The 54644-nt window shown below is 68.8% G+C and carries 57 protein-coding genes, 1 tRNA gene and 1 pseudogene (1 of these 59 running past the window's edge); 27 read left to right on the forward strand and 32 right to left on the reverse strand.

The annotated features are described in order from the left end of the window. The 3 genes and pseudogenes from TSO5_RS33315 to TSO5_RS13175 all read left to right on the forward strand — a co-directional run. A pseudogene (locus TSO5_RS33315) lies at positions 1-119 on the forward strand (flagellar motor switch protein FliG); the annotation flags it as partial. A 13-nt stretch (positions 120-132) separates the two neighbouring features. Then, the gene (locus TSO5_RS13170; RefSeq protein ID WP_109152032.1) at positions 133-978 is read left to right on the forward strand and encodes an AraC family transcriptional regulator; all 846 of its coding nucleotides are present in this window, start codon (positions 133-135) and stop codon (positions 976-978) included. A 44-nt stretch (positions 979-1022) separates the two neighbouring features. Next, complete coding sequence (locus TSO5_RS13175; protein WP_247870743.1) at positions 1023-1493, forward strand: DUF2000 domain-containing protein; 471 nt, start codon at positions 1023-1025, stop codon at positions 1491-1493. A 20-nt stretch (positions 1494-1513) separates the two neighbouring features. Here TSO5_RS13175 and TSO5_RS13180 read toward each other — a convergent pair whose 3' ends face one another. Both TSO5_RS13180 and TSO5_RS13185 read right to left on the reverse strand, forming a co-directional pair. Next, the gene (locus TSO5_RS13180; protein WP_109152033.1) at positions 1514-2710 is read right to left on the reverse strand and encodes a cyclic nucleotide-binding domain-containing protein; all 1197 of its coding nucleotides are present in this window, start codon (positions 2708-2710) and stop codon (positions 1514-1516) included. Positions 2711-2779: 69 nt separating this feature from the next. After that, positions 2780-3277, reverse strand: a complete 498-nt coding sequence (locus tag TSO5_RS13185; RefSeq protein ID WP_109152034.1) for a low molecular weight protein-tyrosine-phosphatase — start codon at positions 3275-3277, stop codon at positions 2780-2782. 166 nt (positions 3278-3443) lie between these two features. Here TSO5_RS13185 and TSO5_RS13190 point away from each other — a divergent pair, with 166 nt between their 5' ends. Further along, on the forward strand, positions 3444-4184 hold the full coding sequence (locus TSO5_RS13190) for an NAD-dependent deacylase (RefSeq protein WP_109152035.1): 741 nt from the start codon (positions 3444-3446) through the stop codon (positions 4182-4184). After that, positions 4177-4788 (forward strand): uracil-DNA glycosylase family protein, encoded by a 612-nt coding sequence (locus TSO5_RS13195; RefSeq protein ID WP_109152036.1) that lies wholly within the window; start codon positions 4177-4179, stop codon positions 4786-4788. The genes TSO5_RS13190 and TSO5_RS13195 overlap by 8 nt, the downstream gene beginning before the upstream one ends. Before the next feature lie 25 nt (positions 4789-4813). Here TSO5_RS13195 and TSO5_RS13200 read toward each other — a convergent pair whose 3' ends face one another. Beyond that, positions 4814-5164, reverse strand: coding sequence for a metallopeptidase family protein (locus tag TSO5_RS13200; protein WP_083896940.1), 351 nt, complete (start codon positions 5162-5164; stop codon positions 4814-4816). Between the two features lie 141 nt (positions 5165-5305). On the opposite strand from TSO5_RS13200, the gene TSO5_RS13205 reads away from it, so the two are divergent. After that, positions 5306-5608, forward strand: coding sequence for a 4a-hydroxytetrahydrobiopterin dehydratase (locus tag TSO5_RS13205; RefSeq protein WP_109074376.1), 303 nt, complete (start codon positions 5306-5308; stop codon positions 5606-5608). 113 nt (positions 5609-5721) lie between these two features. Continuing rightward, positions 5722-6033, forward strand: a complete 312-nt coding sequence (locus TSO5_RS13210) for a polyhydroxyalkanoic acid system family protein (protein WP_109152037.1) — start codon at positions 5722-5724, stop codon at positions 6031-6033. Between the two features lie 169 nt (positions 6034-6202). Here the strand turns inward: TSO5_RS13210 and TSO5_RS13215 are convergent, their stop codons facing one another. Genes TSO5_RS13215 through TSO5_RS32930 form a run of 3 tightly spaced genes read right to left on the reverse strand, consistent with a single transcriptional unit; the run spans position 6203 to position 9266 of the window. Beyond that, positions 6203-7228 carry a site-specific tyrosine recombinase XerD gene (locus TSO5_RS13215; protein WP_109152038.1) on the reverse strand — a complete coding sequence of 342 codons (1026 nt, stop codon included), beginning with the start codon at positions 7226-7228 and terminating at the stop codon, positions 6203-6205. 42 nt (positions 7229-7270) lie between these two features. After that, positions 7271-9145 carry a hypothetical protein gene (locus TSO5_RS13220; RefSeq protein WP_109152039.1) on the reverse strand — a complete coding sequence of 625 codons (1875 nt, stop codon included), beginning with the start codon at positions 9143-9145 and terminating at the stop codon, positions 7271-7273. Continuing rightward, the gene (locus TSO5_RS32930; protein ID WP_199230887.1) at positions 9126-9266 is read right to left on the reverse strand and encodes a hypothetical protein; all 141 of its coding nucleotides are present in this window, start codon (positions 9264-9266) and stop codon (positions 9126-9128) included. Before TSO5_RS32930 ends, TSO5_RS13220 begins: the two co-directional genes overlap by 20 nt. Before the next feature lie 341 nt (positions 9267-9607). Here TSO5_RS32930 and TSO5_RS13230 point away from each other — a divergent pair, with 341 nt between their 5' ends. The 5 genes from TSO5_RS13230 (at position 9608) to TSO5_RS13250 (ending at position 13471) form a co-directional block, all read left to right on the forward strand. Next, on the forward strand, positions 9608-10303 hold the full coding sequence (locus TSO5_RS13230) for a shikimate kinase (RefSeq protein WP_247870744.1): 696 nt from the start codon (positions 9608-9610) through the stop codon (positions 10301-10303). A gap of 49 nt (positions 10304-10352) precedes the next feature. Continuing rightward, positions 10353-11498 (forward strand): 3-dehydroquinate synthase, encoded by a 1146-nt coding sequence (gene aroB / locus TSO5_RS13235; RefSeq protein ID WP_109152040.1) that lies wholly within the window; start codon positions 10353-10355, stop codon positions 11496-11498. Positions 11499-11616: 118 nt separating this feature from the next. Then, positions 11617-12105 (forward strand): SRPBCC family protein, encoded by a 489-nt coding sequence (locus TSO5_RS13240; RefSeq protein ID WP_109152041.1) that lies wholly within the window; start codon positions 11617-11619, stop codon positions 12103-12105. A 166-nt stretch (positions 12106-12271) separates the two neighbouring features. Further along, complete coding sequence (locus TSO5_RS13245; protein WP_109152042.1) at positions 12272-12733, forward strand: CBS domain-containing protein; 462 nt, start codon at positions 12272-12274, stop codon at positions 12731-12733. Positions 12734-12853: 120 nt separating this feature from the next. Further along, positions 12854-13471, forward strand: a complete 618-nt coding sequence (locus TSO5_RS13250) for a DUF2889 domain-containing protein (RefSeq protein ID WP_109152043.1) — start codon at positions 12854-12856, stop codon at positions 13469-13471. An 87-nt stretch (positions 13472-13558) separates the two neighbouring features. Here the strand turns inward: TSO5_RS13250 and TSO5_RS13255 are convergent, their stop codons facing one another. Together TSO5_RS13255 and TSO5_RS13260 are read right to left on the reverse strand one after the other, a co-directional pair. Continuing rightward, entirely contained in the window at positions 13559-14041 is a 483-nt protein-coding gene (locus TSO5_RS13255; protein ID WP_109074991.1) for a ribbon-helix-helix domain-containing protein, read from the reverse strand. A gap of 255 nt (positions 14042-14296) precedes the next feature. Next, positions 14297-14572: a BolA family protein gene (locus TSO5_RS13260; RefSeq protein ID WP_109074990.1), complete on the reverse strand. Its 276-nt coding sequence runs from the start codon at positions 14570-14572 to the stop codon at positions 14297-14299. Positions 14573-14723: 151 nt separating this feature from the next. Here TSO5_RS13260 and TSO5_RS13265 point away from each other — a divergent pair, with 151 nt between their 5' ends. From TSO5_RS13265 to cobT, 3 genes are all read left to right on the forward strand, one after another. Continuing rightward, positions 14724-15368, forward strand: coding sequence for a DnaJ domain-containing protein (locus tag TSO5_RS13265; RefSeq protein ID WP_247870745.1), 645 nt, complete (start codon positions 14724-14726; stop codon positions 15366-15368). Positions 15369-15442: 74 nt separating this feature from the next. Beyond that, positions 15443-16447, forward strand: coding sequence for a cobaltochelatase subunit CobS (gene cobS / locus TSO5_RS13270; RefSeq protein WP_109074988.1), 1005 nt, complete (start codon positions 15443-15445; stop codon positions 16445-16447). Positions 16448-16646: 199 nt separating this feature from the next. Continuing rightward, the gene (gene cobT / locus TSO5_RS13275; RefSeq protein WP_109152044.1) at positions 16647-18518 is read left to right on the forward strand and encodes a cobaltochelatase subunit CobT; all 1872 of its coding nucleotides are present in this window, start codon (positions 16647-16649) and stop codon (positions 18516-18518) included. A gap of 65 nt (positions 18519-18583) precedes the next feature. Here the strand turns inward: cobT and TSO5_RS13280 are convergent, their stop codons facing one another. Both TSO5_RS13280 and TSO5_RS13285 read right to left on the reverse strand, forming a co-directional pair. Next, positions 18584-20599 carry an adenylate/guanylate cyclase domain-containing protein gene (locus TSO5_RS13280; RefSeq protein WP_109152045.1) on the reverse strand — a complete coding sequence of 672 codons (2016 nt, stop codon included), beginning with the start codon at positions 20597-20599 and terminating at the stop codon, positions 18584-18586. A 106-nt stretch (positions 20600-20705) separates the two neighbouring features. Beyond that, positions 20706-22181, reverse strand: coding sequence for a M48 family metalloprotease (locus tag TSO5_RS13285; RefSeq protein ID WP_247870746.1), 1476 nt, complete (start codon positions 22179-22181; stop codon positions 20706-20708). A 52-nt stretch (positions 22182-22233) separates the two neighbouring features. On the opposite strand from TSO5_RS13285, the gene TSO5_RS13290 reads away from it, so the two are divergent. Beyond that, the gene (locus tag TSO5_RS13290) at positions 22234-23118 is read left to right on the forward strand and encodes a thermonuclease family protein (RefSeq protein WP_247870747.1); all 885 of its coding nucleotides are present in this window, start codon (positions 22234-22236) and stop codon (positions 23116-23118) included. Next, complete coding sequence (locus TSO5_RS13295) at positions 23115-23975, forward strand: cytochrome c (protein ID WP_247870748.1); 861 nt, start codon at positions 23115-23117, stop codon at positions 23973-23975. Before TSO5_RS13290 ends, TSO5_RS13295 begins: the two co-directional genes overlap by 4 nt. A 9-nt stretch (positions 23976-23984) precedes the next feature. Here the strand turns inward: TSO5_RS13295 and ptsP are convergent, their stop codons facing one another. The 8 genes from ptsP to TSO5_RS13335 form a co-directional block, all read right to left on the reverse strand. Continuing rightward, complete coding sequence (gene ptsP / locus TSO5_RS13300) at positions 23985-25856, reverse strand: phosphoenolpyruvate--protein phosphotransferase (RefSeq protein ID WP_109152047.1); 1872 nt, start codon at positions 25854-25856, stop codon at positions 23985-23987. Further along, the gene (locus TSO5_RS13305; RefSeq protein WP_109074983.1) at positions 25846-26148 is read right to left on the reverse strand and encodes an HPr family phosphocarrier protein; all 303 of its coding nucleotides are present in this window, start codon (positions 26146-26148) and stop codon (positions 25846-25848) included. The genes ptsP and TSO5_RS13305 overlap by 11 nt, the downstream gene beginning before the upstream one ends. Positions 26149-26158: 10 nt before the next feature. After that, entirely contained in the window at positions 26159-26557 is a 399-nt protein-coding gene (locus tag TSO5_RS13310) for a PTS sugar transporter subunit IIA (RefSeq protein WP_042690507.1), read from the reverse strand. A 122-nt stretch (positions 26558-26679) separates the two neighbouring features. Continuing rightward, positions 26680-27675, reverse strand: coding sequence for an RNase adapter RapZ (gene rapZ / locus TSO5_RS13315; protein ID WP_247870749.1), 996 nt, complete (start codon positions 27673-27675; stop codon positions 26680-26682). Then, the gene (locus TSO5_RS13320) at positions 27672-28205 is read right to left on the reverse strand and encodes an HPr kinase/phosphatase C-terminal domain-containing protein (RefSeq protein WP_348981059.1); all 534 of its coding nucleotides are present in this window, start codon (positions 28203-28205) and stop codon (positions 27672-27674) included. Before TSO5_RS13320 ends, rapZ begins: the two co-directional genes overlap by 4 nt. Positions 28206-28306: 101 nt before the next feature. After that, entirely contained in the window at positions 28307-28723 is a 417-nt protein-coding gene (locus TSO5_RS13325; RefSeq protein WP_109152049.1) for a hypothetical protein, read from the reverse strand. Positions 28724-28916: 193 nt separating this feature from the next. Then, on the reverse strand, positions 28917-30650 hold the full coding sequence (locus TSO5_RS13330; protein ID WP_109152050.1) for a stimulus-sensing domain-containing protein: 1734 nt from the start codon (positions 30648-30650) through the stop codon (positions 28917-28919). Further along, the gene (locus tag TSO5_RS13335) at positions 30622-31317 is read right to left on the reverse strand and encodes a response regulator transcription factor (RefSeq protein ID WP_109152051.1); all 696 of its coding nucleotides are present in this window, start codon (positions 31315-31317) and stop codon (positions 30622-30624) included. Before TSO5_RS13335 ends, TSO5_RS13330 begins: the two co-directional genes overlap by 29 nt. Before the next feature lie 237 nt (positions 31318-31554). On the opposite strand from TSO5_RS13335, the gene TSO5_RS13340 reads away from it, so the two are divergent. The 3 genes from TSO5_RS13340 (at position 31555) to TSO5_RS13350 (ending at position 35891) form a co-directional block, all read left to right on the forward strand. Next, entirely contained in the window at positions 31555-32499 is a 945-nt protein-coding gene (locus TSO5_RS13340) for a pyridoxamine 5'-phosphate oxidase family protein (protein WP_109152052.1), read from the forward strand. 486 nt (positions 32500-32985) lie between these two features. Further along, positions 32986-34809, forward strand: a complete 1824-nt coding sequence (locus TSO5_RS13345; RefSeq protein WP_109152053.1) for a phosphoenolpyruvate carboxykinase (GTP) — start codon at positions 32986-32988, stop codon at positions 34807-34809. Positions 34810-35090: 281 nt separating this feature from the next. Then, positions 35091-35891 carry a DUF1003 domain-containing protein gene (locus TSO5_RS13350; protein WP_109152054.1) on the forward strand — a complete coding sequence of 267 codons (801 nt, stop codon included), beginning with the start codon at positions 35091-35093 and terminating at the stop codon, positions 35889-35891. Between the two features lie 39 nt (positions 35892-35930). On the opposite strand, the gene TSO5_RS13355 is transcribed toward TSO5_RS13350, so the two are convergent. The 9 genes from TSO5_RS13355 to TSO5_RS13395 all read right to left on the reverse strand — a co-directional run bounded on the left by TSO5_RS13355 (position 35931) and on the right by TSO5_RS13395 (position 43159). Further along, positions 35931-37718, reverse strand: coding sequence for a hypothetical protein (locus tag TSO5_RS13355; RefSeq protein ID WP_146203732.1), 1788 nt, complete (start codon positions 37716-37718; stop codon positions 35931-35933). 95 nt (positions 37719-37813) lie between these two features. Continuing rightward, positions 37814-38053, reverse strand: coding sequence for a hypothetical protein (locus TSO5_RS13360; protein WP_109152056.1), 240 nt, complete (start codon positions 38051-38053; stop codon positions 37814-37816). A gap of 178 nt (positions 38054-38231) precedes the next feature. Continuing rightward, positions 38232-38675, reverse strand: a complete 444-nt coding sequence (locus TSO5_RS13365) for a PA2169 family four-helix-bundle protein (RefSeq protein WP_109074973.1) — start codon at positions 38673-38675, stop codon at positions 38232-38234. Positions 38676-38794: 119 nt separating this feature from the next. Then, positions 38795-39328: a YgjV family protein gene (locus tag TSO5_RS13370; protein ID WP_158282413.1), complete on the reverse strand. Its 534-nt coding sequence runs from the start codon at positions 39326-39328 to the stop codon at positions 38795-38797. Positions 39329-40033: 705 nt separating this feature from the next. After that, the gene (locus TSO5_RS13375) at positions 40034-40282 is read right to left on the reverse strand and encodes a hypothetical protein (protein WP_109152058.1); all 249 of its coding nucleotides are present in this window, start codon (positions 40280-40282) and stop codon (positions 40034-40036) included. Positions 40283-40481: 199 nt separating this feature from the next. After that, positions 40482-40555, reverse strand: a tRNA-Gly gene (locus TSO5_RS13380). Between the two features lie 47 nt (positions 40556-40602). Next, entirely contained in the window at positions 40603-41514 is a 912-nt protein-coding gene (locus TSO5_RS13385) for a lysophospholipid acyltransferase family protein (RefSeq protein WP_109152059.1), read from the reverse strand. Positions 41515-41521: 7 nt separating this feature from the next. Further along, complete coding sequence (locus TSO5_RS13390; RefSeq protein ID WP_109152060.1) at positions 41522-42427, reverse strand: GNAT family N-acyltransferase; 906 nt, start codon at positions 42425-42427, stop codon at positions 41522-41524. A 318-nt stretch (positions 42428-42745) separates the two neighbouring features. After that, positions 42746-43159 carry a MucR family transcriptional regulator gene (locus tag TSO5_RS13395; RefSeq protein WP_085087004.1) on the reverse strand — a complete coding sequence of 138 codons (414 nt, stop codon included), beginning with the start codon at positions 43157-43159 and terminating at the stop codon, positions 42746-42748. A gap of 89 nt (positions 43160-43248) precedes the next feature. Between TSO5_RS13395 and TSO5_RS13400 the strand changes: the two genes are divergently transcribed. Continuing rightward, positions 43249-43503: a sulfurtransferase TusA family protein gene (locus TSO5_RS13400; RefSeq protein ID WP_085087002.1), complete on the forward strand. Its 255-nt coding sequence runs from the start codon at positions 43249-43251 to the stop codon at positions 43501-43503. A gap of 3 nt (positions 43504-43506) precedes the next feature. Here TSO5_RS13400 and TSO5_RS13405 read toward each other — a convergent pair whose 3' ends face one another. Both TSO5_RS13405 and tsaB read right to left on the reverse strand, forming a co-directional pair. Further along, positions 43507-43977: a GNAT family N-acetyltransferase gene (locus TSO5_RS13405; protein WP_109152061.1), complete on the reverse strand. Its 471-nt coding sequence runs from the start codon at positions 43975-43977 to the stop codon at positions 43507-43509. Continuing rightward, a complete protein-coding gene (gene tsaB / locus TSO5_RS13410) occupies positions 43974-44720 on the reverse strand; it encodes a tRNA (adenosine(37)-N6)-threonylcarbamoyltransferase complex dimerization subunit type 1 TsaB (protein ID WP_109152062.1) in 747 nt (248 codons plus the stop codon). The genes TSO5_RS13405 and tsaB overlap by 4 nt, the downstream gene beginning before the upstream one ends. A 199-nt stretch (positions 44721-44919) precedes the next feature. Here tsaB and ddpX point away from each other — a divergent pair, with 199 nt between their 5' ends. The 3 genes from ddpX to TSO5_RS13425 all read left to right on the forward strand — a co-directional run bounded on the left by ddpX (position 44920) and on the right by TSO5_RS13425 (position 47432). Then, a complete protein-coding gene (gene ddpX / locus TSO5_RS13415) occupies positions 44920-45468 on the forward strand; it encodes a D-alanyl-D-alanine dipeptidase (RefSeq protein ID WP_109152063.1) in 549 nt (182 codons plus the stop codon). A gap of 163 nt (positions 45469-45631) precedes the next feature. Further along, a complete protein-coding gene (locus TSO5_RS13420; protein ID WP_247870750.1) occupies positions 45632-46756 on the forward strand; it encodes a polysaccharide deacetylase family protein in 1125 nt (374 codons plus the stop codon). Positions 46757-46901: 145 nt separating this feature from the next. Next, the gene (locus tag TSO5_RS13425) at positions 46902-47432 is read left to right on the forward strand and encodes a hypothetical protein (RefSeq protein ID WP_109152064.1); all 531 of its coding nucleotides are present in this window, start codon (positions 46902-46904) and stop codon (positions 47430-47432) included. A 49-nt stretch (positions 47433-47481) separates the two neighbouring features. Here the strand turns inward: TSO5_RS13425 and TSO5_RS13430 are convergent, their stop codons facing one another. Further along, positions 47482-47685, reverse strand: coding sequence for a hypothetical protein (locus TSO5_RS13430; protein WP_109074963.1), 204 nt, complete (start codon positions 47683-47685; stop codon positions 47482-47484). A 636-nt stretch (positions 47686-48321) separates the two neighbouring features. On the opposite strand from TSO5_RS13430, the gene dnaK reads away from it, so the two are divergent. The 3 genes from dnaK (at position 48322) to TSO5_RS13445 (ending at position 52946) form a co-directional block, all read left to right on the forward strand. After that, positions 48322-50238 carry a molecular chaperone DnaK gene (gene dnaK, locus TSO5_RS13435; RefSeq protein WP_109152065.1) on the forward strand — a complete coding sequence of 639 codons (1917 nt, stop codon included), beginning with the start codon at positions 48322-48324 and terminating at the stop codon, positions 50236-50238. A 150-nt stretch (positions 50239-50388) separates the two neighbouring features. Further along, entirely contained in the window at positions 50389-51540 is a 1152-nt protein-coding gene (dnaJ, locus tag TSO5_RS13440) for a molecular chaperone DnaJ (RefSeq protein ID WP_109074961.1), read from the forward strand. Positions 51541-51755: 215 nt separating this feature from the next. Beyond that, positions 51756-52946 (forward strand): GGDEF domain-containing protein, encoded by a 1191-nt coding sequence (locus TSO5_RS13445; protein WP_109152066.1) that lies wholly within the window; start codon positions 51756-51758, stop codon positions 52944-52946. Here the strand turns inward: TSO5_RS13445 and thpR are convergent. Together thpR and TSO5_RS13455 are read right to left on the reverse strand one after the other, a co-directional pair. Further along, complete coding sequence (gene thpR / locus TSO5_RS13450; RefSeq protein WP_109152067.1) at positions 52943-53488, reverse strand: RNA 2',3'-cyclic phosphodiesterase; 546 nt, start codon at positions 53486-53488, stop codon at positions 52943-52945. The two genes, TSO5_RS13445 and thpR, sit on opposite strands and share 4 nt — an antisense overlap. Before the next feature lie 158 nt (positions 53489-53646). Continuing rightward, on the reverse strand, positions 53647-54644 hold the 3' portion of the coding sequence (locus tag TSO5_RS13455; protein WP_109152068.1) for an NADP(H)-dependent aldo-keto reductase. It continues 58 nt past the right edge of the window; 998 of the gene's 1056 nt are visible here — the last part of the coding sequence; the start codon falls outside the window, past its right edge; it ends in the stop codon at positions 53647-53649.

Here is a 54644-nt window from a genome sequence, read left to right on the forward strand (position 1 = left end):
TGCGCGTCCGCGACGTGGACGAGGCGCAGATGTACATGGTCCAGTTGGCGAAGGACCTTGCCGCCCGCGGCGAACTGGTCATCTCCGAGGGCGGCGGCGAGAACGAACTAATCTACTGATCGGGAGGACGGAGTGCCCGGCGGAAAGGACGACTGGGTGGCGGTGCGCCGCGATGCGGAGACCGGCATCGAAACCATCCGCGCCCATTTCCGCGGCCATGCCTATGACCTGCACGACCATGACGAACTGCTGGTCGGCGTCACCGAGCAGGGGGTGCAGGCCTTCCGCTGCCGGCGGCGGCTGCACACCAGCGTCCCCGGCCGCGTCATCCTGATCGAACCCGGCGAAGCCCATGACGGCCACAGTCCGGGGGAAGAGGGCTTCACCTATGCCATGCTCTATCTGCCGGTGCCGCTGCTGTCCGCCCGCAGCGAGGCGCTGCGCAGCCTGATGCCGCGGGGTGGCGGCATGCCGCTGGGCTTCCGCGACACGCTGGCCGACGATCCCGGCCTTGCGGCGACGATCCGCTCCGCCTTCCTGGCCCTGCACCAGCGCGAGGGGCGGCTGGCCCGCGACCTGTCGGTGGACCGGCTGGCGGCGAGGCTGGCCGGCCATCTGGAACTGCCGGAGGAGCGCCGGCCGCTGCGTCCCGATCGCGCCGCAGCCCTGGTGCGCGACCTGCTCCATGCGCGGATGGCCGAGGATGTCGGGCTGGACGAGCTGGCGGCGGCCGCCGGCGTCGACCGTTTCCGGCTGAACCGCGCCTTCCGCGCCGCCTTCGGCCTGTCGCCGCACGCCTATCTGGTCCGGCTGCGCCTGCGCGCCGCCCGGCGCCGGCTGGCGGACGGCGAAGCGCCGGCCCTGGTCGCTGCGGAGGTGGGGTTCGCCGACCAGAGCCATCTCGGCCGCTGGTTCCGCCGCGCCTATGGCCTGACGCCGGCCGCCTATCGCGATCTGTGCACGAACGTTCCAGACTGAGGCGCGATCATCCGGCATCTGGTTGGGCAAAGGAGACAACCACCATGCCCGATAGTCTGATGCCCAACAGCCCGACGAACGAAACCATGTCCGCCGATGCACCCGTCCGCTTCGACACCAAGGTCGCGCTGGTCATCCGCGCCGACCTGGCGGTGTGGCAGAAGCTGAACGTCGCCGCCTTTCTCGCCACCGGGATCGCCGCCGCGGCGCCGGACGCGCTGGGCGAGGAGTATGTCGACGGCGCCGGCCGCCGCTATGGCCGGATGCTGGGCCAGCCGATGCTGATCTTCGCCGCCGACACCGATCAGTTGCAGGCCGTCCGCAATGCCGCACTGGATCGGGGGCTGATACTGGTGCCCTATGTCGCGGCGATGTTCGCCACCGGCCACGACGCCGCCAACCGCGCGGCTTTCCAGGCCGAGGATCCGAACGCCCCCGATCTGGTCGGGCTGGCCCTGCGCGGGCCGAAGAAGGCGGTCGACAAGACGGTCAAGGGCCTGACCCTGCACGGGTGAGAGGTTCTCCCTCCTGCCCGTCACAGCTCCTGCGGCACGGTGATCGTCACGGTGGTGCCGTCACCCGGCATGCTGTCGATGACGAGCCGGCCGCCGAGGGGCCCGGTCACCGTGTTGAACACCACCGCCAGCCCCAGCCCCTTGTGGCCGCGGCCGCGGGCGGTGGTGAAGAAGGCGTCGGTCAGGGTCGGCAGATTGCTGGCCGGAATGCCGGCGCCGCGGTCGCGGACGGTCAGGCTCCAGGCCGGGACCGCGTCCAGCGTCGCCGGCCGGATCGTCACCTCGACCTCGCCCGAACCGCCGCCATAGCCATGGGCGGCGGCGTTGGCGAACAGGTGGTGCAGCACCCGGTCCAGATGCGCGGCACAGCCGATCCAGGGGCAAGCCGGCCCCGGCGCGACCCGGATGACCAGCGGCAGGTCGGGATGCTGGACGGCGAACAGGGCCGCCGCGTCCTCCGCCATGCGGCGCAGCTCCAGCGCCTCCAGCGGTTCGGAGTTCTGGCAGGCGGCGATGGCGGAAAACGCCTCCACCAGCTCCACCGCACGGGCAAGGTTGGCGTCGAGCAATGCTGCCGGTTCCCGCAGTTCCTCGGACGACAGCGGGCCGGTGCCGGGCCGGGCCAGATCCTGCAGGTGGCTGGCGGCGGTGACGCAGACGCCGAGCGGCGTGTTCAGCTCATGCGCGAGCCCGGTCACCGCCTGGGTGATGGCGCGCTGACGGGCCAGAGCTGATTCGGCGATGCGGGCGCGGCGTTCCAGATCCTCGCGCACCACCCGTTCCGACACCTCGCGGATCATCCGGCTGAGTTCGCGCAGCAGCTTCGCCAGCAGGTCGGGCGAGGGGGAGATCAGCGCCAGGAACAGGTCGCGTTCCAGCTCGAACACCGTCACCGGCGTGGCGGCGATGACGGAGGCGGAGCGGGCGCCGCCGTCGATCAGCGCCATCTCGCCGAAACAGTCGCCGGCGCGGCGGAAGCCGACCTCCACCTGACCGCCGAAGGGGTCATTGCGCACCACCCGCACCGTGCCGTCGAGCAGGACGTAGAGCGAGCTGGCGACGTCACCCTCGCGCATCAGCACCGTGCCGGCCGGGGCGTCGAACACCCGCCCGCGCGATGCCACGGCGGCGCGCTCCTCCGGCGAGAAGGCCTCGAACAGGACGATGCCGTCGAGGATCCCGCCGGGCGTGGTGATGCCGGTGGCTGCGCTGGTCATGGCTGAGGGATGCTCCGAAAGGGCTTCGTCCCGGCAGCATAGACCAAGCGGCCGGGGAACGGGGAGACGTTAACCGATGCTTTCGCGAATCGGAAACCTGCTTTCCCGCGACAGGCGGTCCAGCAGGCCGCGCGATCCGGCCTCGCACAGGTCCAGCACCTCTTCGAACCCGTCGGGACCGCCGTAATAGGGATCGGGCACCTCCCGCCCCTCCAGCCCGGGCGCGTCGTCCAGGAACAGGCGGAGCGCCGCGGTGGCGCCCGCCGGGGCGATGCGGCGCAGTTGGGCCAGATGGCCGTGGTCCATCGCCAGGATATGGTCGAAGCGGGTGAAGTCGGCCGCCACCACCTTGCGGGCGCGCAAGGAGGACAGGTCGACGCCGCGGGCCAGCGCCGCACGCTGCGTGCGCGGGTCGGGCGGCTCGCCGACGTGATAGCTGTGGGTGCCGGCGGAGTCGGCGATCACAGGACGGCCGAGACCGTCGCGGTCGGCCAGATGGCGGAACACCCCCTCGGCGGTGGGCGAGCGGCAGATGTTGCCCGTGCAGACGAACAGGACCTTGACCACCTGCGGTATCCCCCTTCTTTCTTTTCAGCGGCTTTACTTCCGGACGCGACGAGCGTACGCCGCAGCAGTTTTCCACGTGACCGGTTTCCGAACCGTTAGATCGGATCGCGTAAAATCGGACTCGATTTGAAGCGTGACTCCGATCGCCAAATACCAAGGGGATCCCATGCCCTCACCCGCGCTGACCAATCGCCTGCGTCCCACCGACTCGATCGTCATCCTGACCGGGGCCGGGATTTCCAAGGAGTCGGGGCTGGACACCTTCCGCTGCGCCGGCGGCATCTGGAGCCAGGTCGATCTGGAGGATGTGGCGACGCCGGAGGGCTTTGCGCGCAACCCCGATCTGGTTCACCGCTTCTACAACGACCGCCGACGCGGCCTTGCCGATCCGGCGGTGCAGCCCAACGCCGCGCACCGGGCGCTGGCGGAACTGGAGCGGCGCTGGAAGGGCGAGGTCCTGCTGGTGACGCAGAACATCGACGACCTGCACGAGCGCGGCGGGTCCAGTGCGCCGCTGCACATGCATGGCGAGCTGCTGAAGGCCTTCTGCCTGCATTGCCGCACGGTGACGGAGGTGCAGGGCGACCTGTCGGTGCACGACCATTGCCTGACCTGCGGGCGCAAGGGCGGCATGCGGCCGGACGTGGTGTGGTTCGGCGAGATGCCCTATCAGATGGAGCGCATCCAGCGGGCACTGGAGGAATGCGACCTGTTCGTGTCGATCGGCACCTCCGGCCATGTCTATCCCGCCGCCGGGTTCGTCGCGGAGGCACGGTCTGCCGGCGCCTATACCGTCGAGCTGAACCTGGAACCCTCGGAGGGCGCTTCCTATTTCCACAGCTCGATCCACGGTGCGGCGACCCAGGTGGTGCCGGCCTTCGTCCAGGATTTGCTGACGCTTGTCTGATGAGAGCGTTGAAGGCGGCTCAAGCCTCGACCGCCTGTTCGCGAGGGTGCGCGCCTGCACGCTGTGTGCGGGGGTGCTGCCCCATGGCTGCCGCCCGGTGGTGCGCGGCAGCCCGACCGCCCGCCTGCTGATCGTCGGGCAGGCGCCCGGCGCGCGGGTGCATGCCAGCGGCATCCCGTGGGACGACGCCTCCGGCGACCGGCTGCGCAAGTGGCTGGCGATGGACCGCGCCGCCTTCTACGACGAAGCCCGCATCGCCGTGGTGCCGATGGGGCTGTGCTATCCCGGAACGATGCCGAAGGGCGGCGATTACCCGCCAAGGCCCGAATGCGCGCCCTTGTGGCACCCGCCGCTGCTCGACGCGCTGTCGGGCGTGCGGCTGACCCTGCTGGTCGGGCAGTATGCCCAGGCACATTACCTGGGCGAGCGGCGCAAGGCGACGATGACGGAGACGGTGGCGAGCTGGCGGGAGTACGGCCCGGCCTTCATGCCGCTGCCGCATCCGAGCTGGCGCAACACCGCCTGGCTGAACCGGAACCCCTGGTTCGAGGAGGAACTGGTGCCGGCCCTGCGCCGCCGGGTGGCCGACGCGATGGGCGACTGAACGGCCCCTGCCCTACTCCCCCGCTCTATTCCATGGTCTCGATCCGCTCCATGTCCTCGTCGGAGAAGCCGAAATGGTGGCCGATCTCGTGGATCAGGACATGGCGGACGATGGCGGGCAGCTCCTCCCCCGTCTCGCACCAGTAATCCAGGATCGGGCGGCGATAGAGGAAGATCATGTCCGGCCCGCCGCGCAGGTCGGCGACGCTTTGCCGCGTCAGATCCACGCCCCGATAGAGCCCCAACAGGTCGAATGGGCTTTCCAGCTCCATCTCCCGCTCGGTATCCTCATCGGGAAAATCCTCGACATGGATGACGAGGTTCCCGACCGGGGCGAGCAGCTCCGCCGGGATGGTGTCGAGCGCCTCTTCGGCCATGCGCTCCAGGTCTTCGACCGTGGGCGGAACCGTATGGGGACCTGAAGGTTTCCGTATCATGCCGCAGAAGGTAGCGAACCGCCGCCCGTTCGCCAAGAAGCTGCGGGCGGCAAAAGAGAGACTGAGGAAAGGGAGGTCATCATGTCCGATCGCCTTGTCGGTGCGCCCCGCCAGACGGCGCTGAAGGAACTGCACGGCTGGGCGGAGGTGTTGGAGCGCGACGCCATCCGCAAGACCTACCATTTCGCCGACTTCCCTGCCGCCTGGGGCTTCATGACCCAGGTCGCCCTGCTGGCCGAGAAGACCGGCCACCATCCCGAATGGTTCAACGACGTCGGCCGGGTAGAGGTGATCCTCTACACCCGCAGCGCCGATGCTGTGACCCAGGCCGATATCGACTTCGCCCACCGCCTGGACCAGATGGCGCCGCTGCACGACCGCTGAGGCGGCCGGCTCAAGGGGATAGCGGGAGCAAACGCCCGCCCCTGCTGTTACCCTTGTCCCGTCGGCACACCGCTGGCGGGACACCCGACCCGTGCAGCGCGGAGCCGCCGACCATGCCGAAACCCCTGACCCTGTCCATCCCCCACTCGCTCGGCCGGGCGGAGGCCAAGCGCCGGCTGGTCGACGGCATGGGCGAGGTGCGGGCGCGCCTGAGCGCCGTGGCGGCCAGCGTCGACGACAGCTGGACCGAAGACCGCCTGCACTTCCGCGTCGTGGCGCTGGCCCAGACCATCGCCGGCCACATCGACGTGCTGGAGGACAGCGTCGAGATGGAGGTGCAGCTGCCCTGGGCGCTGGCGCTTCTGGCCGACAAGATCAAGAACAAGGTGGCCCGCCAGGGCACGCTGATGCTGGAGAAGAAGTAAGGGTTGTGTGGGTGTGTCGGCTTCGATTGCCCCCACCCTAACCCTCCCCCGCTGGGCGGGGGAGGGGATAAGTACTTGTTGGGTAAGGCGGCGGCAGTCCCTCCCCTGCGAAGCGGGGGAGGTTAGGAGGGGCAATCGAAGCCCGCACCTACCCCCATCCTTACCTCCCCTACCCCTCCGACGGCTCCTCCACCTTGCGGCGCGCCAGTGGGTGGTGGTCATGCATGACCTTCTTCAGCCGTTCCGTCACCACGTGCGTATAGATCTGCGTCGTCGCGATGTCGGCATGGCCCAGCATCTTCTGAACGGAGCGCAGGTCGGCGCCATGGTCCAGCAGGTGAGTGGCGAAGGCGTGGCGCAGCACATGCGGGCTGACCTTCTCCGGGTCGATCCCGGAGTCGATGGCGAGTTGCTTCAACAACTGGGCGAAGCGCTGGCGCGTCAGGTGCCCTTCGCCGGAGCTGCGTGACGGGAACAAGAAAGGGCTGTGCCCGGCGTCCGCACCAGCGGCCGGCGGGATGAAGTGCCCGCGGAACGGAATGTAGCCGGCCAGCGCCGCCAGCGCCGGGTCGGACAGCGGCACCATCCGCTCCTTGCCGCCCTTGCCGCGCACCAGCAGGCCGCGGCCGTCGCGCATGATCGCGGTCATCGGCAGGCCGACCAGTTCCGACACGCGCAGGCCGGTGGCGTAGAGCACCTCCAGCAGCGCCACCAGCCGCAGCCCCTCCGGCCCGCCGCGGGCCTCGGCGGTGGACAGCATGGCGCCGACCTCCGCCTCCGTCAGGATCTTGGGCAGCGGGCGGCCCTGCTTGGGGCTGTCGAGCGGCGAGGCGGGATCGTCCACCCGCCGGCCTTCCGACAGCAGGAAGCGGTAGAACTGCCGCATCGCCGACAGCCGCCGCGCCACGGTGCGCGGCGCGCCGTCCTTGCTCTGCACCGCCAGATAGGCACGCAGATCCTCGGTCCCCGCCGCCTCCAGCGCCACGCTGCGCTGGGCCAGCCAGCGGCCGAGGTCGGCGAGGTCGCGCTCGTAGGCCAGCCGCGTGTTCACCGCCGCCCCGCGCTCCGCCGTCAGCATGTCGAGGAAGGCGTCCAGATGCGGGGAGGTGGCGAGCGTGCGCGGCTTGCACGGCCGGCCGCGGCGTTTGGCACCGGGTTTGCCGGTCACCTTGGTGGGGGGCTTGCTGCCGGTCATGGTGTCGGCGTCATGGTTGTGATGGGTTCCCCGGTCATGAGGTCAGTCGGCGGTCGAGGTGGGCACGGACGGGCCGGCGATTGCGGCCATCGCCTCGCGGACCAGCGCGCGGGCGTCCGGCTCCAGCCCGACCGCCTTCAGGTTGGCCGCCACGCGGGCGGTGACGACCGGCGGCAGGGCGGCGGGTCCGGCCTCCCCCATCAGCAGCAGGGCGACGGCCACCGTCTCGCCGATGCGCCCACCGGCCGCGGCGTCGCCCAGCCGCTGCCACAGCGCCGGATCGACGCCGGCATCGCTGCCGCTGGGCGGACCGGCGCCGTCGGTGGCCTTCATCCAAGCGTCATCCGGGATGGCGACTCCGGTGGCCTGGAGAAGCGCCAACTGGCCGGCGATGCGGTTGCGGGCAAGGCCGTCGGCGCCGCGCAGCGCCTCGTCCAGCCATGCGGTCAGCGCGCGCGGATCCTCGGCACCGCGCCCGGTGGCGACCACGGACAGCGGCCACAGCCAGGCGGTGTCGGTGCTCCGCCCGCTGCGCAGCGCCAGATCCTGCCATCGCCGCGCCTGATCGAGTCGGCCGAGCGCGTAATAGAGCCGGGCCGCCGCCGGTGCCAGCGCCGCAGCGTCGCCGCTCGGCGACACGCTGTCGAGCAGCCCCGCCGCGGCATTGCCGACCGGCCCGACGCGCAGGCGCGGATCGACCAGTTCCACCGCCAAAGCGGCCAGCGCGACGCGCCGCCTCCCGTCCATCGCCGCCGCCATCGCCTGATGGACCAGGGCGCGGGTGCGGGCGCTGCGGTCGCGCTGGGCGATGTCGCGCACCCGCAGCAGCTCGTCCCCTACCGCCGGCACCTGGGCATAGAGGTCCAGCAGCTGGCGGGCGTCGAGGAACAGTGCCGCCGCTGCCCGCTCGCCGGCGGCGGCGCGGGTGGCGGGATCGGTGGAGGGGTTGGTGGCGATGGCGGCCAGCGCCGGCGGGTTGTCCAACGGCAGCCGGTCGGGTGGCACGCCGATCCGCGCGGTTCGCATGGCGGCGAGCAGCAACGCCAGCCCATCGCCGTCGCCCTGCAGGGACAGCATCCGGGCCGGCGGCGACGCGGCGCCGGCCAGCGCCTCGGCAACCATCAGGAACGGGTCGGACCGCCGGCCGGCGCCACGCAGCGTGGCCAGCGCCTCGTCGGTGCCGGCCTGATCGCCGACGCGGGCGCGGCAGAACAGGGCCAGCCTGCTCCAATAGGCGGAGGTGAAGCTCCTGCCGCGGGCCAGCGCCCGCGTGCAGTCCAGGCCGCCGCGCACCAGCTCCGCATCGGACAGTGCCCTGGCCGCCGGTTCGTCCGCCGCCAGCACCGCCGGAAGCAGGTCGGCCAGCTCGGCCGCCCCGGCAGGGTCGCCGAGCCGTGCCAGCTTCTCGATGCGCAGGGCGCCGAAACGGCGGGGCGGCGGCGCCTCCCCGGTCGCGACGGCGGGGGAGCCCGCGCTCAACAGCAGCCGGCGTTCCAGCGCCTTGACGGTGGGGGACGGAGTATCGACCGGAAGCGCGGCGATCAGGGGCAGAAGCTCCGCCCGGCCGATGCCGCGCCAGGGGTCGCCGCCCAACCCCCGCATGCCGCTGAGGGTGCCGGCCCCGTCCGGGTCGGGCGCACCCAACGACTCGCTCGCGACGGGCGCCGGCCGCGCCACCACTGGGGAGACGGCGGGCGGCGGGGTCACCGTGGGCGGATAGGCCGGCACGACCGCCGGAGCGGGGGGCGGAGCGGGTGCTGGGACCGCCACGTCGGGCGTCAGCCGGATCGGCGGGCCGAGGGCCTGGGCAGCGGCGGCCACGACCCAGCCGGCCGCCAGCAGCCCGGCCAGCAGCGGAACCGCGACCCGGGGGACGCCCCCGGCCGATGGTCGGGGTTCAGCGCGGGAAGCGCTCATCCGGCAGAACCTTCTCCACCGTTTTCGACGGAGCCGGCAGATCCCACGAGGCAAGGAACACCACGCCACCGGCGATCACCAGCAACAGCAGGACGAAGAGGATCGAGAGAAACCGGCTCATGGCACCAGGGACGTGTTGTGTCGGAAAAAACGGAGGAGCGGAGCTACCACGCCCTGCGTCCGCAGGGCTTGGGACAAGCAATGGCTTTTCTGCTAAAGCATCCGCGGCCCCGGCCGGGGGCCGGGAAGCGGCGCAGTGTAGCCACAGGTCGGACCGCGGCGCAACCCGTCCCCGGGCCGTCCTCAGCCTGTCCACCCGATCACCGGGCAGGGCCGGAGCGCTTGTGCCGGCCAGCTTTCGGCGGGTATGAGTGTTGTCTGTTTCAGCGGTGTGACGGCCGGCGAGAATATGGGCCGGGGAAATGGGCCTGCTGGCATCGAAGGGTACGGGTGGCGGATCGGATGGATGTGATGGGACTGCGCAAGGCGATGACGGCCCAAGGTCCGGGAACAGGTCCGGGCACGGGTGCGGCGGAGGATGCGGAGCCGCTGCTGCCGCGCACCGTGGTGCTGGTCGGGCTGATGGGGGCCGGCAAGAGCGCCATCGGGCGCCGGCTGGCGACGCGCCTGCACCTGCCCTTCCGCGACGCCGACACCGAGATCGAGGCGGCGGCCGGCTGCACCATCGCCGAAATCTTCGCCCGCGACGGCGAGCCGGTCTTCCGCTCCGTCGAACGCCGCATCATCAGCCGTCTGGTGAAGGACGAGCCGGTGCATATCCTGGCAACCGGCGGCGGCGCCTTCATGGACCCGGAGACCCGCGCCGCCATCCGCGAGCATGGCGTGTCGGTCTGGCTGCGCGCCGAACTGGACGTGCTGGTCGCCCGCACCGCCCGGCGCACCCACCGCCCCATCCTGAACCAGGGTGACCCGCGCGCCATCCTGGGCCGGCTGATGGAACAGCGCTATCCCATCTATGCCGAGGCCGACCTGACCGTGGTCAGCGACGAACGTCCGCCCGACGTGACGGTGGAACTGGTGATCGACGCGCTGGAGGCGCATTTCGGCGTCCAGCTTCCCCACCGTGCGCCGCGCGGCGCACGGCCCGGCAAGAGCGACACCCCCAAGACCGACGCTCCCAAGACAGACGCCTCCTGATCCTCTTCTCCGCCCCCTTCCCGACCCACCAGCTTCGCGGACTGCCCCGATGACTTCCGTCTCCGCCACCACCCCGGCCGCACCCGACACCGTCCGCCTGGAGCTGGGCGCCCGCAGCTACGACATCCTGGTCGGCGACGGCGTGCTGGCCAATGCCGGCGAGCGCATCGCCGCCGTCACCCGCGGCCGGGCGCCCATCGTGGTGACCGACGCCAACGTGGCGCCGCTGCATCTGGACACGCTGAACGCCGCGATGCAGCGGGCGGGGATCGCGCCGCAGCCGGCCATCGTCCTGCCGGCCGGCGAGAAGACCAAGGACTTCGCCCATTTCCAGCAGCTGATGGACGACATCCTGGGCCGCGGCATCGAGCGGTCGACCGTCCTGCTGGCGCTGGGCGGCGGGGTGATCGGCGACATCACCGGCTTCGCCGCTGCGTCGGCGCTGCGCGGCATCGACTTCATCCAGGTGCCGACGACTCTGCTGTCCCAGGTCGACAGTTCGGTCGGCGGCAAGACCGGCATCAACAGCCGCCACGGCAAGAACCTGATCGGCGCCTTCCACCAGCCGCGGCTGGTCATCGCCGATACCGCCACGCTGGACACCCTGCCCCGGCGCGAGGTGCTGGCCGGCTATGCCGAGGTGGTGAAATACGGCCTGATCCGCCAGCCCGACTTCTTCGCATGGCTGGAGCGGAACGGCCGGCGCGTGGTCGACGGCGACAGCGACGCCCGGCGCCATGCGGTGACGGTCAGCTGCCGCGCCAAGGCCGACATCGTCGGCGTCGACGAGCGGGAGAGCGGTGACCGTGCGCTGCTGAACCTGGGCCACACCTTCGGCCATGCGCTGGAGGCGGCGACCGGCTTCGGCCAGACCCTGCTGCATGGCGAGGCGGTGGCGATCGGCATGGTGCTGGCCTTCGACCTGTCGGTCCGGCTGGGACTGTGCCCGGCCGAGGACGCCCGGCGCGCCCGCGCCCATCTGGCCGAGGTCGGCCTGCCGGTGCGCCCGGCCGACATCCCCGGCGTCGCCTGGGACGTCGATGGGCTGGTGAAGTCGATGGCCAAGGACAAGAAGGTGCAGGACGGCCGCATCACCTTCATCCTGGCCGATCGCATCGGCAACGCCTTCACCCGCCGCGACGTCGATGCCGCCGCCGTCCGCGCCGTGCTGGACGAGTCGGTCCGGCCCGCCTGATCCGCTATATCACGGACAATCCGCCTTTCGCACAATAGCCGCGCCGACGGTTGCCCGCTCATACTCCCCCGACAAGACCGCGGCCATTCCGCCGCGGCGGAACCGGGGAGGATGGGTGATGAAGGCAATGATGGGCATGTCGGCCGTTGCGGTCCTGCTGCTGGCGGCGGCGCCGGCCATGGCGCTGGAGGTGCGCGAGCAGGCGACGATCAAGGCGCCGATCGAGCAGGTGTGGAAACAGATCGGCCCCTTCTGCGCCATCGGCGACTGGCATCCGGCAGTGGAGAGCTGCAATCTTCGCAAGACCGGGAAAAGGCAGGAACGTGACCTTGCGCTGAAGGGCGGCGGCGCCATTCAGGAACGGCTGACCGGCCTGTCCGCCGCCAAGCACCGGATGCGCTACACGCTGCTGAGCGGACCGCTGCCGGTGAAGAACTACAACTCCACCATCCGGCTGAGCGCGGTGGACGCCCACACCACCCGCATCACCTGGTCCTCGCACTTCGAGGCCAAGGGCGCCTCCGACGCCGAAGCCCGCAAGGCGATCGCCGGCATCTATACCAGCGGCTTCGACGGGCTGCGCAAGCGGTTGGAATCCGCCCAATAACCGCGCCGGCGGCAAAGACATACCGCGATATGAGGTAAGTTCCCAGCAATCGGTTCTATTGACTATTCGTGCATCAAGCTGACAGGATCGGTATACCGCGCTGCGAAATCGCGGTCGAGTGCATCGTTCGTCCACAAAACCTGCAATCACGAGGGAGACGGGACACATGCCGACACGCCGACTGATGCCTGACGTCATCAAGAACCAGGAGCTGTCCTGCCTGCCGCCGGGCGCCACCGTGCGCGATGCCGCCACGCTGATGGCCGAAAAGCGCATCGCCGCGGTGCTGGTCACCGAAGGGCGCACGCTGAAGGGCATCGTCACCGAGCGCGACATGACCGCCCGCGTGGTCGCGGCCGGACTCGACCCCGACACCACCCGGCTGTCCGCGGTGATGACCGCCGATCCGGACACGCTGGAGCCGTCGGCCACCGCTCTGGCGGCGCTGGAACTGATGGAGCGGCACCATTACCGCCACCTGCCCATCGCGGTGGGCGGCGAGGTCGTCGGCATGGTGTCGATCCGCGACCTGTTCGCCGTGGTGCGCACCCATCTGGAGGACGAACTGCGCAGCCGCGAGGCTTACATGTTCGGCAGCGGCTATTCGGCGGAGGCCACCCTCGGCTGAGCGCGAGCCGGGGGCTGACCTATAGGTAACGCTGCGTTGCGGCGGGGTCGGGTTGACCGGGCGCCCGGCCCCACCGATAGTCGAGGGTGAGTCATCCTCACTGCTGAACTGGAACGCCCGATGTCCGCGCCCTCGCTGTCCGCCCCCGCCGCGCGCGAGCCGATCCACACCCGCCGCGTCACCTGCCAGGGCTTCCGGCGCGCCGATGGGCTGTGGGACATCGAAGGCCACCTGACCGACGTCAAGAGCTACGGCTTCCACACGGACGAGCGCGGACATCTGGAGCCGGGAACGCCGATCCACCAGATGTGGATGCGCCTGACCGTGGACGACAAGCTGACCGTCCAAGCGGTGGAGGCGGTGACCGAACACAGCCCCTACAAGGCCTGCGGCAGCATCACGCCGCGCTTCCAGCAGTTGGTCGGCCTGCGCGTCGGGCCGGGCTGGACCCGCGCGGTGAAGGAGCGGCTGGGCGGGGCGAAGGGCTGCACCCATCTGGTGGAGTTGCTGGGGCCGCTGGCGACCACTGCCTTCCAAACCGTCTACCCGATCCTGGCGCGCGAGGCGGCGGAACGCGCCAAGGCAGCCGGCAAGCCGGCCCAGGACGATGGCAAGCGGCCGGTCCTGCTGAACATGTGCCACATCTTCGACAGCAACGGGGAGGTGGTGCGCAAGCACTGGCCTGCGCACTACACCGGCGGGGAAAACGAAGACGCCCGTGAAGAGGCGGCGGAATAGGCTGCGGACTCCAGGAAATCCGCTGGGCAAATCCGTTGCGGAAATCCGCTTGGCAAATCCGCCGGGCGGGTGCCGAACCGGTCTCGCTCAGGCGTCCAAATGGGATTGGGTGGAACCGGTCAGGGCCGGACCGGGTGACGGGAAATTGCCGCCGACGGCGACCGCGGCCTTGACGCCTTCGGCCTCGTCGGACGGCGGCAGGTCGAACGGCGTGCCGACGAACGGATCGCTGCCGCCGTGTCCGGCGCGCTGATGGCCGTCCTCGGTACAGGCCCGGCGGTAATAGGAGGCGATGAAGACCCGCACCGCGGACGTCAGGGTGACATCCGCATCCTCCGGGTTGATGCCCCGGCGGCGCGCCTGCTCTTCGATCCGCTCCTTGATCTGGGTGCAGAGACGGTTGACGGTCAGACCTTCCCGACGGCCGATGTCCTCCAGAGCATCCCACATCGACGGCTCCAGCCGCATGCTCGTGCGGTGCCCGCCGATCATGATGTTCTGGCTCCTCAACGGTTCCACCCCCGTCTGGGGAGTGTTCACCCGCTTCTTCTTCGGCCCACGCTTCGCCATCCGCAGCCCCTTCCACGAAGCCGCCGGCGGACATGCGAAGTTTGTGTCCGCCACGGCGCGATAAATGGTTGCATATATCGCACTTTACTAAACGTGGCGGGAATTGCAACCACGCTAGCGTCTTCCATTCTTATATGATTTCCTAAAATCGACTCTTGGTTGCATCCATATGTATGCTATTTCCGGCGTCCACCCGCCCATTATTTGGAGCGTGCGAACGGTCGATCGGTGACGGCGCCTGATCCGTTGGTCCGGTCAGGCCCCGGCTTCGCCGGGGGCGTAGGTGGTCAGGCCCAGCGCATGCACCCGCTCGCGCAGTTCGTCGGCCAGCAGGGTGTAGATCATCCGCTGGCGCTCCACCCGCGACTTGCCGGCGAAGGCGGCGGAGACGACGGTGACGTGGAAATGGGTTTCCCCGGCGGCGTCCGCCCCGGCATGGCCGGCATGGCGGGCGCTGTCGTCGACGACCTCGAGCCGGTCCGGAGCCAGTCCGGCGGTCAGCTTTTCGCGGATGCGGGTGGCGTATTCCATGGCGGGTCCTGATGTCTGGGCACTGGTCGGGAATGCGTGGGACGGGCGGCGCCTGGGAAGCGATTCCCGAAGGCCGCGCCGACAGCCAGGAGAGGGTGCGAGCCCCGCTTCTGTCAAGCGCCTGTCAAGCGCAACGCCCCGCGGATTGCGGATGACGGAAGCCCGATTCGGCGCGCTTGCCAGAGGCATCGGCTCTTCCCATACTTGGCCGATGACCAGGAACCGCACCCGCTCCAGTTACGACAGCTATGCCGCTCCGCGTGCGGCCACCCGTGTGTGCGACCACCCCGAGTGCGTCGCCGCCGGCGAATACCGTGCGCCGAAAAGCCGCAGCAGTCTCAACGAGTACTGGTGGTTCTGTCTGGACCATGTCCGGGAATACAACCGCGCCTGGGACTATTACGCCGGCATGTCGACCGACCAGATCGAGGCGGAGGTGCGGCGCGACACCACCTGGCAGCGGCCGAGCTGGCCGCTCGGCAAATGGGCGACGCAGGAACGCTTCATCCGCGAGCGCGTGGTCAACGGCTTCAGTTTCGAATTCGGCCACGAGGCCGGCAAGACGAAGGATGAGGAAAAGGCGCACCGGCGCCACCACGCCCGCACCGACGAGGAAAAGGCGCTGGCGGTCCTGGAATTGACGCCGCCCGTGGACTTCACACGCATCAAGGCACGCTATCGGGAGCTTGCGAAAAAGCATCATCCCGATGCCAACGGCGGCGACAAGGCTGCGGAAGAACGCCTGAAAGAAATCAATCAGGCCTACAATACGCTGAAAGCCTGTTATGCTGCCTGAAACCCCGTTGGCGGGCCGGGTCGATCCCGCGGCCGCCGGACAACCGACACTCGCTGGAACGTAAGAAACCACCCATGGCTTCCCAAGGAGCGACCCAGGCCAGCTCGGCCCTGTTCGACCACACGCCCGACACCACCGTCTCGGTGCGCGAGGTCTTCGGCATCGACAGCGACATGCAGGTGCCGGCCTTCAGCCAGCGCTCGGAGCATGTCCCCGACCTCGACAGCGCCTACCGGTTCGACCGGGACACGACGCTGGCCATCCTCGCCGGCTTTGCCTACAACCGCCGCGTCATGGTCCAGGGCTATCACGGCACCGGCAAGTCGACCCACATCGAACAGGTGGCGGCGCGGCTGAACTGGCCCTGCATCCGCGTCAACCTGGACAGCCACATCAGCCGCATCGACCTGATGGGCAAGGACGCCATCGTGCTGCGCGACGGCGTGCAGGTCACCGAATACCGCGAGGGCATCCTGCCCTGGGCGCTGCAGCATGCCTGCGCCCTGGTGTTCGACGAATATGACGCCGGCCGCCCCGACGTGATGTTCGTGATCCAGCGCGTGCTGGAGGTGGAAGGCAAGCTGACGCTGCTCGACCAGAACCGCGTCATCCGTCCGCACCCGGCCTTCCGCCTGTTCGCCACCGCGAACACCGTCGGTCTCGGCGACACCACCGGCCTGTATCACGGCACGCAGCAGATCAACCAGGGCCAGATGGACCGCTGGAACATCGTGGCGACGCTGAACTACCTGCCGGTGGATGCCGAGGTGAAGATCGTCCAGGCCAAGGTCGCGTCCTATGACGACGCCAAGGGCCGCGACACGGTGGCGTCGATGGTCCGTCTGGCCGACCTGACCCGCGCCGGCTTCATCAACGGCGACATCTCCACCGTCATGAGCCCGCGCACGGTCATCACCTGGGCCGAGAACGCGCGCATCTTCAACGACGTCGCCTTCGCCTTCCGCATCACCTTCCTCAACAAGTGCGACGAGGTGGAGCGGCCGACGGTTGCCGAATACTACCAGCGCTGCTTCGGCGTCGAACTGCCGGAGACGGGGGTCCAGGCGAACCTCGTGTGAGTGTCCGTGCTGTGCCCTGATCTTCGGTGAAGTCGGGGCGCAGCACGCAAGGATTCACACGGATCGGGACGGACGGCATTTCGGGGCAGGAGCTTAATCAGCGGTTCACGTCCCGGCATGTCCGTAAAAGCCATGCCCTGCTCCGTGCCAATCCTGCCCACCGCGCCGTAACTCTCCCTAGAACGAAGACGCCCCCGCGATGACCACCCAGAACGACACCCCCGTCGAGGCCTTCAAGCGGTCCACCACCGCCACGGTGCGCGCCATGTCCCGGCGGGCGGAGGTGCAGGTGGGCTTTTCGTCCGATCCGCCGGGCTTGTCGGGCCAGCGGGTGCGGGTGCCGCTGCCGGCGCGCGATCTGAACCCGGTCGAGGTCGCCAAGCTGCGCGGGGCGGCCGATGCCGTGGCGCTGCGGCTGCGCTATCACGATTCCTCCGTTCATGCCCACCGCATGCCGCTGGGCGATGCCGCGCGCCAGGCCTACGACGCGTTGGAGCAGGCGCGCTGCGAAGCGTTGGGCAGCCGCGACATGGCCGGTGTCGCCCATAACCTGGAAGCGGCGCTGGAAGACCGCTACGCCCGCCAGGGCCTCGACCGTGTCGAGGATCGCGGGCAGGTGCCGCTGTCCGAAGCGTTGCGGCTGATGGCGCGCGAGGCGATGACCGGTGCGCCGCCGCCGCCCGCCGCCGCCCATGCCGTCGACCTCTGGCGCCCCTGGATCGAGGAGCGGCTGGGCAAGGACATGAAGGGGCTGGCCAACTATGCCGGCGACCAGGAAGCCTACGCCAAGGCCGTCCGCCGCCTGCTGGCCGACCTCGACATGGAAGTCGGGCAGGAAGCCGACCAGGAAGAGGAGGAGGATCAGCAGACCCAATCCTCCGAGAATGACGAATCGCCGGAGCACGGCCAGACCCGCGGCCAGGACGAGGACCAGTCCGACTCCGAATCCATGGCATCGTCGGACATGCAGGATTCGTCGGAGGCCGGTGAAAGCGCCGAGGAAGGCGCCGGCGAGGAAGGCGACATGGAGATGGGCGAGGGCGAGGGGGCGGAAGAGCCCGCCGGCCCCGGCCAGCCCTGGCGCAACGACCTCAACCGCCGCAACGAGCCCGACCCCAACGCCTACAAGGCCTTCACCACCCAATATGACGAGGTGGTGGATGCCGCCGACCTCTGCGACCCGGCGGAGCTGGAGCGTCTGCGCCACCTGCTGGACCAGCAGCTCCAGCATCTGCAGGGCGTGATCTCCAAGCTGGCGAACCGGCTGCAGCGCCGGCTGATGGCCAAGCAGCAGCGGTCGTGGAACTTCGACCTGGAGGAGGGCATCCTCGACGCCGCCCGTCTGGCCCGCGTCGTCGCCAACCCGGTTCTGCCGCTCTCCTTCAAGGCGGAGAAGGAGATGGATTTCCGCGACACGGTGGTGTCGCTGCTGATCGACAATTCCGGCTCGATGCGCGGCCGGCCGATCTCCATCGCCGCGATGAGCGCCGACATCCTCGCCCGCACGCTGGAACGCTGCGCGGTGAAGGTGGAGGTGCTGGGCTTCACCACCCGCGCCTGGAAGGGCGGACAGGCGCGCGAGGCCTGGGTCGCCGCCGGCAAGCCGGCGCATCCCGGCCGCCTGAACGACCTGCGCCACATCGTCTACAAGGCCGCAGACATGCCGTGGCGCCGCGCCCGCAAGAATCTGGGGTTGATGCTGCGCGAAGGCATCCTGAAGGAGAACATCGACGGCGAGGCGCTGCAATGGGCGCACAACCGGCTGCTCGGCCGGCCGGAACAGCGCCGCATCCTGATGGTGATCTCCGACGGCGCGCCGGTGGACGATTCGACCCTGTCGGTGAATGCCGGCAACTATCTGGAACGCCACCTGCGCCAGACCATCGAGCAGATCGAGACCCGCTCGCCGGTGGAGCTGGTGGCGATCGGCATCGGCCACGACGTCACCCGCTACTACCGCCGCGCCGTGACCATCGTCGATGCGGAGCAGCTGGGCGGCACGATGATGAACAAGCTGGCCGAACTGTTCGACGAGGACGACCGCCGCGGTGGCCGTCGCGGCTGGCGTTGAGGTAAGGAAGCGGGCAGGGGCATTTCCAGGTTTTTCAGTGACTTAGCTGGAAATGCCGACCCGGATCAGGGTGTATCCTTACCTACGAACGCCGGCTTCGCGCCTTCTCCCGCATTGGGAGGGGAGGGAAGGGAGAGAGATGGCGTCGCCTTCTCCCCCGCCGCCGACGGTGCCGCCTTCTTCTCCTCCTCCAGCACCAGACGCCAGAGTTCGGTCATGCCGGTGCGGCCGCGCAGCGACCGGCCGCCCTGGCGGACCAGCGGGACGGCGTCCTTGCCCTTGGCGGCGGTGACGCCGCTGGTCAGCACGATGACCTCGGCGTCGCCCTGAAGGGCGGCCGACAATTCCTCGATGCGGGCGGCGACGTTCACGGTGTCGCCGACGATGGTGTAGTTGATCCGGCTGTCGGAACCGATGTTGCCCACCACCACCGGGCCGCTGTGCAGCCCGACGCGGACATGGATCGGCGCCCGGCCGGCGGCGACGCGGCGGCGGTTGTCGGCACGGATGGCGTGGTGGATCGCCAGCGCGGCGCGCAGCGCGCGGACGGCGTGGTCCTCCTGCGCCTCCGGCGCGCCCCAGAAGGCCATCAGGGAATCGCCGATGAACTTGTCCACCGTGCCGCCCTCCGCCTCGATGCAGGCGGCCAGCAGGGTGAAATGCTCGTTCAGCAGGGCGGCGGTATCGGCAGCGGCCATATGCTCGGCCATGCGCGAGAAGCCACGGATGTCGGTGAACATCACCGTCACTTCGCGCTGCACGGAATCGAGCCCGCCCTCGGTCTCGCGCTGGCGCATCAGGCGCAGGACCAGCGCCTTCGGCACATAGGTCTCGAACCAGCGCAGGCCGGCGATCATGGCGTTGAAGGCGGCGGCGGCGCGCGCCATCTCGCGCAGGCGGGAGTCCGGCAGGTCGGGGATGGCGCGGAATTCGAAGGCGCGGACGCGGTCGGCGGCCTCGGCCAGCCGAGCCACCTGCCGGCTGATCCGCCGCCCGACCAGCAGCGCCACTCCGACCGACACCAGCAGGATGGCGAAACCCACGGCGCCGGTGACATAGAGCCGGCGGATCTCCACCCCCATCTCGCCATCGCGATAGCCGATGCCGATGATCCAGTCCTGCTGGCCGTACCCCGCCATCTTGCGGGTCAGAAATGTGTAGTCGCTGCCGAGAACGCGCACGCTGCGCCCCTCCACCCGCTTCTTCAGCGACTGGACCGGCACGCCGCTGGACCACAGCGCCGCCAGCGCCGGATCATCGACCTGATCGATGCGCGGCAGCGGCGGACCGTCGAGCTTGCCAGAGAAATCGAAGGTCCGGCCGACCAGCGCCGGATGGGCCAGTACATGGCTGTGGTCGTACAGCACGAAGGCGTTCAGCCCCTGTTCCACATACAGGACCTGCAGGAAGCGCGACAGGTCGCCCAACGAGACGCCGACCGCCACCTGCCCCAGATAGCGGCCGTCGCGCCGCACCGGCTGATAGAGGGTGACGAAGCTGTTCTGCGCCTCCTTCAGCCAGCGCGGGTCGGCCCAACTGGCGGCGCTGCGGTTGGGACCGTCCAGAACCTCCGGCGGGATGTCGCTTTCGCCCTGCATGTCGAAGGGCTCGGCCATCAGTTCGCCGTTCAGCCGGCCGACGCGGACCCCGGTCAGGTCGGGGCGGATGAAGGCAAGGCCGGTGACGTCCGGCGCGCCGGCCAGCGCACCGCGCAGCGTGTCGATCATCGCCGTGGTGTCGGCGGCGCGCAGGTCGCCGCGCTCCACCAGCCCGGCAACGAAGCGCGCCATCTCCCGCGCGGGGTCGAGTTGGTGGCGGACCCGCACCTCCACCCCGGCCAGCGCCAGATCGGCCTTGTCGTTCAGCAGGGCGAAGGTGTTGGTGGTGGCGCTGACCAAACCCAGGACGAGCACGCTGGCGACCGCCGCCAGCATCAGGGAGCCGAACCCAGCAACCAGCACCGCAGCAATGGGCAGCCGCAGCCGCCGACGCCCGGCGGGCTTCGGCGGCTGCGCCGGCTTCGCAGCCTTGGCCGGAACGGCCGGTGCGATCGGGGCGCGTGCTGACGGGGTGTCGGACATGCGCGGCAGCCTACCCGCCTGCCCGCCCGGCGGCAACCCGCCGGGCTGTATCCTTACGCGGATTTCATGCGGCCACGTTCACGCTGGGAAAAGCTTTATTCGCTGCCTACTCACCAACAATCACCTTCACCCGGTGGCCGGGCTGCAGGGGCGTTCCGGGCGGCAGGTCGTTGATGATCCGGAACAATTCCTCGGCGTAAGGTTCCTGCGGCATGCGGCGGACGAAGGCGTCGACGCTGTCGCCGGGCCGCACCGTCGTCACCTGGACGCGACGGGGGCGGTAGCGGGCGGCCTCCTCCGCGGTCAGGCGGTGGAAGCTGTTGGCCGCCGCCTGGAAATCGGCATCGAAACGAGCTAGCGCACCCGCCGGCGCCAGAAAGGTGAAGCGGTACATCTTTCCGTCCGGCGCGCGGATCGCCACCAGCCGGATGTCGGCGCTGTCGCCGTTGGACTCGCCTCGCGTGGTGGCGGTCGCCGCCGGCATCCCGCCGATGGTGATGCGCTGGACGTTGGACAGGTTGGCCCCCTTGCCCCAGACGCCGGTCAGGAAGGCGACCGGGTCGGAGACGCCGGCGGCCGATCCGCCGTCGAAGGCCATGGCGGTGCCGTTCCGCCCCTTGGCGACCACCTGATCGGCGCCGTTCAGCAGCGCATAGCCCTGCGGCACGGTGAAGGCGATCCCCAGCTGCGGGTGGGCGAAGGTCCGGCCGCGGACATAGCCGTTCTCCGGGCTATCGCCATAGATCATACCGTCGACCGCCGCCAGGTAAGGATCGCGTGGGCGGGCGCCGCCCTGCGGCATCTTGCGGGCGAGGTCGGCGGCGCGGCGAATGCGGTCCTCGGTCGCCGGATGGCTGGCGAAGAAGTCGAAGCCGCCCTCGCCCTTGTTGCCGGCGCGCAGCCCCTCATACTGGCTGTCGCGGCGCAGCGTCTCCAGGAAGGTCGCCATGGCGAAGGGGTCGTAGCCGGTCCGCCGCAGGGTCTCGACGCCGAGCTGGTCGGCCTCCAGCTCCTGCTCGCGGGAATAGCTGGCGACCACGGCGGTGCCGCCCAGCCCGGCCAGTTGCGCCAGCGTGTCGTTGCCGAACACCATCCCGACCCCGGCGGCGAGAATGCCGGCGATGGTCTGCCGGGTCTGGCGCTGCGCCGAATGGTGGGCGGTGACATGGCCGATCTCGTGCGACAGCACCCCGGCCACCTCCGCCTCGTCCTCCGCCAGCGCCAGCAGGCCGCGGGTGACGTAGACATAGCCGCCGGGCAGGGCGAAGGCGTTGGCCACGTCGCTGTCCAGCACGGTGAAGGTCCAGGGCTCGCGCGCCAGCGCGGTGGTGGCGGCGAGCTTGCGGCCGAGCTGGTCGATATAGCCCTGCAGCTTCGCATCCTTCACCGCCCCGCCGAACTGGGCCAGGATCTTCGGATGCTCCTGCGCGCCGAGCGCCGCCTCGTCGCCGCCGGACAGGACGTTGTCGAGCAGCCCGGCCTGGGCGGTCGGGACCAGGACGGGGGTGGCGGCCAGCCAGAGCGCGGCCAGCGCTGGCGCCAGCTTGCGGAACGGCTTGCGGAAGGAGACGTGGGTCGGCATACCGGTCAGAACCCCGCCCGACGGCGGATGTTCCGCAACGACGGAATTCCCGATGCGACATGTCCCGCTTCCGCTTGTGCGCTTGGCCTTCCTGCTGCTGTGCGGACTGCTTCTGGCCGGTGTCGCTTCTGCGGAGCCGTTGCGGGTCACCGCCGTTCTGGACGGCGACACGCTGGAGCTGGAGGACGGCCGACGGGTCCGGCTGGCGGGGATCGAGGCGGCCAAGCCGCCGCGAAGCGCCAATCCGGCCGACGGGCGCGCCTGGCCGCTAGCGGAGGCGGCGACCAGGGCGCTGAGCGATCTGGCGCTGGACCACCGCGTCCTGCTGCATGGGCCGGCGCCGGTCGACCGCCATGGCCGGCTGCTCGCCCATCTGGTGCGGGAGGATGGCCTGTGGCTGCAATCGGCGCTGCTGGTCCGCGGAATGGCGCGGGTCCACACCCGACCCGACGCCCGCGCCTATGCGGCGGAGATGCTGGCCGGCGAGGATGCCGCGCGCAATGCCGGACGCGGTCTGTGGCGCAGCCGGGTCTATGCCGTGCGCGAGGCCGACGACGCGGACGAGCTTACCCGCGACCGCGACAGCTTCCAGCTGGTGGAGGGGGTGGTGCTGGCGGTGTCCAAGGGCGGCGGCGAGACCTGGCTGGATTTCGGCGCCGACTGGCGCAACGATGTCACCGTCCATATCGGCCGCGCCGCGATGCGCGAGGTCACCCGCGTCGGCATCGACCCGCTGTCCTACGAGGGGCGGCGGGTGCGCGTGCGCGGCTGGATCACGCTGCGCAATGGGCCGATGATCGAGATCACCCACCCCGAGCAGATCGAACGGCTGGAGCGGGAACCGGCCTCCGCCGCCCTGCGAAGCACCAAGCCGGACGGTGAAGACCCTTGGGACGACCCATGGGATGAGGACGAAGCGGAGGACGACCCGGAATGATGAAGCCGTCGATTGCGCGTATGGGCGGGCGCCTGCTCGCCGCCTTGTTTCTTCTGCTTGCCGCCTTGCCGCTGCATGGAGCGCTGGCCGGCGGGCCGACGCTGACCATCGCCATCGCCGAGGCCGAGCGGGTTTTCGACCGCGACGCCCTGCTGGCCCGGCCCGACGCGGTGACCGTCGATATTCCCGCCGACATTTCCTATGGCCGGCCGATGCGCTATCGCGCCGTCCCGCTCGCCAGCCTGATCGGCATCGATGATTTCCCGCCCGGCACCGTGCTGGAAGGGGTGGCGTCGGACGGCTTCACCGCGCAGCTGCCGCCGGAGCTGTGCCTGCGCACCGGCCCCGACGGAGCCGTCGCCTTCCTGGCGGTGGAGCCGGCCGACCGGCCCTGGCCCAACCTGCCGGGCAAGGAGGTGTCCGCCGGTCCCTTCTATCTGGTGTGGGTGCGGCCGGAGGCGTCGGGGGTGCGCAGCGAACAATGGCCTTATCAGCTGGCCCGCATCGTCGCCTCGGACGATCCGTTGCGACGCTGGCCGCAGCTGGCGGTCGAGCCGGGGCTGGCCGCCGACTCGCCGATCCGCGCCGGTCAGGCGGTGTTCATCACCCGATGCATGGCCTGCCACACCCTGAACGGCGCCGGCAACGCCACGATGGGACCGGACCTGAACCGGCCGATGAACCCGACCGAATATCTCACCCCCGCCGGACTGAAGAGGCTGGTCCGCGATCCCCGCTCCGTCCGGACATGGCCCAACCAGCAGATGCCGGGCTTCAATCCGGCGATGCTGAGCGATGCCGATCTGGACCGCGTCGTCGCCTATCTGGGGCACATGGCGGGACGCAAGACGCCTTAAGCGGGGGCGCTACAGGATGGCGTTGAAGTCGTCCAGCAGCGTGGCGATGCGGCCGCTGTCGCTCTGGTCCATGATGACGCGGGCGCGGCGGCTCGCCTCCATCAGGTCGAGCGAGCGGATGCGCTTCTTCACCGCCGGCACCGACAGCGGCGCCATCGACAGCTCGCGCACGCCCAACCCCAGCAGCAGCGCGCAATAGCGCGGGTCGCCGGCGATCTCGCCGCAGACCGACACCGGGATGCGGGCGCGCAGGGCGGCCTCCACCGTGAACTGGATCAGCCGCAGCACGGCCGGATGCAGCGGGTCGTAGAGGGTGGCGACCTGTTCGTCGGCGCGGTCGATGGCCAGCGTGTACTGCGTCAAATCGTTGGTGCCGATGGAGAAGAAATCGGCGGCATAGGCCAGCGCGTCGGCCGCCAGCGCCGCGCCCGGCACCTCCACCATCACCCCGACCGGCGGCAGCGGATCGGCGATGGCGACGCCGCGGCGACGCAGACGGCGGGCGACCTGCCCCATCATCTCCCGCACCTTCTGCACCTCGGCGACCGAGGCGATCATCGGCAGCAGGATGCGCAACGGCCCATGGGCGCCAGCGCGCAGCATGGCGGCGAGCTGGGTCTCCAGCAGCTTCGGTTCGCGCAAGCCCAGCCGGATGGCGCGCAGGCCCAGCGCCGGGTTGGCCGGCTCGCCATAGCGCCCGGCCATCCAGCCGGCCAGCTTCTCGCCGCCCAGATCCATGGTGCGGGCGGTGACGGTGCGACCGCCCATCCCCTCGATCATGGTGCGCAGCACATTGTACTGCTCATCCTCATCGGGCAGATGGTCGCGGTTCATGAACATGAACTCGGTCCGCAGCAGGCCGATGCCCTGGGCGCCATGTTCCAGCGCCTGATCCAGGTCGCGGGGCAGCTCCAGGTTCGCCATCAGCGTCACCGCGGTGCCGTCGCGGGTGACGGCGGGCAGCTTGCGCAAGCTCTTCAGCCCCTGACGCTCGCGTTCGCGGGCGGCCCGGCGTTCGCCGTAGTCGTCCAGCACGTCGGCCGGCGGGTCGATCAGAACGCGACCCTGCAGCCCGTCGACGATCACCGTCACGCCGTTGCGCACGCCGGCGAGCAGGCCGGGCGCACCCAGCACCGCCGGCAGGCCGAGCGAGCGGGCGAGGATCGCCGTGTGCCCCTCCGCCCCGCCCAGCACCGTGGCGAAGCCGCCGACGATGGTGGGATCGAGCAGGGCGGTATCGGCGGGGGTCAGTTCCTCCGCCAGGATGATGCTGCCGGGGGCCAGGGTGCTGAAGGCCCGGTATTCCTGCTTCATCAGGTTGCGGGTCAGCCGCCGCCCGACCTCGCGGATGTCGTCGATGCGGCCGGCCAGATAGGCGTCGTCCATGCCGGCGAAGGTGGCGGCGATGGCGGCGATTTCCGCCTGGATGGCGGCCTCGGCGTTGACGCGGTCCTGCTTGATGCGATGTTCCACCCCGCGGGTCAGGCGCGAGTTGGTGACCATCGACAGGTGCGCGTCCAGCAGGAAGCCGATCTCCTCCGACGCCGAGTCGGGCAGGACCAGCGCCTTGCTCTTCAGCTTCTTGATCTGGCGGCGGGCCTTGGTCGCCGCCTCGTTGAAGCGGGCGACCTCCGCCTCGACCGCGTCGGGCTCGATCACGTATTCCGGAATGGCGACGGCGCCGCTTTCCACCACATGGGCCGGGCCGATGGCAATGCCGGGCGACACGCCGAGGCCGCGCAGGGCGCGCCCGGAACCGCCGGCCGACGTGCTCCAGGACTCGAGCGAGGGCGTCCCGCCGGAACCGCCGCGATCGGGGCCGGCCACCGGGCCACCGGTGGGGATGGCGGCTGGAACGGCGGGGGGCAGGTCACTCTTCATCGAACTTGCGGTTGATCAGGTCCAGGAGGGCGTCCATCGCCGCGTCGGCCTGGGCGCCGCTGGCGCGCAGTTCCACGCAGGTTCCCGGACCGGCGGCCAGCATCATCAGCCCCATGATCGATTCGCCGGACACCACGGAATCGCCGCGGCGCACCGAGATCTCGGCATCGAAGGTGGCGACCAGCTTGACGAACTTGGCCGAGGCGCGCGCGTGCAGGCCGCGCTGATTGGTGATGGTGGCGGTGCGGCGGATCTCGCCGTCGGTCGGCGCCATGTCGTCGGGGTGGCTCATCGCGGGCGGTTCAGTCCGACAGGAGGGTGGAGGCGACGTTGATGTATTTCTGCCCGGCGTCGCGGGCGGCGATCACCGATTTGTCGAGCGGCTCGGTCTTGCGCACGCTGGCGAGCTTGATCAGCATCGGCAGGTTGACGCCGGCGATCACCTCCACCTTCGCCTTGTCCATGATGGAGATGGCGAGGTTGGAGGGCGTGCCGCCGAACATGTCGGTCAGCACCACGACACCCGATCCGTCATCGACCTCCGCCACCGAATTCAGGATGTCCTGGCGGCGCTGTTCCATGTCGTCGTCCGGCCCGATGCACACCGCGCGCACCTGCTGCTGTTCGCCCACGACGTGGAACAGCGCGGCGATGAACTCCTCGGCCAGCCGCCCGTGGGTGACAAGAACCATACCGATCATGGGACATCCTTCAAGGTTGGGTCCTCCCCGGAGACCTGCGCAAGGGCCGGTGCCGCAAGGGGCCTGCCCGCATCGCATCTGGATCGTTGGTTGGACGTATGGTCGTCAAGGCGCAATTTGCATCATCCCTGGTGGGGGGCTTGGTGAGGGGCCTGATGGCCGGACTGCTGATTGCCCGGGCCGGCGCCGGCGATCCGCAGCCCCAACCGTTCCAACTCGCGATGGCTCAGATTGACCCGCAGCCCCTGCTCCTTCAGCCATGCCGCCAGCCGTTCGGCGACGAAGACGGAGCGATGCTTGCCGCCGGTGCAGCCGATGGCGATGGTCAGGTAGCTCTTGCCTTCCTGGTTGTAGCGCGGCAGCAGCGGACGCAGCAGCTCGGTCAGGTTCCGGAAGAAGGCCGGGTAGTCGGCGTCGCCCTCCACCCGCGCGGCGACGGCCGGATGCAGGCCGGTCAGCGGCCGAAGCTCCGGATCGTAATGCGGGTTGGTCAGGAACCGCACGTCGAAGACCAGATCGGCTTCGCGCGGAAGTCCCTGGCGGAACGAGAAGGAGGTCACGAACACCTGCAGGGCTGCCTGGGCGTCACGCCGGAAATGTCCGGACAGGATGCGCCGCAAATCGTGAATGGACAGTTGCGTGGTGTCGATGGTGACGTCGGCCTCCTCCTTCAGCGGGAACAGCAGGGCGCGTTCGCGCTGGATGCCGTCGGGCACCGTGCGGTCCTCCGCCAGCGGATGGCGGCGCCGCGTTTCGGTGAAGCGGCGCTGCAGCACCTCGTCGCCGCAATCCAGGAAGACCAGACTGACGTCGAGGTCGTCGTCGCCCCGCAACTCCTCCAGCTCGTCCAGGAAGTTCTGCGCGGAAAAGTCGCGGGTGCGGCTGTCGATCACCAGGGCCAGCGGCCGGCGTTTCGGGTCGGCCTGCCGGATCAGGGCGGGGACCAGCGACAGGCGCAGATTGTCCACCGCCTCGTAGCCCAGATCCTCCAGCGCCTTCAGCGCCACCGACATGCCGGCGCCGGACAGGCCGGTGACCAGCACGACGCGCCCGCGGGACACAATGGTGGTGGCGAAATCGCCAAGCCCTTCGGAAGACGGCACGTCGGGAGATGTCATGATGTGACCGGGCTCGGCTGGGCGGACAGGCTGGCGGGCACCCGGTCCAGCCGGCCGCCGCACAGGCTGGCGGCGGCAAGGCGGAGCTTGGCGGGGGTCGAGGCGTCGAAGGCGCAGAGCCCGAGGCGGGGCAGGGCGACACCCAGCAGCGTCTCTGTCTCCGCCTCCGGCAGGCGCTCCACCTCCGGACGGGAAACCAGATCGACGACGAGGCCGACGGGCGCGGACGCGGTCGAGGGAACGGGCAGGATGCCGACGCCCCGCACCTCCAGCAGCCCGGCCAGCGTGGGCGGGGAAGAGGCGGTCAGGCGGCCGGGCTCGCTCTGCAGCACCACCCGGTCATCCGCGACCAGCAGGGCGCCACCATCGATCAGTCGCAAGGCCAAATCCGATTTTCCCCGTCCGGACTCTCCACGCAGCAGCACGCCGATTCCGGAGAGCAAGACGCAGGTGCCGTGAATCGTCACCATAGTCTGGCGAAGGTGAGACGTGGCGCCGATTCTGTCAATGGAAACGGAACGGTGGCTCATGATGTCAGGCGGGGAAACCTGTCCGGGCTCCCCCATCCGCTTCCGACCGTTCTTTCGGTCTGATCGCTTAGGCGGCGTGATGGATCGGGCGGTGGGGTTCCTCAGGCGCCGGCGGCGTTGCGGGGGGTGCGGCGGATCGCCTCCAGCTCCATGGCCAGCGCGTCGCGGCGCCGGATCATCTCGTCCAGATCGTCCAGCTCGGCCGCCTCCTGGCAGGCATCGCGGAAGTCCTTTTCCCGCTTCAGCCGCACCAGCAGGACCTTGTAGTTGTCAGCGATGCTGGCGAGGTGGCGTTGCGCACCCTGCAGCGCCTCCGCCAACTGCGTCCGCTCCTGCGCGGAGTCCCGCATCAGCTTCGCCAGCTCGCCCTGCTGCCGGCCGGCATCGCGGATCAGGCGGGCCAGACGGTAACGGCGCAGATCGACGACCTCCGCCGAAGCGGCGTCGATGCCGACGGAGCGGCGGCCGGGGCTGCGCGGAAACTGCACGGGGGAATCGGGTGGAGCGGACTCAGGCATGGCAACCCCACATCCTTGTTCCGGGCTGTGGCTACCCTCTTCCAGGCGCAGGAGGCGGAAGCAAACAACCGAACCGATATGGCCCGATCGCCTCGGCAGCCCACAGGAGAGAACGACCCAAGCCATGATCGGTGCTTACTGGCGACTTGTCTAGCCGAGAGTGCAAAGGATGTATGAAATTCCGCAGAGCTTCTCACAGCAGAGGCAGGGTCACGACGAAGTCGGCACCATCGATGCTCCCATCCGATATCTTCCTATTTTGCGCAAATACTGAACCGTTGTGCGCACCGACTATTTGTTTCACGATCGATAGTCCGAGACCGGAGTGGGTGCCGAACTTTTCGCCCGCCGGCCTCTCGGTATAGAAGCGATCGAAGATCGCCTCCTCCTTCCCCTCCGGGATGCCCGGCCCCTGGTCCGACACAACCACCGTGACGCTGCGGCCGCTGCGCCGGGCGGTCAGCCGCACCAAACCGCCGGGCGGCGAGAAGGACAGGGCGTTGTCGATCAGGTTCTGGAACAGTTGGGTCAACCGTCCCTCCAGTCCCGGCACCACCAGCCGCTCGCCCGCCGGGACGTCCACGACGACGCGCGGCGGCGCGGCGGCGGCCTCTCCCGTCCCGCCGGCCGATACAGGCTGATCTGCGGTTTCTGCGACTGTTTCGGCAACCGTCTGGCGCAGTTCGGCCAGCATGGTCAGCAGCAGGCCGATGTCCACCGGTTCCGGTTCGGCCCGCGACAGCTCGGCATCCAGGCGGGAGGCGTTGGAGATGTCGCTGATCAGGCGGTCCAGCCGCTGCACGTCGTCGGCGATGATCGCCATCAGCCGGTCGCGATGGCGCGGATCGCTGACGCGGCCGGCGGTCTCCACCGCGCTGCGCAGCGAGGTCAGCGGATTCTTGATCTCGTGGGCGACGTCGGCGGCGAAGCGTTCGATGGCGTCCATCCGCGTCCACAGCGCGTCGGTCATCTCGCGCAGCACGCCGGACAGCTCGCCGATCTCGTCGCCGCGGCGGGTCAGGTCGGGAATCTCGGCATGGCGTCCGTGGCTCGTGCGCAGCCTGTCCGCGGCCTGGGCCAGCCGGCGGATCGGCCGGGCGATGGTGCCGGCCAGATAGAAGGACAGCCCCACCGTCACCAGCAGCGCCACCGCGAATACCCGCAGGATGTCGAAGCGGACGGAGCGGATGGCGCGGTCGATCTCGCCGCCGCCGCGGGTCAGCAGCACCGCGCCCAGCACCTCGCGGTAGCGCTGGACCGGTACCGCCACGGTCAGCAGCAGTTCGGGATCGCCGCCGGCGCCGTCGACGCGCCAAACGGTGGCCGCCGCCTCGCCGCCCAGCGCGCGCTCCACGTCGGGGTTGGGCTCACCCGGCTGCTCGCGGTAGACCGGCAGCCCCTCGCGGCTCGGCACCACGTCGATCAGGCGGGTGTAGAGGTCGTTGATCGCGCGCGACAGCGGGTCGCCGGCCGGCGGGGAGGGCAGCTCGCGGATTTCGATGCGGCCCTGCGACCCCACCAGCACCCGGCTGTCGGACAGCATGCGCCCGTCGATGTCGTACAGGCGGGTGCGCGTCGCCGTCGCCTCCGCCAGACGGCGGATCATCGGCCGGGCCAGTTCGGGCGCCAGTTCGAACCGCTCGCCCCCCTCGTCGCCGGTGGGGGAGGGGGCGGTCAGGATGCGGTTCACCGCCCCTTCGCCGAGCGCCGAGGCGAAGATGCGCGCCTCCGTCTCCAGCGCCTCGGTCTCCGCCTGGATCAGCCGGTCCTGATAGCGGCCGAGATAGAGCAGGCCGGCCATCAGCAGGACCAGCGCCAGCACGTTCACCGCAAGGATGCGCAGGGTCAGCGGCGACACGCGCCGTCTGGTCCTGCCCCGGCCCAGCGTGGACACCGCGCTATTCCTTGTACCGGTAGCCGACGCCATAGAGCGTTTCGATCTGGGAGAAGTCGGGGTCGACCGCCTTGAACTTCTTGCGCAGCCGCTTGATGTGGCTGTCGATGGTGCGGTCGTCGACATAGACGTGCTCGCCATAGGCCGCGTCCATCAGCTGGTCGCGGTTCTTCACATGGCCCGGCCGCTGGGCCAGCGCGCGCACCAGAAGGAATTCGGTCACGGTCAGGTCGATCGGCTGGCCCTTCCAGCTGCAGGCATGGCGGGCGCCGTCCAGCAGCAGCGGGCCGCGGGTGATGAGCTGGCCGGGATCGGCCTCCACGGTCTCGCCGCGCAGCGCCTCTCGCCGCAGCAGCGCCCGGATGCGCTCGATCAGCAGGCGCTGCGAAAAGGGCTTCTTGATGTAGTCGTCGGCCCCCATGCGCAGGCCCATCAGCTCGTCCAGCTCGTCGTCCTTGCTGGTCAGGAAAATGACGGGCATCTGGCTGGTCTGACGCAGGCGTTGCAGCAACTCCATGCCGTCCATGCGCGGCATCTTGATGTCGAGCACAGCGAGGTCGGGCGGGCGCTGGCTCAATCCGCGCAGCGCCTCGGCGCCGTCGGTGTAGGTGCGCACGTCGAAACCTTCGGCCTCCAGGGCGATGGAGATCGAAGCCAGGATGTTGCGGTCGTCATCCACCAGGGCGACGGTGTGGGCCATGGTCGTAACAGATCCTAATTGAAACGGGTCAGGTCAGGTCGGGGTGGTCGAAGTGCCGGTTCTCAGAAATGTTAGCGGAAACATCAGGCATAGGAGGAGTGGTCATTCCAATACTTTATGCCAGAGTCCAGGTACCAGAGGCAGTTTTCCCTTTTCCCGCAGCATTTGTATGGTCCAATATGGCGGCAATGCGGCGCCGAACAACGGTGCCGCGCGGGAGAACGCACTCGTTTTGGAATGAGTTTTTCGAACGCCCTTCCCGCGTCCTCTCCGGCCGGCGCCACGCCGGACGGCAAGGAGGGCGCGATGCCGCCGGGCACCGGCCGGAGCGGCCCGGATTCCGCCATACAGGATCCGGCCATCCCGGCTCCGGCAACCATGGCTCCGGCCTTGCGCGCCCGGCGCCTGATGCGCGCCTGCGACCGCGCCGCGCTGGCGACCGCCCAGCGTCCGGCCGATGACGGTGCGGCAGCGGAAGCCGCCGGCTGGCCCTATCCCTCGCTGGTGCTGGTGGCGTTCGATCATGACGGCAGTCCGCTGCTTCTGCTCTCCACGCTGGCCGATCATACGCGCAACCTGCTGGCCGACGGCCGGGTCGGGTTGCTGTTCGACGGCACCGCCGGACTGGCGCAGCCGCTGACCGGCGCCCGCCTGTCGGTTCTGGGCCGGGCGGAGCGGTCGGACGATCCGATTCACCGCGAGCGCTATCTGCGCCGCCATCCCGATGCCGCCTTCTATGCCGGCTTCGCCGATTTCGCGATCTACCGCGTGACGGTGGAGCGCGCCCATCTGGTCGCCGGCTTCGGCCGCATCCACTGGCTGTCCGCCGCGGAGCTGGACCTGCCCGCCACAGCCCCCGCCCTGGCGGCGGGCGAGGCGGCGCTGCTCGACCGCCTGAACGGCGCCGGGTACGGCCCCCTGCTCGGCCCCGCCCCCGATGGTGAGGGTGCCGGCGATGGGGAAAGCTGGAGCCTGACCGGCGTGGACCCGGAGGGATGCGACCTGCGACGCGGGGGGTACGTCGCCCGCGTCGATTTTGAGCAGAGAATCCACGACCCCGAATCGGCTAAACTGATGCTGGACACGCTGATCCGGCCGCAGGACGGGTCCGGACAACCCGGAGGATCGACATCCGGGACCGAAAAGGCTGGAACCGAAACAGCCGGCGACGAGGGTGCCTGACGGACCCCGGTGCCGGAAAGAACAACAAGAAGATAAAAAGAAGAACAAGAAGAACGGTCAGCAAGAACAATAACAACGAGAGAAGAGAAGCCAACCGTCAGCCTGAACGACCAGCCGAGAGGTCGCTTCGACACCACCGGGCGCCGCACCAAAAACAAGAACGCGGCGCGCGGGCACGCGCAACCAGGAGAACACTTCAGTGGACCATAACGGATCGACCCGTTTCCCGTCCGGGCCATTGGCCCCCAGACCTGTCGCCTCAGGACCGCCTTTTGCACCGTATCGTCGCCGCACCCCGCCGGTGCAGCGCATCGCGGCGGGTTTCCAACCCGGCCGCCTCTTCGGACCGGCGCCCCGCTGATGCGGCGGCCGCCTTCCATCTGACGACACGACAACGGACGAAAGAACGGCCGGACCGGCCGCGGGACCCCCGGCGAGGGGCATGCCCGACGCGGCAGTACCGGCCCAGCCTTCGAGAGGGACGATATGACTGGTAACACGCGGACGCGGAACAAGAAGCTCCTGGCCTGGGTCGAGGAGATCGCGCTGAAATGCAAGCCGGAGCGCGTTCACTGGTGCGACGGTTCGCAGGAGGAATATGACCGTCTCTGCAACGAGATGGTCGAAGCGGGCACCTTCATCCGCCTGAACGAGGCCAAGCGCCAGAACTCCTTCCTCTGCCGCTCCGATCCGGGTGACGTCGCCCGTGTCGAGGACAGCACCTACATCTGCTCGCGCACCCGCGAGGAAGCCGGTCCGACCAACAACTGGATGGACCCGGTGGAGATGAAGGCCAAGCTGGACGGCCTGTTCGAAGGCTGCATGCGCGGCCGCACCATGTATGTGGTGCCGTTCAGCATGGGGCCGCTGGGCTCCGACATCGCGCACATCGGCGTGCAGATCTCCGACAGCCCCTATGTCGCGGTCAACATGCGCCTGATGACCCGCATGGGCCAGAAGGTGCTGGACATCCTGGGCGACGGCGACTTCGTCCCCTGCCTGCATTCCATCGGCGCCCCGCTGGAGGCCGGCCAGCAGGACGTGGCCTGGCCCTGCAACGCCGACAACAAGTACATCGTCCACTTCCCGGAGGAGCACCGCATCGTCTCCTACGGCTCCGGCTACGGCGGCAACGCTCTGCTCGGCAAGAAGTGCTTCGCGCTGCGCATCGCGTCCTCCATGGGCCGCGAGCAGGGCTGGCTGGCCGAGCACATGCTGATCCTGGGCGTGGAAAGCCCGACCGGCGAGAAGACCTATGTCGGCGCCGCCTTCCCGTCGGCCTGCGGCAAGACCAACTTCGCCATGCTGGTCCCGCCGAAGGAGTTCGAGGGCTGGAAGGTCCGCACCATCGGTGACGACATCGCCTGGATCAAGCCGCAGCCGGACGGCACGCTGCGCGCCATCAATCCGGAGGCCGGCTTCTTCGGCGTCGCCCCCGGCACCAGCGTGAAGTCGAACCCGAACGCGCTGAAGACGCTGGACCACAACGTCATCTTCACCAACGTCGCGCTGACCGACGACGGCGACGTGTGGTGGGAAGGCCTGACCGACGAGGCGCCGGCGCACCTGATCGACTGGCAGGGCAAGGACTGGACGCCGGGCTGCGGCCGGGTCGCCGCCCACCCGAACAGCCGCTTCACCGCCCCGGCGGCGCAGTGCCCGTCGATCGACCCGGCCTGGGAGGATCCGGCCGGCGTTCCGATCAGCGCCTTCATCTTCGGCGGCCGTCTGTCGAAGACCTTCCCGCTGGTGTTCGAGGCCTACAACTGGCGCGAAGGCGTCTATTGGGCCGCGACCATGGGCTCGGAGGCCACCGCCGCCGCCGTCGGCCAGGCCGCCATCCGCCGCGATCCGTTCGCCATGCTGCCCTTCTGCGGCTACAACATGGCCGACTACTGGAACCACTGGCTGTCGATGGAAGGCAAGATCGAAAGCCTGCCGCGCATCTACCGCGTCAACTGGTTCCGCAAGGACGAGAACGGCAAGTTCGTCTGGCCGGGCTTCGGCGACAACATGCGCGTGCTGAAGTGGATCGTCGACCGCGTCCGCGGCCGTGCCACCGACGTGGCGGAATCGCCCTTCGGCTATTCCCCGCGCTACCAGGATCTGAACTGGTCGGGCCTGAACTTCCCGGCCGACAAGTTCGCCAAGATCATGGACATCGACCGCAAGGAGGCCGAGGCCGAGGCGCGGGACCAGGAGGAGCTGTTCAACCGCTTCGGCGACCGCCTGCCGGAGGAGATCGAGCAGCAGCGCCTCGCCCTCCTGAAGCGGCTGGAGAACAGCCCGGACGTCTGGCGCATCGGCTGACCGGCCGAAGCCGTCAGTACGTAAGGCCTGTCAGCAGGTAAGGATAGGGGCTGCCGCAAGGCGGCCCCTTTTCCGTTGCGGCGGTGAAGATGAACGGGAATTCATCCGAAACCGCCCCGCAGGCGGTGGGGTCCCGGGGGCGGGATCGCCGAGGTTCAGCCTTTGCAAGGCGATGCCATCCTTACCTGCCGCATTTGCCTGTCGGTGATTTAACCGGCGTGTCAAAAAGATCGGGCATAAAGTCGCCCACGCCGGTTCGCGCATGCCAGGGAGGGCGAGTCATGTCCGATCATCAGATTCCACCGCAGGATGGCCCACCGCAGGATGGTGACGACTCTGCGGAACCGACCTTCCAATCGGCCGAGCATGAGGACGCCGGCAGCCTGCTGTCGTCCAAGCGCCAGCCCTGCGCCATCAGCGGCAAGCGCCGGCCGAAGCGCGACCTGATCGCGCTGGACGCGCTGCGCCCCAGCCTCGCCGACCGCATCCGCCACGACCACCCGCATCTGGAACCGGACGCGCAGATCAGCCGGCAGGAGCTGGCACGCTACCGCTCGCTCTATGTCGCGGAACTGCTGAAGGAGGAGCATGGCGAACTCAGCGAACTGGACCGCGAGGTCGCCGAGAGCCTCGCCCGGCACGAGACGCTGGCCGAGAACCCGGAGGAGGAGTACGACGACCACCGCACGCTGGGCGAACGGCTGTCGGACGGTCTCGCCAGCTTCGGCGGCAGCTGGGCCTTCCTGATCTCCTTCGCCGTTGTCCTGTGCGTGTGGATGCTCATCAACATCCTCGAAGGCGAAACGCGGGCCTTCGATCCCTACCCCTTCATCCTGCTGAATCTGCTGCTGTCCTGTCTGGCCGCCATCCAGGCGCCCGTCATCATGATGAGCCAGAAGCGGCAGGAGGCGAAGGACCGGCTGCGCTCCGAAAACGATTATCGCGTCAACCTGAAGGCCGAGCTGGAAATCCGGCACCTGCACGAAAAGATGGACTATCTGATCCAGCGCCAATGGCAGCGGCTGACCGAAATCCAGCAGCTGCAGCTGGAGATCATGCAGGAAAAGCGGCTGCGCAAGTGAACCGGATGCCGCCCGGCAAGAGCATCGCCGGGCGGCGCATCAGCGCTTGCGGCGGCCGTCCAGTTCCAGCATGCCGCGCAGCGCGGCGATGGTCTTGCTGAGCGGCGTCGGTTCGCCGGCGGGCTTGGCTTCCGGATTGGCGGGATTTGCCGTCTCCGGCTGAACATCCTGCGGCTTGGCGTTGGGCGGCGACCCCGCCTCCGGCGCGGCCGATCCGCTGCGGGCCGGCGGACGCGGTTTGGCGGCGCGGGGTTTCGGCTGGGAAGCGGGGGGCGAATCCGGCTGTATCTCGTCCTCGATCAGCCCACGCAGGGCCTTCATCGCCTCCTTGATCTCGCGCTCCTGGGCGGAGCGGCGGCCGGCGGGTGCCGGGTCCGGATCCTTTTCCTGTTCCGGGGCAGCAGCCTCCGGCGCCGGATCGGGATCATCCCAGCCAGCGGGCACCGACCAGTCATCCTCGCCCAGGTCAGGTGCCGGATCATCCGGCTCCTCACGACGGGCGGGCTTTTCGACCATCCGGCCGGCGTTGCGCGGTCCCTTGGCCGGCAGCGGCGCAGCGTCCTCCTCTTCCTCCGCCGGCTCGTTCGCCGCGTCCTCGATCATGGAGCGCAGGGCGGCGAGAGTCCGATCGAAGCCTTCCTCATCCTCCGGCGGCGGGGGCGGGCGCTGGGCCCGGCGTTCGGCGCGATGCTGATCGAAGTCGAGCGGTTCGGCAGGCGGCGGCGCGGGCTTCGCCGGACGGGAAGCGGGAGGTGGGGCGGGTTTCTCCGGGTCGCGGATGGCGAAGGACAGGATCTCCTCCTCCGACGGTTCCTCGCCATCCGGACCGCCGTCTTCGGGATCATCCTCCTGGCCGGCGTCCCGGGACTCCAGGTGCCAGGGATCGGCCCCCGCGTCCGCGCCGTCGTCCTCGAAATCCCTGCGCACCAGGACCTTGTGCGAGAAGACCGGCGGCTCGTCCCCGCCGAGGTCGTCCTCACCCTGGTCGCCCTCGTCCTGGTCGCCGCCATGCAGGTCCGGCCCGTCGCCGGCGGGACCATCAGCGGACGGGTGCTCGGCAAAGCTTGCAGCGCGGGCGGCCTGGGGAGCAGGCGCCGGGTCGTCCTCATCGTCGTCGGAGCCATAGGCCTGCGCCAGCAGCCGGCGCATCGCCATCAGCGTCTCGTCACCATCATCTTCTTCGGGGTCGCCAACTTCGGAGTCGGCACCGTCCGGGGAACCGGCGTCGGCGACCTCGTCGCGGGCGGGCTCCGGCCGCTCGTCGTTGGCGGCAGTTCTGGCATCGCCCGTCGCCGGCTCATCCTCCCAATCGTCATCCCACTCGTCGGGCGGCGACGGGCGGCCGAGGCGCGCCGCCATGTCGGCGAGCGAAACGGGTTCCCACAGCGGAGCGGCGCCATCCTCCGCCGGACCGTCGGCCACGAGGTCGGACAGCGGACGTTCCAACACCGGCTTGCCGCGAACAGGCGCCGGTGGTGGAGGAGGAGGGGGAGCGGGCGGCTCCTCCGCATCGGCCGTCCTGTCCCGGCCGCCGTCACCACCGCGCAGCGAGGCGAGCAGCCCGTTCAGCGCCGCCAGCGGCGCATCGAAGGACGGCTCGTCATTGCTGGCGGCGGGGAGGCCGGCGGCCAGGGGTTCGGCCAGGATCGGCCGGCTTTCGATGTCGCGGGAGTCGCAGCGCGAGCAGCGGTAATGCGGCGCGATCGACAGAACCGGGTAATTGGGGCCGAAGCGCCGTTCCAGCATGGCACGGGGCAGCACGCCGCCATGTCCGCAGGTGCGGCAGCGCAGTTGCACGTCGGCGTCGATGTCGCGGAGGAACAGCATACGGGCCATGCCGCGCAGTATAGCGGCGGCCCCGCGGCTTTCCCATCCGTTTCAGTGCTGCCCCGGCCCCACAGGTCCCGGTTCTACGGGACGGGTCAGACTGCGCGGGTGACGGTCAGGCCCTGTTCGGACAGGCTTTCGGAGATGTCCTTGAACTTCCGCAGATAGCGGGTGCGGTAGGCGTCGAAATCGGCGGCGATGGCCGCCTCGGCGTTCTTGGACTTCTTGAACTCGGACACGCGGTGGGCGTTCTCTGCACGGTACAGGGCGAAAGCGCCCTTCGTCACCAGATCGTTGCCGACCGGGTCTGCATTTTTCGATTTGTCGCTGTTCATCAATCCATGTCCAGATGGAGTGGACATCCGGCCACCGGGGTTCGATGAGCGGGGCCGGATGATCGGAGCCGGTAATCGGCGGGGGCTGCGATACGACCCTACAGCCGTATCAATGCGTTGCAGCCACCGGTAAAAGCCTACGCCCGCTTTCCCACACCCGCAATGCTGCGACGCACTATCATGCCACCACCCCGCGCAGGGCGGCCATGCGGTCACGGTCGACGCGGATGCGGTCGAGATGCTGGGCGATCACCGCGGTGATGGGCAGGGGAAGCTCTTTCGCCATCGCTTCTTCGTAACGGCGCAGGCATTCGCTTTCACCGCGCTCGACCTCCTGGATGATGGTGACGCGGTCATGGCCGAGCACGGCGGATTTCAGTTCCAGGAAGAAGCGGTGTGCACCGCCCAGCATGGTGCCGCCCATGTCCGGCGCACCGCCCTGTTCGGCGACCAGCCGCTGAGTCTCGCGCACGATGGCACCGCGCTGGGCGGCGAGATCGTTGAACAGGGCCTTCAGATCCTCGTCCTCGGCGGATTCCGCGGCCTGCCGGTAGCCTTCGTGGCTATCCTCGACGATGCGGATAAGGTCATTGAGCGTATCGACGATCTCGTCTTTTTCCATGGCGGCAGGCCCTCCCATGCGTCCCCTACGCTGCCACAACCCGGCGGCGGGCCCGAATGTTCCAACCTGCCACCGGGGGCAATACCAGTGCGACGGACGCGAAACCGTGCGCCGCCTCCTTACGCCGACGCTTCGGAAAGGGCGCGCGGGGCGGGCGGCGGGCGGCGGATCAGGCTGCGGAACATCCCGGCCCGCCACAGGCCGACGCAATGGCCGCAGAGCCCCATCGCGTCCGACACCAGGCCGAAGACCGATCCTGCCAGCAGGTTGTGCCCAGCCCCGACCACCGTCGCCATGACGAAGAACACCCGCATCCGTCCGACCGCGGTCTGCCAGCGGCCAAGCGTCGCCAGCAGGAAGCCGGTGGCCGAAAGCGCCGACATCGGCCCCTGCCAGCTCAGCACCGCCACGGCGAGCGCCGCCGGCACCGTCAGCCCATAAAGCAGGCCGAGCGTCCGGGATGGCTGCCGTTGGACGCGCACCGCCATCTGGATCAGACCCAGTCCGCACATCAGCATGGCTGTCCAGGCGCCAAGCAGCAGGAAATGGAGCAGGAACAGCGAGGAGGCCGCCGCCTGCGCCGTCAGAATCGCCCGCCGGCCGCCGAGAAGCGTTGACAGGGTGGCGGCCGACAACCCGGCAATGCCGGTCATGACAACCGGCGAGATCGTTGCGGGAAGGGCCGAGAGGGTTGGAAGATAATCGAGCAGAAATACCGTCATGAAGCGCCTTCGCATGAAAAACATGCCGCAGTGCAGCGAAGGCGGCGGACGCTAGTCCCGGACGGTTAACCAGATATGAACATCGATGTGACCGGAAACGGACCAAAAGATGGATGCCGGGATGTCCCGGACAATCGGAAAACGCAATCATGTGGAGTGTGCGGATAACTCTGGTGATTATTGTGTGTCCTCTGCCTCGTTGCGCCTCCGTTGAAAGGGTTGTGAAGGGTTTGTCAGGAGGCGGCCCGACGATTTCGGAGAGGATCCCGACCATCCTTGCCGTTGGCTTTGAAGGCGTACGGCGGCATTCTCGCACCGTCACGGCAGAATCGTTATCGACTGTGTCATTATCGACGCTGCCGGACCGGGATCGGGGGATCATCCGGTAATTGGCGCAATCCGGACGAACTGGGGGAAACATCATGGCGCTGTACGGCCGCCATCCTGCCTCGCTTGGCTGGGAACCGAAGCCGAAATCGGGCAAGACCGGCGAAGCGCGCGGCCATGGTGGCCGTACCGGCCGCAGCGGGCATCTGTGCTGTGGCTGCGGCCGACCGATCCGCGCCGGCGACCCGCATTGGGCCGGACATGGCCATCAGAACCCCTGGCACTATGCTTGTGCCGAGCGGGCCGGTCTTACATGGTCATGGGCGGGCCGCCCGGCCGAGCCGCCGCTTCCGGCCGCGGAGATGGACTGACCACGCCGCCATTCGCCCCGACCTGCGCCTCTTCGCGCCCACGGCGGTAGGCGTCGCGTTCAGCCTCCAGGATGGCGTCGGCCAACCGCCGTTCAAATTCACGCTCCACGAGGGCGGAGAACAGGTCGATGCGGAAACGGGCCTGCAGGGACCGGCTCAGCCGGCGGGCTCTTTCGATCGGCGGCATCGGCGTTCTCCTTTCGGCTGAGGGACAATGGCGCCCAGCTTCAGGGATGACAGGCGATCCCGGCAACCGCGCCATCGGCGAACCGCCAACGCAAAGGAGAGCGCCCATCCGCACCCATCGGTGCGAACCGCTCGTCATAAAAATCGGATTTTGAAAGGGAGCGGCTCAAGGCCGGTTGCCATGCAGGAGGCACGGCGTTTGGAGCGGGTGAAGGGAATCGAACCCTCGTCGTAAGCTTGGGAAGCTTCTGCTCTACCATTGAGCTACACCCGCGCGCCCGCTGTTTATAGGCGACTGCCGCGGCGGATACAAGAGCGGAATCAAGCACTCCCGGGAGCGGGATCGGCGACCGGTTGCGCAGGCGTGGCGGTACTCGTGGCGGCTTCGGCGGCGGCCGGGACGGCGGCATGCTTCGCCGGGGACGGCCCGTCCGGGCGGCCGGAGATGGCGCGGGCGACGCCGTCGGCGATCACACGCTGGCAATGCTCGGCCAGCGACTTGCGGCTGCTGAAGCCGTCGATGGTCACCGGCGGGTGGAATTCCACCTCCACCGTCATGCCGCCCAGGCGGAAGGCCTGCCACAGATGCGGCGCCAAATCCATGTCGCCATACCACGCATAGAAGGGACGGAACGCGAAGCCCATCGGGATGCCGTCCAGCCGGGTGGCGGCGATGCTGACGGGCTGGACGGTCAGCGGACGGCCGTCGATGCGGCGGGCGGCGACGGCGAACAGGGCGGTCTTGAAGGGCAGCGTGCGGTTGCCATCGCTGGAGGTGCCCTCCGGGAACAGGATCAGGCTGTCGCCGGCGTCCAGACGGCTGCCGATGTCGTCACGCTGCTTGTCGACCGAATTGCGCGCCTTGCGCTCGACGAACACCGTGCGCTGAAGCCGGGCCAGCAGACCGAAGAAGGGCCAGCTCCCGACCTCCGACTTGGCGACGAAGGAGCCGGGGATCTGCGAGCCCAGGACCGTGATGTCCAGGTAGGAGGAGTGGTTGGACACGAACAGCACCGGCCCGTCGGCGACACGCTGGCCGCGCACCACCACGTCCAGTCCCATCAGCCGGGCGCAGACCCGGTGATAGAAGGGCGGCAGGGTGCGGCACAGCCGCCAGCCGCGCGCCACCGCCAGGGCCTGCAGCGGGATCAGCAGAAGCGTCCACAGCAGGTACAGCGTCAGGCGCAGGGCGCCGCGGCCGGACGACCCCAGGGCGCGCGCGGTGCGGGTCATGGTCGCCTCAGCCGGCTTGGCTGTCGCGGCTGCGACGTTCGTAATGCTTGAAATACTTGTCGGTGATCAGATCGGTCTTCACCACGATGCAGACGTCGGTGGTGTTGAACTGGTGATCGATGACCGCGCCGTCGCCGATGAAGCCGCCGAGCCGCAGATAGCCCTTGATCAGCGGCGGCAGAATGTTCAGCGCCCGCCGCGGGTCGATGTGCTCCTTCGCCATCCGGTCCAGCGACACGAAGCGTTCCGGCAGCGCCGTCGCCCGCAGATCCGCCGGGGCCAGATGATGGTGGTAGAGGTAGGACAGCGGCTCCGCCATGGCATCCGGATCGGTGCCGGGCAGGCTGGCGCAGCCGAACATCAGGGCGATGTCGTGCTGGAACACGTAGGCCGCGATGCCCTGCCACAGCAGCTGCATGCTGCCGCGCGTGCGATAGCCGGCGTCGACGCAGGAGCGGCCAAGCTCCAGCACCTCGCCGGGATAGCTGGCGAGGCGGCCGATGTCGTATTCGTCGCTGGAATAGAAGCGGCCGACCTTCTCGGCGGCGGGACGGCGGATCAGGCGGTAGGTGCCGACCACCATGTCCGGACCGTTGCCGCGGGAATGGTCGATGACCAGCAGATGGTCGGCGACGCCGTCGTAATCGTCGAAATCGCGCCCCCGGGCCTGCATCTCGGGGGAAGGGATCGCCGCCATCTCTTCGTAGAAGACGCGGTAGCGCAAGGCCTGCGCCCAGTCGATCTCCTCCGCGGAGCGGGCCAGCCGCACTTCCAGCGTGCCGAGGCGGATGCCGTCGGTCAGCTTTTCGCCGGCGGTCGCTTTTTCGATGGTGGCGTCCTCGGGTGCGGACGCGTCGCTCCGCTCCGGGCTAGTCCGGGTCATTCCCGGCTGGTCCAAGCTTGCATCAGCCATGTCGACGGTCCGCTGCGATGGTTCTCGACTGTGCGCCGCGCCGGCTTGCCCCCGTCAGGCCACGGCGGCCAGGGTCGGGACGGACAGCGTCGCACGCACCACAAGGCATAACACGATCCGCCGGTTGCCGGTCAACCGACATCGTCGCGTGCCGTCAGCCGAAGCCTGCTGCGACCTACAGGAATCGTCCGCTTCGGGGATGCGGTCCCTTGGGGCTCTGGATGTCCCGGCAGCCAATGCGGAAAGAAGAAGCGGGGAGGGCAGGCACGGGCGGCGGCGCCGTCATGACGCCGGTCCGCCCTGCGGAAGCCCCAGCCCTCAGGCGCCGCGGCGGGCGCGGGTGCCGAGACCGATCTGCTTGGCCAGCGAGCTGCGCTGACGGGCATAGTTCGGCGCGACCATCGGGTAGTCGGTCGGCAGGCCCCAGCGGTCGCGGTATTCTTCTGGCGTCATATTGTACGCCGTCTTGAGATGGCGCTTCAGCATCTTCAGCTTCTTGCCGTCTTCCAGGCACACAATGTAGTCCGGCGTCACCGACTTCTTGATCGGCACGGCAGGCTGCGGCCGCTCCTCCGCCACCACCGGTTCGGTGCCGACGTTGGCCAGCGACTTGTAGACCTGTTCGATCAGAGTCGGAAGATCGGTCAGCGAGACTGTATTGTTGGAGACATGCGCCGCCACGATCTCCGTGGTCAGAGACAACAGCGCGTTGGAAGGGGACCCGTTGCTCATGTAAGCTTGCTCCGCGGCATTCGTACCTCACCATATAAAGAGGTTTTCTGCGTCGTGCAATATCCATCCTTTGGAGCAAAGAGGAATCGGTGACCGAAAAAATCTCCGCAGACTTGTTTCTCGACATCACCTCGCAGGTTTGTCCGTTAACCTTCGTCAAGACCAAGTTGATGGTAGAACGGATGGACGCGGGGCAGACACTCGAAGTCCGGCTGAATGCCGGTGAACCCTTGGAAAACGTTCCACGATCCTTGGTCGAGTTGGGGCACAGCATTCTGTCTGTGCACCCCGAACGATTGGATGATCCTGACGGAGTCCACCGCCTGATCGTGCGGAAAAATTAACCCCTATGCCCCATCAAGATTGCGGCGCAGGACAAGCGCCGCGACCCGGCCGTCGACACGCCTGTAGTATCCGGGGCGGCGCCCGACGGAAAAAAAGCCGCTGGCCTTGTATAGACTCGATGCTGCCGGATTATCCTCGGCGACTTCAAGAAACAGCGCAGTCGCACCCAGGTTCTGCGATCCGGTGACGGCAGCCTCGACCAGCAGGCGGCCGATGCCGCCGCGACGCGCCTGGGGCATCACGCCGATCGCCAGGATCTCGGCATCCTCCACCGCGACACGGGCCATAACGAAGCCGACCGGCTGGTCCTGCGCATCGAGGGCGATGACGGCGAAGCCGGCCGGCGGCGTGGTCAGGGTGGCGACCGACGCCTCGTCCCACGGATCGTCGGGGAAGCAGGCCTGCTGCAGGGCCGCGACCACCCCGGCCTCCAGCGGGCCGGCGGGGTGGAGGCGAACGGCGGACGCGGTCATGCCGCCGCTCCCGGTTCCGGCTTGGAGGCGGGTTTGGACGCGGACTTGGAGGCCGCAGCCTTCGGCAAGGTGACGTCGGGCAGGCGGAGATAGAAGGGCTCGACCGGCAGGCCGGTCGGGCGGGCCGCCCCCAGCACCGCAACCACGGCGGCGTCCGGCAGCCCGTCGCCGGACGCCGGGACGACGTCGGCCCGGCCGCCCAGCAGCGGGAGCACCGCCGCCGCCGCGTCGCCGGCCAGCAGCAGCGGACCGGACGGGCACAGTGCGTCGAGCCAGCCGGCGATCGCCGACGGGTCGGGCATCGCCGGCTCGCCCACCGGGGTCAACGCCGCGTCGTACAACTGCAGGAAGGGCTCGGCACGCCGGCTGTCGACGGCGACCAGCAGCGAACGGCCGGCGCGTTCGGCCGCCGGCACGCCATGGGCGATGGCGTCGAAACTGGTGATCCCGACCACCGGCAGATCCTGGGCGACGGCGATGCCGCGCGCGGCGGCCAGGGCGATGCGCAGCCCGGTGAAGGCGCCCGGCCCGACGGTGACGGCGATGCGGTCGAGGTCGGCGAAGCCGACGCCGGCCTCGGCCATCACCTCCTGCGCCAGCGGCACCAGCACTTCGGCCTGACCGCGCGACATCGGCGGGCTGCGCCGTACGGTCACGCGCGCGCCGCCGGCCTGACCGGCCGTTCCCTCCCACACTGCCGCCGAACAGCCGGACGTGGCCGTATCCAGACCCAGAACCTTCATCGCTCCGCCTTCCTGGCCGCCGCGTCGCGCGGACGGCCGATTTCTAATACGCAGGCACGCCTTCCCCGGATTGCCATGCCGGGGCCGTTCCATTGAAAAAGTCCATCTCGGGCATGGCAGACCCGTGACCATGGCAGATGGCGTCGCGGCCATGCTAGAGGACCATCGTTTTCCTCATACGCCCACGGTTGTCCATTCCATGCTGACCGAGATCGCGCCTCCGGCCTTCGACATCGACCTGGAGCTTCTCTACGCCACCGCCGACAACCTGTCCGGCGTGCCGATCTACCGCTCGGCGGTGTGCCTGCTGCATCCCGACGCGGCCCGCCGGCTCGGCGAGGCCATCCGGCTGGCGCGCGGCATCGGCTGCCGCCTGCGGATTTACGATGCCTTCCGCCCGGCGGAGGCGCAATGGAAGCTGTGGCACGCCTTTCCCGACCCCGTCTACATCGCCGACCCGCGGCTGGGCTCCAACCACACCCGCGGCGTGGCGGTCGACCTTACGCTGGTGGATGGTGCCGGCGCGGCCCTGGACATGGGCACCGGCTTCGATGCGATGACCGAGCGGTCGCACCATGGCCGCAGCGACCTGACCGCCGAACAGCAGCGCAACCGCGCCCTGCTGCTGGGCGTGATGGTCGGCGCCGGGTGGGAGCATTACCCGTCGGAATGGTGGCACTATCAGCTTGCCGATGCCGAGCGCTACCCGCTGCTGACCGACGCGGCGGCCGGCGGCCGGCTGATGTAAGGACGAGCGGTGCAAGAATAGTGATGGCCGCAGACGGATAGCCGGAGACGCCGGGCGCCGGGTTCTCCATCCCGGCTTGTGCCGGGGCGGAGGTCTTCCATTGTTGCACGCGCGCACCGCATCGCTGCCCTCCGTGGAAAAGCGGCGGACGGAGCTTGTTCGCATGGCGGAGACTGTGGCACATCCTTTGCGTCTGGGCGAAGGTCGCCCCGATCAGCCTTTTCCGCAGGCCGCCATGCCGTTCCGTCGTGCCGTCAGGGTACTCGCCGCCGCCGCGCTGTCCGTCTGGACCGCGTTCGTGCCGGTGTCCCGGCCCGCCGCCGCCGAATCCGTTTCACCGCAGGGCTCCAGCGCGGTGGTCTTCGCCTATGACCGTTTCGGCGAGGACCAGAATCCCTCGATCAGCATCCGCATCGACCAGTTCGAAGCCCATCTCGACGAGCTGACCGACGGCGATTACCACGTCCTGCCGCTGCCGAAGATCCTGGATGCCCTGCGCAACGGCAAGCCGCTGCCCGACCGCACGGTGGCGATCACCATTGACGAGGCCAGCCGCTCCGCCTTCACCGAGGCCTGGCCGCGGCTGAAGGCGGCGGGCCTGCCTTTCACCCTGTTCGTCGCCACCGACGCGGTGGACCGCGGCTCCCCCTCCCACATGAGCTGGACCGAGATCCGCCAGCTGGCGGCGGCGGGGGTCACCATCGGGGCGCTTGGCACCTCGACCCAGTCGATGCTGGCGCGCAGCCCGGATCAACTGGCTGCCGACCTGCGCCGGATGTCCGACCGCTTCCAGACCGAATTGGGCAAGCGCCCGGCGGTCTTCGCCTATCCGCAGGGGGAATATTCGCTGGCCGTGCGGCAATTGGTGGTCGACCAGGGCTTCGCGGCCGCCTTCGGCCAGCAGTCGGGGGTCCTGCACCCGCAGGCCGATCCCTGGAGCCTGCCGCGTTTCGTCATGAACGAGACCTACGGCAGCGCCGACCGCTTCGAGCTGGCGGCCAACGCGCTGCCGCTGCCGGTGTCGGACCTGACGCCCGACGACCCGCTGGTCACCGTCAACCCGCCGCCGCTGGGCTTCACCATCGCCGACGGGGTGGGTGACAGCTCCAAGCTGGCCTGCTTCGCCGCCGGCCAGGGCCGCACCGCGCTGGAGCGCATCGCCGAGGATCGGGTGGAGGTCCGCATCAAGGATCCCTTCCCGCCGGGCCGCGCCCGCGTCAACTGCACCCTTCCGGCCGCCGACGGCCGCTGGCGCTGGCTCGGCGTTCAGTTCCTGATCCCGGAATAATCCAGGGACGGAAGATCGCGGTGGCAATCCCGACCGGTTCGATCGGGCATTGGCGGGAAGACGGGCGCCGCCTATGGTGCCGGTCCCGGCGTGCCGTTGCGAGGCCCGCGAGATTTTTCAGAGTGGCGATTTTCGGGAGCGGGCAATGGCCGACGAGACATATTCGGGGAACGGGCCAGGGGATGTGCAGGGGTCCGACATCGGCTGGTCCGATACGGTTCGGTTCCGGCTGCCGGCCGGTTGGGCGGTCGATGTGGAAGAACATGAAGGACAGCCGGTGGGCACCTTCCGGCCGCCGCCGCCGGCCGCCGGGGTGCTGCGGCTGGTGACGGATCGGGTGGTGCCTCGGCCGGAGTCCGGCGGAACGGCAGCCACCCTGCAGGAGATGGCGCTGCGCTTCGTCCGACCGCAAGACCCGCGGGCAGGCGACCGGACCGTGGAGAGCCGCGCCGATGGCGCCGTGATCGCCCAGGCGATGATGCGGACGGAAGAGGAAGGTCGCGCCGAGACCCATTACCTGTGGCTGGTCGGCGCGGAACGCCCGGATGCGGCGGGGAGTGTGGCCGCGGTCGCGATGTTCAGCTTCGCGCTTCCCGACCTGATGGATGGCGACGAGTCCTGCGCCGAAATGCTGGGCCGGATCGACGACGCCATCCGCAACGCTGAGATATTGTAAAGCAGAAGGGCGTCCGCCCCTGCACGTCAAGGAAGGCCGGTGGTGCCGGTCAGCAGTGGCCGGCCCCGGTCACCATCAGCGCCTTCAGACGGACGGCCTGGGGGTCGTGGGCGACGGCCGCCTCTTCCGCGGCGAGAGCGGCGAGGCTGATGAAGCGCGCCAGGTCATCAAGGTCGCAACGCGTCGCGTCGCTCATCAGGCTGTCCAGGCAGGACTTGATGGCCAGGGCCACATCGCGTCGTTCGTCCATCATCGCGCTTCCCTTTCACACCTGTATGACCAGCGTTGCATAGAACCGCATGCTCTGGTGGCGGCGACAGGGGAGTCGCTGGCCCAATCCCTTGCGGTCGTCCCTTATGACACAAAGGAGATAGCATATTCCTTTCGGATTTTCACTATTAGATTCTCCAGGACATGAATAATCGCAGCAACCGCGAATTGATTGGAAGAGGCTCTGCACGCCATTGCTTGTTAATGAAAGGTTAACTGCATTGACTGGTTCACAATCGAAGCATTAATCACTTGTAACATCTGTGACGATTTGAATCAGAGAGGGTGATTATCGGGATACTCGTCTTCGCTTGCTTGAATACGCTGGTATTCTATTGCGAAGAGCAGCGGGACGGCGGCGGCGTGGCGGAGGATGTCGCGGCAGCGTTTTTTCGCCGCATTTGCGGGTCGAAAGGCGCGCCACCCTGTTGCAGCCCGAAACGGCTCCGCCTATATCTCCGCCAGCACGGGCCGGACCCGGAGGCGTCGCTCTCAAGCATCGCTCCCCCGGGGACCAGACCCCCACGCGCTCCACCGACGTTTCACCGACCCTATGGGGATCGCGGCGGTGCCGGACCAGACGGGCCGCCACGCATCTGCCGAACGAAAGAGGCTGAACATGAGCAAAGTGATTGGTATCGACCTCGGCACCACGAACTCGTGCGTCGCCGTTATGGAAGGCGGCAGCGCCAAGGTGATCGAGAACGCCGAGGGCGCGCGGACGACGCCGTCCATGGTCGCCTTCAGCCAGGGCGGCGAGCGGCTGATCGGCCAGCCCGCCAAGCGCCAGGCGGTCACCAATCCGGAAAACACCCTCTTCGCCATCAAGCGTCTGATCGGCCGCCGCTTCGACGATCCGCTGACGAAGAAGGACCAGGGCCTGGTTCCCTACCGCATCATCTCCGGCGACAACGGCGACGCCTGGGTCGAGGCGCACGGCAAGAAGTACAGCCCCAGCCAGATCAGCGCCTTCATCCTCACCAAGATGAAGGAAACCGCCGAGAACTATCTGGGCGAAAAGGTCACGCAGGCGGTCATCACCGTCCCGGCCTACTTCAACGACAGCCAGCGCCAGGCCACCAAGGACGCCGGCAAGATCGCCGGCCTGGACGTGCTGCGCATCATCAACGAGCCGACCGCCGCCGCGCTCGCCTACGGCATGGAGAAGAAGGGCACCGGCACCGTCGCGGTCTATGACCTGGGCGGCGGCACCTTCGACATCTCCGTGCTGGAGATCGGCGACGGCGTTTTCGAGGTGAAGTCGACCAACGGCGACACCTTCCTGGGCGGCGAGGACTTCGACAGCCGGGTCATCGAGTATCTGGCCGACGAGTTCAACAAGGAGCAGGGCATCGACCTGCGCAAGGACAAGCTCGCGCTGCAGCGCCTGAAGGAAGCTGCGGAGAAGGCGAAGATCGAGCTGTCGTCCACCACGCAGACCGAAGTCAACCTGCCCTTCATCACCGCCGACCAGACCGGTCCGAAGCACCTGAACATCAAGCTGACCCGCGCCAAGCTGGAAGCCCTGGTGGACGACCTGGTGCAGCGCACGATCGAGCCCTGCAAGGCGGCCCTGAAGGACGCCGGCCTGAAGGCCAGCGAGATCGACGAGGTGATCCTGGTCGGCGGCATGACCCGCATGCCCAAGGTCATCGACGCGGTGAAGCAGTTCTTCGGCCGTGAGCCGCACCGCGGCGTCAACCCGGACGAGGTGGTCGCCATCGGCGCCGCCATCCAGGGCGGCGTGCTGAAGGGCGAGGTCAAGGACGTCCTGCTGCTCGACGTCACCCCGCTGTCGCTGGGCATCGAGACGCTGGGCGGCGTCTTCACCCGTCTGATCGACCGCAACACCACGGTTCCGACGAAGAAGAGCCAGACCTTCTCGACCGCCGAGGACAACCAGAACGCCGTCACCATCCGCGTCTTCCAGGGCGAGCGCGAGATGGCGCAGGACAACAAGATGCTGGGCCAGTTCGATCTGGTCGGCATCCCGCCGGCCCCGCGCGGCGTTCCGCAGATCGAGGTGACCTTCGACATCGACGCCAACGGCATCGTCAGCGTCACGGCGAAGGACAAGGCGACCGGCAAGGAGCAGCAGATCCGCATCCAGGCCTCGGGCGGCCTGTCGGACGCCGACATCCAGAAGATGGTGAAGGACGCGGAGGCCCACGCCGACGCCGACAAGAAGCGCCGTGAGCTGGTCGACGCCCGCAACCATGCCGACGCCCTGATCCACACCACCGAGCGGACCATCAAGGAGAACGGCGACAAGATCCCGGCCTCCGACAAGTCCGCCGCGGAGGCAGCCGTCACCGAGCTGAAGTCGGTGCTGGACAGCGAGGATCTGGAAGGCATCAAGGCGAAGACCGAGGCGCTGGCCCAGGTGTCGATGAAGCTGGGCGAGGCGATGTACAAGGCCGGCCAGGGCGAGGCCCCGGCTGCGGGCGGCGAGGCGCCGGGCGCCCAGCCGAACGAGCCGGGCGTCGTCGACGCCGACTTCGAAGAGGTCCAGGACGACAAGAAGAAGTCGGCCTGAGGTTAGGCCAGCTTCTTTTTGATACGGACCTGACGCGAGCATCGATGGCCCGCCGCCTTTTCCCGGCGGCGGGCCTTCGGTATGCTGGGCTCAGGTTCCGGCACGACGCGGACAGTTTGGACCAGAACGACTCAAAGGCGGTCGGCCCCCATGGCGAAACAGGATTATTACGAGCTGCTCGGTGTGGCGAAGAACGCCAGCGCGGATGAGCTGAAAAAGGCTTATCGCAAGATGGCGATGCAGTACCACCCGGACCGCAACCAGGGTGACAAGGACGCCGAGCAGAAGTTCAAGGAAATCAGCGAAGCGTATGACGTCCTGAAGGACGATCAGAAGCGCGCGGCCTATGACCGGTTCGGCCACGCCGCCTTCGAGGGTGGCCGTGGTCCGGGCGCCGGTGCCGGGGCCGGCGGCTTCAACTTCGACTTCGGCGGCGGTGGCGGCTTCGCCGACATCTTCGACGAGATGTTCGGCGAGTTCATGGGCGGGCGCCGCGGCGGCGGCGGTGCGTCCGGCCGCGGCCAGGACCTGCGCTACAATCTGGAGATCGGGCTGGAGGAGGCCTTCAAGGGCACCCAGACCACCATCCGTGTCCCCACCACCGTGCAGTGCGACAGCTGCAACGGCTCCGGTGCTGCGGCGGGCACCCAGCCGATCACTTGCCCGACCTGCCAGGGTCACGGCAAGGTGCGGGCGCAGCAGGGCTTCTTCACCATCGAGCGGACCTGCCCCGGCTGCCACGGCGCCGGCAAGGTCATCAAGGACGCCTGCAAGAACTGCGGCGGCTCCGGCCGTCTGCGCAAGGAAAAGACCCTGCAGGTCAACATCCCCGCCGGTGTCGAGGACGGCACCCGCATCCGTCTGGCGGGAGAGGGCGAGGCGGGGCTGCGCGGGGCGCCTGCCGGCGACCTCTATATCTTCCTGGCGCTGGCGCCGCACCCGATCTTCCAGCGCGACGGCGCCAACATTCACTGCCGGGTGCCGATCCCGATGACCACGGCGGCGCTCGGCGGTTCGGTGGAGGTGCCGACCATCGACGGCAGCCGCACCAAGGTGACGGTGCCGCCGGGCACCCAGTCCGGCCACCAGTTCCGCATCAAGGGCAAGGGCATGTCGGTTCTGCGCAGTGCCCAGCGCGGCGACATGTACATCCAGGCGGTGGTCGAGACCCCGGTGAACCTGACGAAGCGCCAGCAGGAACTGCTGCGCGAGTTCGAGGGCGCCGCCAAGGAAGGGTCGAACCCGCAGTCGGAAGGCTTCTTCGCCAAGGTGAAGGAGCTTTGGGAAGACCTGAAGGACTGATCCTTCATCGGAGCGGAGCTTATTCAACGGGCGGCGTGTCGGTGACGCGCCGCCCGTTACTTTTTGTCGCATGCCGGGATCTTTCCGTGTTTTCCAGCGGCTGATGCGCCATTTCGGCGCGAAAGCCGTTGATGGGGAGGTCATGCCCGTGTAATCACCCAGCATGGCTAATCCATTGGCGACATGTCCGGCCGATGCCGGGGGCAGGCTGTCTGATGCGGGTTGACAGGCTTCTTGCCGCCCTCTTCGGCGCCTTCGTCCGCAGCGACGAACTGCCCGATCTGATCTGGCCGGCCGGTCACACGCCGATCCTGCAGCGGCGGCGCGCCGCGATGATCCAGTCGCGCGTGCGCATGGTGGCGCTGATCTTCGGCGTCCTGACCCCGCTGTGGATTGCCATCGACGTCACCGTCTTCGAATGGAAGCTGGCCGTCTGGCTGATCGTGCTGCGCCTCAGCGCCAGTGCCGCCTTCCTGGCGCTCGCCTTCGACCGCCGGTCGTGCGAGGATATGACCTGCGCCTGGTGGCGGCTGGCCGCCCTGCTGGCGATCCCGACGCTGTTCTTCGCCATCTCGCACCCGCTGCTCTACAACCAGGGTGTCGACGACCTGCGCATCGCCGTCAGTGCCGGCTATGGCTATCTGCCCTTCGTGATGGTGGCGGGGCTCAGCGTCTTTCCGCTGACCGCGGTGGAGGGCGCGCTGTTCGCCGCCCCGATGCTGGGCGCCCATCTGGCCGCCGGCTTCTACGGCTCGCTGGTGATGCCGTTTCCATCCTACATCAGCGCGCTGTGGCTGCTGGCGCTGATCGCGGTGGTGGCGACGCTGGCGGCGATCAGCCAGCTGCATTTCATGATCGCGCTGCTGGAGCAGGCGGCGCACGACGCCCTGACCGGCGCCTTCTCCCGCCGCATCGGCGAGGAATTGCTGAAACTCCAGGTCGCCCATGCCGAACGGGCGGCGCAGCCACTGTCGGCCATCTTCGTCGACCTGGACGATTTCAAGGCGGTCAACGACCGCTATGGCCATGAGGAGGGCGACCGCGTCCTGCGCCATGCCGCCAACACCATCCGCAGCCTGCTGCGCCAGTCCGACGCGCTGGTGCGCTGGGGCGGGGAGGAGTTCCTGGTCGTCATGCCGGACACGCCGGTGGAGGGCGCGATGATCGCGGTGGAGCGGATGCGCCGGGCCGGTTTCGGCAAGCGGCCGGACGGCAGCCTGCAGACCGCCAGCATCGGCATCGCCGAACAGACGGCCGACCGCCCCACCGACTGGGAATCGTTGGTGGAATTGGCCGACCAGCGCATGTACCGCGCCAAACAGGACGGTAAGAATCGGGTGGTGGGGACCGGCGGCGACAAAGGACCGGACGCCGAGGCCCAGCCCTGGGACGGCATCGTCGCCTAGGCACCGCTCTCCAGCGGATACTCCCGCAACGCCTCATACACCGCCCCGCCGTTGCCAAGATGGCTGCGGTAGAGCGTGACGTGATCGACCGGCATCGGGCCGGCGCGGAACAGGCCGCGGTCGGACAGGAAGCGTCCGATGCGGTCGGCCGGCGCGTCCTTCAGCCGGGCGAGCGTGATGTGGGGGGAGAATTTCCGCTCCTCCGCCGGCAGGCCGCAGCGAACCAGGGCGGATTCGATCTTGGCCTGCAGATGGGCCAGCGCCTCGTTGCGCTCCACCCCCGCCCACAGCACCCGCGCCCGGCGGGCGCTGCCGTACATGCCGACGCCGTCGAACGTGAGTGCGAAGGCCGGCGCCCGCAGTTCCGCCAGCGCGGCATCGATGTCCATAGCCTGATCCTCCGGCACCTCGCCGATGAAGCGCAGGGTCAGGTGCATAGCCTCCGGCTCGGTCCAGCGCGCGCCGGGCACGCCGCCGGCCAGCCCGGCCAACCTCTGGCGGACCTCCTCCGTCAGGTCGAGGGCGACGAACAGGCGGAGCATGGGGCACCTCCGGGTTTGCTGCTACGGCTCGCCCCCTTCCCGACCCTCCCCCGCTTTGCGGGAGAGGGTGCCTTATGCGAAACGGCGGCAGTTCCCTCTCCCGCGAAGCGGGGGAGGGTTAGGGAGGGGGCAACCGCCGCCAATACCTTACCAACAGCTTACGGACACGGATCCGGCATGCGGTTGTGCACGGCGTCGATCTCCGCCATCACCTCCGGCGACAGGGTCACGTCGATGGAGTCGATGTTGGAGACCAGCGTTTCCATCGTCGTTGCCCCGATCAGCGACGAGGTGACGAAGGGTTGCTGCAACGTGAAGGCGATGGCCATCTGGTTGGGCGCCAGACCGTGGCGGCGGGCGATGTCCAGATAGGCCTCCGTCGCGGCGTCGGCGTTGACGGTGGCATAGCGCGACGGCCGGTGGTCGAGCGCGCGGCGGCTGCCCGGCGGGATGGCGCCGTTCAGATATTTCCCGGTCAGCGTGCCGGCGCCCAACGGCGAATAGGCGAGCAGCCCGACATCCTCGCGAAGCGCCACCTCCGACAGGCCGTTCTCGAAGGTCCGGTTCAACAGGTTGTAGGCGTTCTGGATCGAGGCGACGCGCGGCAGCCCAGCCATCTCCCCCGCCACCTCGGCGGCGCGCAGCCAGCGCATCACGCCCCAGGGGCTCTCGTTCGACAGGCCGACATGGCGGATCTTGCCGGCCTGGACCAGTTCGGCCAGCGCCGCCAGCGTCTCCTCGATCGGCGCGCCGTCCTGCTCCGGCTTGTGGCGGTAGGTGCGGACACCGAAGCGGTTGGTGACGCGGTCGGGCCAATGGATCTGGTAGAGGTCGATGTAGTCGGTCTTCAGCCGCGACAGGCTGGCCTCCACCGCGGCGAAGAGGTTGGCGCGGTCGAGCCGCGACTTGCCCTCGCGTACCCAGCCGAAGCCGCCAGCCGGCGCACCGATGATCTTGCTGGCGAGGATCACCTTGTCGCGCTTGCCGCGCGACTGGAACCAGCTGCCGATCACCGCCTCCGTCTTGCCATAGGTGTCGGCGGTGGGCGGGATGGCGTACATCTCCGCCGTGTCCCAGAAGTTGATGCCGCGGTCGAGAGCGGCGTCCATCTGGGCGTGGCCTTCGGCCTCGGTGTTCTGGCGGCCCCAGGTCATGG

It is taken from the genome of Azospirillum sp. TSO5 (assembly GCF_003116065.1).
Taxonomy (GTDB): domain Bacteria; phylum Pseudomonadota; class Alphaproteobacteria; order Azospirillales; family Azospirillaceae; genus Azospirillum.

Excerpts from the sequence above, each read along its gene's own strand:
- TSO5_RS13370 (WP_158282413.1), bottom strand. The coding sequence starts at position 39,328 with ATGACCGGCATTGCCGGGTTGTCGGCCGCCACCCTGTCAACGCTTCTC.
- TSO5_RS13335 (WP_109152051.1), bottom strand. The coding sequence starts at position 31,317 with ATGGCCCACACCGTCGCCCTGGTGGATGACGACCGCAACATCCTGGCT.
- TSO5_RS13375 (WP_109152058.1), bottom strand. The coding sequence starts at position 40,282 with ATGCCGCCGATCGAAAGAGCCCGCCGGCTGAGCCGGTCCCTGCAGGCC.
- TSO5_RS13430 (WP_109074963.1), bottom strand. The coding sequence starts at position 47,685 with ATGATGGACGAACGACGCGATGTGGCCCTGGCCATCAAGTCCTGCCTG.
- TSO5_RS13340 (WP_109152052.1), top strand. The coding sequence starts at position 31,555 with ATGAGTTTTTCGAACGCCCTTCCCGCGTCCTCTCCGGCCGGCGCCACG.
- ptsP (WP_109152047.1), bottom strand. The coding sequence starts at position 25,856 with ATGAAGAGTGACCTGCCCCCCGCCGTTCCAGCCGCCATCCCCACCGGT.
- TSO5_RS13360 (WP_109152056.1), bottom strand. The coding sequence starts at position 38,053 with ATGAACAGCGACAAATCGAAAAATGCAGACCCGGTCGGCAACGATCTG.
- TSO5_RS13395 (WP_085087004.1), bottom strand. The coding sequence starts at position 43,159 with ATGAGCAACGGGTCCCCTTCCAACGCGCTGTTGTCTCTGACCACGGAG.
- TSO5_RS13200 (WP_083896940.1), bottom strand. The coding sequence starts at position 5,164 with ATGGCCGAAGAGGCGCTCGACACCATCCCGGCGGAGCTGCTCGCCCCG.
- rapZ (WP_247870749.1), bottom strand. The coding sequence starts at position 27,675 with ATGACATCTCCCGACGTGCCGTCTTCCGAAGGGCTTGGCGATTTCGCC.
- TSO5_RS13425 (WP_109152064.1), top strand. The coding sequence starts at position 46,902 with ATGGCCGACGAGACATATTCGGGGAACGGGCCAGGGGATGTGCAGGGG.
- dnaJ (WP_109074961.1), top strand. The coding sequence starts at position 50,389 with ATGGCGAAACAGGATTATTACGAGCTGCTCGGTGTGGCGAAGAACGCC.
- TSO5_RS13365 (WP_109074973.1), bottom strand. The coding sequence starts at position 38,675 with ATGGAAAAAGACGAGATCGTCGATACGCTCAATGACCTTATCCGCATC.
- TSO5_RS13345 (WP_109152053.1), top strand. The coding sequence starts at position 32,986 with ATGACTGGTAACACGCGGACGCGGAACAAGAAGCTCCTGGCCTGGGTC.
- TSO5_RS13260 (WP_109074990.1), bottom strand. The coding sequence starts at position 14,572 with ATGGAATACGCCACCCGCATCCGCGAAAAGCTGACCGCCGGACTGGCT.
- TSO5_RS13285 (WP_247870746.1), bottom strand. The coding sequence starts at position 22,181 with ATGCCGACCCACGTCTCCTTCCGCAAGCCGTTCCGCAAGCTGGCGCCA.
- dnaK (WP_109152065.1), top strand. The coding sequence starts at position 48,322 with ATGAGCAAAGTGATTGGTATCGACCTCGGCACCACGAACTCGTGCGTC.
- TSO5_RS13190 (WP_109152035.1), top strand. The coding sequence starts at position 3,444 with ATGCCCTCACCCGCGCTGACCAATCGCCTGCGTCCCACCGACTCGATC.
- TSO5_RS13205 (WP_109074376.1), top strand. The coding sequence starts at position 5,306 with ATGTCCGATCGCCTTGTCGGTGCGCCCCGCCAGACGGCGCTGAAGGAA.
- TSO5_RS13255 (WP_109074991.1), bottom strand. The coding sequence starts at position 14,041 with ATGGCGAAGCGTGGGCCGAAGAAGAAGCGGGTGAACACTCCCCAGACG.
- TSO5_RS13355 (WP_146203732.1), bottom strand. The coding sequence starts at position 37,718 with ATGCTGTTCCTCCGCGACATCGACGCCGACGTGCAACTGCGCTGCCGC.
- TSO5_RS13210 (WP_109152037.1), top strand. The coding sequence starts at position 5,722 with ATGCCGAAACCCCTGACCCTGTCCATCCCCCACTCGCTCGGCCGGGCG.
- TSO5_RS13245 (WP_109152042.1), top strand. The coding sequence starts at position 12,272 with ATGCCGACACGCCGACTGATGCCTGACGTCATCAAGAACCAGGAGCTG.
- TSO5_RS13265 (WP_247870745.1), top strand. The coding sequence starts at position 14,724 with ATGACGGAAGCCCGATTCGGCGCGCTTGCCAGAGGCATCGGCTCTTCC.
- tsaB (WP_109152062.1), bottom strand. The coding sequence starts at position 44,720 with ATGAAGGTTCTGGGTCTGGATACGGCCACGTCCGGCTGTTCGGCGGCA.
- TSO5_RS13310 (WP_042690507.1), bottom strand. The coding sequence starts at position 26,557 with ATGATCGGTATGGTTCTTGTCACCCACGGGCGGCTGGCCGAGGAGTTC.
- TSO5_RS13420 (WP_247870750.1), top strand. The coding sequence starts at position 45,632 with ATGGCGGAGACTGTGGCACATCCTTTGCGTCTGGGCGAAGGTCGCCCC.
- TSO5_RS13385 (WP_109152059.1), bottom strand. The coding sequence starts at position 41,514 with ATGACCCGCACCGCGCGCGCCCTGGGGTCGTCCGGCCGCGGCGCCCTG.
- TSO5_RS13445 (WP_109152066.1), top strand. The coding sequence starts at position 51,756 with ATGCGGGTTGACAGGCTTCTTGCCGCCCTCTTCGGCGCCTTCGTCCGC.
- TSO5_RS13240 (WP_109152041.1), top strand. The coding sequence starts at position 11,617 with ATGAAGGCAATGATGGGCATGTCGGCCGTTGCGGTCCTGCTGCTGGCG.
- TSO5_RS13180 (WP_109152033.1), bottom strand. The coding sequence starts at position 2,710 with ATGACCAGCGCAGCCACCGGCATCACCACGCCCGGCGGGATCCTCGAC.
- aroB (WP_109152040.1), top strand. The coding sequence starts at position 10,353 with ATGACTTCCGTCTCCGCCACCACCCCGGCCGCACCCGACACCGTCCGC.
- TSO5_RS13290 (WP_247870747.1), top strand. The coding sequence starts at position 22,234 with ATGCGACATGTCCCGCTTCCGCTTGTGCGCTTGGCCTTCCTGCTGCTG.
- TSO5_RS13215 (WP_109152038.1), bottom strand. The coding sequence starts at position 7,228 with ATGACCGGCAGCAAGCCCCCCACCAAGGTGACCGGCAAACCCGGTGCC.
- TSO5_RS13230 (WP_247870744.1), top strand. The coding sequence starts at position 9,608 with ATGGATGTGATGGGACTGCGCAAGGCGATGACGGCCCAAGGTCCGGGA.
- TSO5_RS13330 (WP_109152050.1), bottom strand. The coding sequence starts at position 30,650 with ATGGCGTCGGCTACCGGTACAAGGAATAGCGCGGTGTCCACGCTGGGC.
- cobS (WP_109074988.1), top strand. The coding sequence starts at position 15,443 with ATGGCTTCCCAAGGAGCGACCCAGGCCAGCTCGGCCCTGTTCGACCAC.
- TSO5_RS13175 (WP_247870743.1), top strand. The coding sequence starts at position 1,023 with ATGCCCGATAGTCTGATGCCCAACAGCCCGACGAACGAAACCATGTCC.
- TSO5_RS13250 (WP_109152043.1), top strand. The coding sequence starts at position 12,854 with ATGTCCGCGCCCTCGCTGTCCGCCCCCGCCGCGCGCGAGCCGATCCAC.
- TSO5_RS13305 (WP_109074983.1), bottom strand. The coding sequence starts at position 26,148 with ATGAGCCACCCCGACGACATGGCGCCGACCGACGGCGAGATCCGCCGC.
- TSO5_RS13390 (WP_109152060.1), bottom strand. The coding sequence starts at position 42,427 with ATGGCTGATGCAAGCTTGGACCAGCCGGGAATGACCCGGACTAGCCCG.
- thpR (WP_109152067.1), bottom strand. The coding sequence starts at position 53,488 with ATGCTCCGCCTGTTCGTCGCCCTCGACCTGACGGAGGAGGTCCGCCAG.
- TSO5_RS13405 (WP_109152061.1), bottom strand. The coding sequence starts at position 43,977 with ATGACCGCGTCCGCCGTTCGCCTCCACCCCGCCGGCCCGCTGGAGGCC.
- TSO5_RS13320 (WP_348981059.1), bottom strand. The coding sequence starts at position 28,205 with ATGAGCCACCGTTCCGTTTCCATTGACAGAATCGGCGCCACGTCTCAC.
- TSO5_RS13220 (WP_109152039.1), bottom strand. The coding sequence starts at position 9,145 with ATGAGCGCTTCCCGCGCTGAACCCCGACCATCGGCCGGGGGCGTCCCC.
- cobT (WP_109152044.1), top strand. The coding sequence starts at position 16,647 with ATGACCACCCAGAACGACACCCCCGTCGAGGCCTTCAAGCGGTCCACC.
- TSO5_RS13280 (WP_109152045.1), bottom strand. The coding sequence starts at position 20,599 with ATGTCCGACACCCCGTCAGCACGCGCCCCGATCGCACCGGCCGTTCCG.
- TSO5_RS32930 (WP_199230887.1), bottom strand. The coding sequence starts at position 9,266 with ATGAGCCGGTTTCTCTCGATCCTCTTCGTCCTGCTGTTGCTGGTGATC.
- TSO5_RS13350 (WP_109152054.1), top strand. The coding sequence starts at position 35,091 with ATGTCCGATCATCAGATTCCACCGCAGGATGGCCCACCGCAGGATGGT.
- TSO5_RS13295 (WP_247870748.1), top strand. The coding sequence starts at position 23,115 with ATGATGAAGCCGTCGATTGCGCGTATGGGCGGGCGCCTGCTCGCCGCC.
- TSO5_RS13325 (WP_109152049.1), bottom strand. The coding sequence starts at position 28,723 with ATGCCTGAGTCCGCTCCACCCGATTCCCCCGTGCAGTTTCCGCGCAGC.
- ddpX (WP_109152063.1), top strand. The coding sequence starts at position 44,920 with ATGCTGACCGAGATCGCGCCTCCGGCCTTCGACATCGACCTGGAGCTT.